General features: G+C 64.9%; 34 protein-coding genes. 18 read left to right on the plus strand and 16 right to left on the minus strand.

The features are described 5' to 3' along the window. Positions 1-140: 140 nt before the first annotated feature. Genes ACQR3T_RS28325 through ACQR3T_RS28340 form a run of 4 tightly spaced genes read right to left on the minus strand, consistent with a single transcriptional unit; the run spans position 141 to position 3,465 of the window. On the minus strand, positions 141-887 hold the full coding sequence (locus tag ACQR3T_RS28325; protein ID WP_032380620.1) for an amino acid ABC transporter ATP-binding protein: 747 nt from the start codon (positions 885-887) through the stop codon (positions 141-143). Continuing rightward, positions 884-2,374 carry an ABC transporter permease subunit gene (locus ACQR3T_RS28330; protein WP_428695766.1) on the minus strand — a complete coding sequence of 497 codons (1,491 nt, stop codon included), beginning with the start codon at positions 2,372-2,374 and terminating at the stop codon, positions 884-886. The genes ACQR3T_RS28325 and ACQR3T_RS28330 overlap by 4 nt, the downstream gene beginning before the upstream one ends. Positions 2,375-2,413: 39 nt before the next feature. Further along, the gene (locus tag ACQR3T_RS28335; RefSeq protein WP_428695767.1) at positions 2,414-2,896 is read right to left on the minus strand and encodes a RidA family protein; all 483 of its coding nucleotides are present in this window, start codon (positions 2,894-2,896) and stop codon (positions 2,414-2,416) included. A 14-nt stretch (positions 2,897-2,910) separates the two neighbouring features. After that, entirely contained in the window at positions 2,911-3,465 is a 555-nt protein-coding gene (locus ACQR3T_RS28340; protein ID WP_094609700.1) for a histidine phosphatase family protein, read from the minus strand. Positions 3,466-3,543: 78 nt separating this feature from the next. On the opposite strand from ACQR3T_RS28340, the gene ACQR3T_RS28345 reads away from it, so the two are divergent. Both ACQR3T_RS28345 and ACQR3T_RS28350 read left to right on the plus strand, forming a co-directional pair. Next, positions 3,544-4,719, plus strand: coding sequence for an acyl-CoA dehydrogenase family protein (locus tag ACQR3T_RS28345; RefSeq protein WP_057475540.1), 1,176 nt, complete (start codon positions 3,544-3,546; stop codon positions 4,717-4,719). Positions 4,720-4,735: 16 nt separating this feature from the next. Beyond that, positions 4,736-5,863: an acyl-CoA dehydrogenase family protein gene (locus tag ACQR3T_RS28350; protein ID WP_428695768.1), complete on the plus strand. Its 1,128-nt coding sequence runs from the start codon at positions 4,736-4,738 to the stop codon at positions 5,861-5,863. 74 nt (positions 5,864-5,937) lie between these two features. Here ACQR3T_RS28350 and ACQR3T_RS28355 read toward each other — a convergent pair whose 3' ends face one another. Then, positions 5,938-6,747 carry an alpha/beta fold hydrolase gene (locus ACQR3T_RS28355; protein WP_428695769.1) on the minus strand — a complete coding sequence of 270 codons (810 nt, stop codon included), beginning with the start codon at positions 6,745-6,747 and terminating at the stop codon, positions 5,938-5,940. A 158-nt stretch (positions 6,748-6,905) separates the two neighbouring features. On the opposite strand from ACQR3T_RS28355, the gene ACQR3T_RS28360 reads away from it, so the two are divergent. Then, positions 6,906-7,817 carry a phosphodiesterase gene (locus tag ACQR3T_RS28360; RefSeq protein ID WP_428695789.1) on the plus strand — a complete coding sequence of 304 codons (912 nt, stop codon included), beginning with the start codon at positions 6,906-6,908 and terminating at the stop codon, positions 7,815-7,817. Here the strand turns inward: ACQR3T_RS28360 and ACQR3T_RS28365 are convergent. The 3 genes from ACQR3T_RS28365 to ACQR3T_RS28375 all read right to left on the minus strand — a co-directional run bounded on the left by ACQR3T_RS28365 (position 7,814) and on the right by ACQR3T_RS28375 (position 10,508). Further along, on the minus strand, positions 7,814-9,313 hold the full coding sequence (locus ACQR3T_RS28365; RefSeq protein WP_196249233.1) for a stealth family protein: 1,500 nt from the start codon (positions 9,311-9,313) through the stop codon (positions 7,814-7,816). The two genes, ACQR3T_RS28360 and ACQR3T_RS28365, sit on opposite strands and share 4 nt — an antisense overlap. Before the next feature lie 153 nt (positions 9,314-9,466). Then, positions 9,467-9,829, minus strand: coding sequence for a VanZ family protein (locus ACQR3T_RS28370; RefSeq protein WP_428695770.1), 363 nt, complete (start codon positions 9,827-9,829; stop codon positions 9,467-9,469). Positions 9,830-9,839: 10 nt separating this feature from the next. Continuing rightward, positions 9,840-10,508: a class I SAM-dependent methyltransferase gene (locus ACQR3T_RS28375; RefSeq protein WP_052070980.1), complete on the minus strand. Its 669-nt coding sequence runs from the start codon at positions 10,506-10,508 to the stop codon at positions 9,840-9,842. A gap of 83 nt (positions 10,509-10,591) precedes the next feature. Between ACQR3T_RS28375 and ACQR3T_RS28380 the strand changes: the two genes are divergently transcribed. Continuing rightward, complete coding sequence (locus ACQR3T_RS28380) at positions 10,592-11,065, plus strand: phosphoribosyltransferase (protein WP_032380613.1); 474 nt, start codon at positions 10,592-10,594, stop codon at positions 11,063-11,065. A 1-nt stretch (position 11,066) separates the two neighbouring features. On the opposite strand, the gene ACQR3T_RS28385 is transcribed toward ACQR3T_RS28380, so the two are convergent. Next, positions 11,067-12,101: an NADPH:quinone reductase gene (locus ACQR3T_RS28385; RefSeq protein WP_428695771.1), complete on the minus strand. Its 1,035-nt coding sequence runs from the start codon at positions 12,099-12,101 to the stop codon at positions 11,067-11,069. A gap of 99 nt (positions 12,102-12,200) precedes the next feature. Here ACQR3T_RS28385 and ACQR3T_RS28390 point away from each other — a divergent pair, with 99 nt between their 5' ends. Then, positions 12,201-12,710: a mycothiol transferase gene (locus ACQR3T_RS28390; RefSeq protein WP_032380611.1), complete on the plus strand. Its 510-nt coding sequence runs from the start codon at positions 12,201-12,203 to the stop codon at positions 12,708-12,710. Between the two features lie 3 nt (positions 12,711-12,713). Here ACQR3T_RS28390 and ACQR3T_RS28395 read toward each other — a convergent pair whose 3' ends face one another. Both ACQR3T_RS28395 and ACQR3T_RS28400 read right to left on the minus strand, forming a co-directional pair. Then, the gene (locus ACQR3T_RS28395; RefSeq protein ID WP_428695772.1) at positions 12,714-13,208 is read right to left on the minus strand and encodes an SRPBCC family protein; all 495 of its coding nucleotides are present in this window, start codon (positions 13,206-13,208) and stop codon (positions 12,714-12,716) included. Continuing rightward, positions 13,205-14,029 carry an SDR family NAD(P)-dependent oxidoreductase gene (locus ACQR3T_RS28400; RefSeq protein ID WP_428695773.1) on the minus strand — a complete coding sequence of 275 codons (825 nt, stop codon included), beginning with the start codon at positions 14,027-14,029 and terminating at the stop codon, positions 13,205-13,207. Before ACQR3T_RS28400 ends, ACQR3T_RS28395 begins: the two co-directional genes overlap by 4 nt. Positions 14,030-14,131: 102 nt before the next feature. Between ACQR3T_RS28400 and ACQR3T_RS28405 the strand changes: the two genes are divergently transcribed. Further along, positions 14,132-15,196 (plus strand): iron-siderophore ABC transporter substrate-binding protein, encoded by a 1,065-nt coding sequence (locus ACQR3T_RS28405; protein WP_032380609.1) that lies wholly within the window; start codon positions 14,132-14,134, stop codon positions 15,194-15,196. Between the two features lie 236 nt (positions 15,197-15,432). Here the strand turns inward: ACQR3T_RS28405 and ACQR3T_RS28410 are convergent, their stop codons facing one another. Further along, positions 15,433-16,827, minus strand: a complete 1,395-nt coding sequence (locus ACQR3T_RS28410) for a DUF222 domain-containing protein (protein WP_428695774.1) — start codon at positions 16,825-16,827, stop codon at positions 15,433-15,435. A 205-nt stretch (positions 16,828-17,032) separates the two neighbouring features. After that, complete coding sequence (locus tag ACQR3T_RS28415; protein WP_428695775.1) at positions 17,033-18,505, minus strand: cryptochrome/photolyase family protein; 1,473 nt, start codon at positions 18,503-18,505, stop codon at positions 17,033-17,035. 127 nt (positions 18,506-18,632) lie between these two features. Between ACQR3T_RS28415 and ACQR3T_RS28420 the strand changes: the two genes are divergently transcribed. The 4 genes from ACQR3T_RS28420 (at position 18,633) to ACQR3T_RS28435 (ending at position 22,336) form a co-directional block, all read left to right on the plus strand. Then, positions 18,633-20,285, plus strand: coding sequence for an alkaline phosphatase D family protein (locus ACQR3T_RS28420; RefSeq protein WP_428695776.1), 1,653 nt, complete (start codon positions 18,633-18,635; stop codon positions 20,283-20,285). 18 nt (positions 20,286-20,303) lie between these two features. After that, on the plus strand, positions 20,304-21,146 hold the full coding sequence (locus ACQR3T_RS28425) for a rhodanese-related sulfurtransferase (protein ID WP_428695777.1): 843 nt from the start codon (positions 20,304-20,306) through the stop codon (positions 21,144-21,146). A 3-nt stretch (positions 21,147-21,149) separates the two neighbouring features. Further along, positions 21,150-22,025: a pseudouridine synthase gene (locus tag ACQR3T_RS28430; protein WP_428695790.1), complete on the plus strand. Its 876-nt coding sequence runs from the start codon at positions 21,150-21,152 to the stop codon at positions 22,023-22,025. Between the two features lie 98 nt (positions 22,026-22,123). Then, a complete protein-coding gene (locus ACQR3T_RS28435) occupies positions 22,124-22,336 on the plus strand; it encodes a hypothetical protein (RefSeq protein ID WP_428695778.1) in 213 nt (70 codons plus the stop codon). Positions 22,337-22,433: 97 nt separating this feature from the next. Here ACQR3T_RS28435 and ACQR3T_RS28440 read toward each other — a convergent pair whose 3' ends face one another. Together ACQR3T_RS28440 and ACQR3T_RS28445 are read right to left on the minus strand one after the other, a co-directional pair. Beyond that, a complete protein-coding gene (locus tag ACQR3T_RS28440; protein ID WP_428695779.1) occupies positions 22,434-27,911 on the minus strand; it encodes a carboxyl transferase domain-containing protein in 5,478 nt (1,825 codons plus the stop codon). Positions 27,912-28,344: 433 nt separating this feature from the next. Next, on the minus strand, positions 28,345-29,034 hold the full coding sequence (locus tag ACQR3T_RS28445; protein ID WP_428695780.1) for a TetR/AcrR family transcriptional regulator: 690 nt from the start codon (positions 29,032-29,034) through the stop codon (positions 28,345-28,347). Positions 29,035-29,327: 293 nt separating this feature from the next. Between ACQR3T_RS28445 and ACQR3T_RS28450 the strand changes: the two genes are divergently transcribed. From ACQR3T_RS28450 to ACQR3T_RS28480, 7 genes are all read left to right on the plus strand, one after another. Further along, positions 29,328-34,412 (plus strand): AAA domain-containing protein, encoded by a 5,085-nt coding sequence (locus ACQR3T_RS28450; RefSeq protein ID WP_428695781.1) that lies wholly within the window; start codon positions 29,328-29,330, stop codon positions 34,410-34,412. Between the two features lie 9 nt (positions 34,413-34,421). After that, entirely contained in the window at positions 34,422-35,627 is a 1,206-nt protein-coding gene (locus ACQR3T_RS28455; protein WP_428695782.1) for a metallophosphoesterase, read from the plus strand. A 28-nt stretch (positions 35,628-35,655) separates the two neighbouring features. Continuing rightward, positions 35,656-36,495, plus strand: coding sequence for an HAD family hydrolase (locus tag ACQR3T_RS28460; protein ID WP_428695783.1), 840 nt, complete (start codon positions 35,656-35,658; stop codon positions 36,493-36,495). A 63-nt stretch (positions 36,496-36,558) separates the two neighbouring features. Then, a complete protein-coding gene (locus tag ACQR3T_RS28465) occupies positions 36,559-37,305 on the plus strand; it encodes a hypothetical protein (protein ID WP_428695784.1) in 747 nt (248 codons plus the stop codon). A gap of 4 nt (positions 37,306-37,309) precedes the next feature. Continuing rightward, complete coding sequence (locus ACQR3T_RS28470; protein WP_428695785.1) at positions 37,310-38,227, plus strand: hypothetical protein; 918 nt, start codon at positions 37,310-37,312, stop codon at positions 38,225-38,227. Positions 38,228-38,302: 75 nt separating this feature from the next. Next, a complete protein-coding gene (locus ACQR3T_RS28475; RefSeq protein WP_428695786.1) occupies positions 38,303-38,851 on the plus strand; it encodes an LpqN/LpqT family lipoprotein in 549 nt (182 codons plus the stop codon). A 109-nt stretch (positions 38,852-38,960) separates the two neighbouring features. Then, entirely contained in the window at positions 38,961-39,659 is a 699-nt protein-coding gene (locus ACQR3T_RS28480; protein ID WP_094617065.1) for an SDR family oxidoreductase, read from the plus strand. Between the two features lie 50 nt (positions 39,660-39,709). Here the strand turns inward: ACQR3T_RS28480 and ACQR3T_RS28485 are convergent, their stop codons facing one another. Beyond that, the gene (locus ACQR3T_RS28485) at positions 39,710-40,597 is read right to left on the minus strand and encodes a LysR family transcriptional regulator (RefSeq protein ID WP_428695787.1); all 888 of its coding nucleotides are present in this window, start codon (positions 40,595-40,597) and stop codon (positions 39,710-39,712) included. Positions 40,598-40,700: 103 nt separating this feature from the next. Between ACQR3T_RS28485 and ACQR3T_RS28490 the strand changes: the two genes are divergently transcribed. After that, positions 40,701-42,110, plus strand: a complete 1,410-nt coding sequence (locus ACQR3T_RS28490; RefSeq protein ID WP_428695788.1) for a plasmid pRiA4b ORF-3 family protein — start codon at positions 40,701-40,703, stop codon at positions 42,108-42,110. The last annotated feature ends 249 nt before the right edge of the window (positions 42,111-42,359 follow it).

The following is a 42,359-nucleotide window of genomic DNA, read 5'->3' on the forward strand; positions in this document are numbered from 1 at the left end:
TACTCCATAGCCGGTCACAGTGCCCCGCAGCATCACCACAGCCCGTGTGTCACATGTCCCTGGACATCTCGTGTCTCATATGTCCCCGGACTGAACACGACCCCTGCTACGAAGTTCCACTCACATGGGGCGCAGCCCCTCTACGCCAGAATCCGCTGCAGGAACTGTCGGGTGCGAGGCTCCGTCGGGTTCACGAGCACCTGCTCCGGCGTGCCGCGTTCGAGGACGACGCCGTTCTCGATGAACAGCACCTGATCGGCGACCTGCTGGGCGAAGCGGATTTCGTGGGTGACGATCACCATCGTCCACCCCTCGGCGGCAAGGCTTTTGATGACGGCCAGCACTTCGCCCACGAGTTCGGGATCGAGGGCCGAGGTGGGCTCGTCGAACAGCATCAGTTTGGGGTGCAGGGCGAGGGCGCGAGCAATTCCGACGCGCTGTTGCTGGCCGCCGGAGAGCTGGAACGGATATTGATCGGACTTGGCGTCGAGGCCGATCTGGTCGAGGATTGCGTGAGCGTCGCGGACGGCGTCGTCCTTGGCCCGCTTCTGCACGATCACCGGTCCCTCGATGATGTTCTGCAACACCGTCTTGTGCGGAAACAGGTTGTGGCTCTGGAACACCATGCCGCTCTGAGCCCGGAAGTGTCGGAGTTGAGCCGCGCCGACGGGTTCGGCGAAATCCACCGACACATCGCCGATTCGGATGATCCCCGCGTCGGCTCGGTCGAGAGCGTTCAACGTGCGGAGCACCGTGGTCTTGCCGGATCCGGACGGCCCGATGATGACGGTGACGGTGCCGGAGGGCACGGTGAACGAGATGTCCTTCAGCACCTCGAGTGGCCCGAACGACTTCTTCAGAGCGGATACTTCCAGCAGGTCTGTCATTTCGCCACGTACCTGTCGAGTCGGACTTCGAGCTTGCCTTGGAAGAACGAGAGAACGATGCAGATCAGCCAGTAGTAGAGCGCTGCAACGGAGTAGAGGGTGAAGAAGTCGAAGGTCGGTGCCGCCGCGAGTTGCGCTACGCGCAGCAGCTCGGTTACCAGGATGGTCGACGCGAGCGAGGTGTCCTTGACCAACGAGATCAGCGTGTTCGACAACGGTGGTACCGCGGTCCGTAGCGCTTGCGGAAGTACGATGCGCTGCAGCGTGGTTCGGTATCCCATGCCGATGGTCTGCGCGGCCTCCCATTGGCCCTTGGGCACGCTCAGTATCGCCGCACGGATGACCTCGGCGGCATAACCGCCGACGTTCAAGGAGAACGCGACCACGGCGGCCGGGAACGGTGAGATCACGATGCCGAACTGCGGTAGCCCGTAGAAGATGATGAACAGCTGCAGCAGTAGGGGAGTGCCGCGAATGATCGAGACGTAGAACCGGGCGACCGCAGCGAGCGGCTTGATCGACGAGATGCGGGCCAACGCGACTGCAAGGGCAATGACGAGTCCGACCACAAAGCTGATGGCGGTCAGCGGAATGGTCATCGTGACAGTGGCTTTGAGCATCGGCCACAGGTTGTCGAGGACCAACTGAGTTTTGGACGGCGCCGTGGACGCGGCGTCGTCGCTCACCGGAACCACGGTGTCTGCCGTCGGTGCGGCGACGTCACTGCCGAAGTACTTCTTCGAGATCTCGGCGATGGTGCCGTTCTCACGCAGCGTGTCGACGGCTGTATCGACCTCGTCCATCAGGCCGCTGTTCTTGCGGGCCACGAAGGATTGCAGTGTCGTGTCCCCGGTCTCGCCGGCAATCTTCACACCGGTATCGCCGGTCTGCTGTAGGTATTCGGCGATCGCGAGGGAGTCGTTGACGGTGGCGTCGACGCGGCCGTCCTTGACCAGGGTGACCGCCTGGACAAATCCCTCGACGGCTTCGACGTTGGCTCCTGCGTTCGCAGCGACCTCGGCCCAGTTGCTCGTCGAGGATTGGGCGGTCGTCTTGCCTGCCAGGTCGGCCAGAGTCGAAATAGTGGAGTCGTCTGCAGCGGTGAGGATCTGACCTTCCGACACCGTGTAGGGCGTGGACAGGTCGTATGCCGATTGCCGGGCCGGGGTGATCGAGACCTGGTTGGCGATGAGGTCGAAGCGTTGGGATTGCAGGCCGGCGAATATGGAATCGAACGGCGTCTGCACGAAGTCGACCCGCACCCCCAGTTCCGCACCGACGGCGTTGATCACGTCGATGTCGTATCCGGTGAGCTGCCCGTCCGCGCCCTGATAGCTGAACGGGCTGTAGGTGCCTTCGGTGCCGACCACCAGCACTCCGTCGTCGCGGACGCGGTCCAGCAACGACTGCGAGGACGAACTGCATCCGGACAACCCCAGTATGGCGATCAGAATCGCGACCAGAGCAAGAGTAGATCTGCGCACCATCCGCGCCTGCTTTCACCGTAATTACGAGTGCACCGAAACCTACCCGTCGATCTCCAATTCCGCTGACACCACCACGGTGTTGTTCATCGGTAGTGCGGCCACCCCGAGTGCAGTGCGTGCGTGCGCACCGATTTCGGGACCGAAGATCGCCAGCACCAGATCGGAGAAGCCGTTGACGACCGTTGTGGTCTGGGTGAAGCCGTGATCGGCATTGACCGACCCGGTGACGGTGAGCCACGCGCTGATTCGATCGAGATCGCCGACGGCGCCGGCGACGCTACCGAGGAGAGCCAATGCGGTGTCGCGCGCGGCATCGGTGGCCGCGTCCAGACTCACCTGGGACGGAACTGCACCGAAGGGCCCTGCCAGTGTTCCGTCGGGTGCCAGTGGCGAGTGGCCGGAGGCGAATACTCGGTTGCCCCGTACCCGCACCCACTCGAACGAGAACTCGAAACCAGGCGGCGCGGTCGGTTCCCCGGGCAAGGTGAAACCGAGTTCGGTGATGCGACGTTCGATCTCCATGAACGAAAATCCTGTCAGACCGCAACACCGTTGATGGTGCGAACGGTCCAGCGAGAACCGTCGTGCTCGAGGGTGGACACTCCGGCGTTGAGGATGCGCGGGGAGTGCCGCCGTCGGATCGCGTCGAAGATCGCCCGAATGACGCCGCCGTGCGCCACGGCGATCACCGCCGAGTCCGGGTAGCGCGACGCGATGTCGTCGACGGCGCGCACGCCTCGCACGATCAGATCCGAGCGGGGCTCCAATCCCGGGTACATGCCGTTCGGCCAGTGCGAATACGCATCCCAGTCGGTGAATCCTTCGGCCTCGCCGAAGTGTCGTTCGGCCAGATCGGGGAACTCGGCGGTGCGTGTCAGGCCGAGGTGCGCACCGATGATGTCGGCGGTTTCGGCTGCTCGGATCAGCGGTGAACTGACCAGGTGGTCCCACTGGCGGTACTCGAGTTCGTAGCCGGCCTCGCGGGCCTGAGCACGGCCGGTGTCGTTGAGCGGAATGTCCGACGAGCCTTGCAGACGCCCGTGCAGATTCCAGTTCGTTTCACCGTGCCGAACCAGTGCCAGAAAAGTCATAGTGAGCGGAGAATATCCCAGAGTTACCAGGGAGTACGGTCGATACGAAGATACGTGAACGAGCTTGGAGGATTGTCGATGAATCTTGCCCTGACAGAAGAAGAGGCCGCGTTCCGTGACGAGATGCGGACGTTCTTCACTACGAAGGTCCCCGCCGAGATTCGCGAGAAGAGCGCGACGGGTCAGGAGTTGAGCAAGGACGAGGTGGTCGCGACCATGCGAATCCTCAACGAGAACGGCTTGGCGGTGCCACATTGGCCCGCCGAGTTCGGTGGCCGTGACTGGACCCCCGTGCAGCGTCACATCTGGCTCGACGAAATGCAGCTGGCGTCGGTACCCGAGCCGCTGGCCTTCAACGCCTCGATGGTCGGCCCGGTCATTGCGACGTTCGGCTCCCAGGAGCTCAAGGAGAAGTTTCTGCCCAAGACGGCGAACCTCGACATCTGGTGGTGCCAGGGCTTCTCCGAGCCCGAGGCCGGATCGGACTTGGCGTCGCTGCGCACCACCGCGATCCGTGACGGTGACGACTACATCGTCAACGGGCAGAAGACGTGGACCACGCTCGGCCAGTACGCCGACTGGATCTTCGCGCTCGTGCGGACCAACCCGGACGCGCCGAAGAAGCAGGCCGGAATCTCCTTCCTGCTCATCGATCTGAACACCCCCGGCATCGAGATGCGGCCCATCAAGCTGATCGACGGCAGCGTCGAGGTCAACGAGGTCTTCTTCGACAACGTTCGCGTTCCGGCCGAGAACCTCGTCGGCGAGGAGAACCAGGGTTGGAGCTACGCCAAGTTCCTGCTCGGCAACGAGCGCACCGGCGTCGCCCGGGCCGGACACACCAAAGTGCATCTGGGACAGGCGAAGAAGCACGCCGCGCAGACCAAGGTGGGCAGCGGCACGTTGCTGGAGGATCCACTGTTCGCGGCCAAGATGGCCGAGGTCGAGAACGAACTGCTCGCCCTCGAGCTGACTCAGCTGCGCCTGGTGTCGAGCTCGGACGACGGCAAGCCGAATCCGGCCTCGTCCATTCTCAAGCTGCGGGGATCGGAATTGCAGCAAGCCACAACCGAATTGCTGATGGACGTCGCCGGCCCGGATTCGCTGCCCTACGAGGCGGGCGAGGACATCGAGAGCGAAGGCTGGGCGCAGCGCTCGGTACCGGGGTATCTCAACTACCGCAAGGTGTCGATCTACGGCGGCTCGAACGAGGTTCAGCGCACCATCATCGCCTCGGCGATTCTCGGACTGTAAGGGAGCATCTGAAGACATGGATTTCGAACTCAACGAAGAGCAGAAGCTGCTGCGCGACACCACTCGTGAGGTCCTCACGCGGGCCTACGACACCGAGAAGCGCAACAAGATCGTTGCCGGTGAGCTGGGTTGGAGCACCGACGTCTGGAAGCAGCTGGCCGAGGTCGGCCTGCTGGGTCTGACGTTCAGCGAGGAAGACGGCGGCATGGACGCCGGTCCCGTGGAGATCATGGCGGTGATGACCGAGGTCGGACGACGCCTTGCACCCGAGCCGATTCTCGATGCCGTCCTCGTTCCGGGCGGGTTGATCTCCGAGCTCGGCAGTGCCGAGCAGCGCTCGCGGCTCCTGCCGCCGGTGGCCGAGGGATCGTCGATGTTGGCGTTCGCGCACAACGAATCCGGCAGTCGCTGGCCCAACATCGAGATCGCCACCACTGCCACCGAGGACGGTGGGTCGTGGTCGATCAACGGTGTCAAGAATCCGGTACCGCACGGCGGTAGCGCGGACGTGATCGTCGTCAGTGCCGTGCTTCCCGCCGGAGGAACCGGACTGTTCGTCGTCGACGGCGACGCAACGGGTCTCACGCGCAAGTCCTACGCCACGCACGACGGTCAGCGCGCTGCACAGATCGAATTCGTGGACGTCGCGGCCGAGCCGCTCGGCACCGCCGAGAACGCGGCTGCCGCGATCACCGGTGCCGAGGTGCGGGCGCAGGCGGCGCTGTGTGCGGAGGCAATCGGTGCGATGGAAGAAGCGCTGCGCCTGACCACCGATTACCTCAAGGCGCGCAAGCAGTTCGGGGTTCCGCTGGCCAAGTTCCAGGCGCTCACCTTCCGCGCTGCGGACATGTACGTGCTGCTCGAGCTCGCCCGCAGCATGAGCCTCTACGCCACGATGTCGTTGGCGGACGGAAACGTCGACACCACGATCGCATCGCGTGCGAAGCTGCAGATCTCGCGGTCCGGCCGCAAGCTCGGCCAAGAGGCGATTCAGTTGCACGGCGGCATCGGCGTCACCTCCGAGTATCCGGTTGGGCACTACACCAGCCGGCTCGTGGCCATCGAGCACACTCTCGGTGGTGCCGACGAACACCTGCGCATCCTGGCGTCCAAGGTCTCCGATCACGACCTCATCGGGATCTGACGCTCCTCGGAAAGACACGACTCGGGCCCGGCCACCTTCGACAGGTGACCGGGCCCGAGTCGTCGTGCGAGGTGTCAGCTCCCCGAATCGGCTTGGACCACAAGGTCGGCCACGGCTGCGGGGTTGGAGACCAGGATCGCGTGCGAGCCCGGTACCTCGGTCACCGTCGCCCCGGCCCGTTGCGCCATGAAGCGCTCCGCCGAGGCCGGGATGATCTGATCCTGCTGGGGGATCAACGCCCAGGACGGGGTATCCGCCCAGGACGGTGGGCCGCTCGGCTCGAGCAGTGCACCGGCGGCGATGGTCTTCTGGTGAGCGACCATGCGCGCAGCCTGCTCCTCGCTCACGTCGGGCGCGAAGAACGGGCGGAACAGCGCGGGTGTGATGTACGAGTCGACGTTCTTGCCGATCAGGTTGGACGAGTCGTCGACGATCGACAGGCCGATCACCGGCGGAACCAGGGCCGTCACGGGGAAACGAAACGGATCGAGTTCGAGCGCTACGGGTTCACCTTCGACGGGCATGAATGCGGCGACGTAGACCAGCGCCTCCACATTGTCGGCGTGCACGTTGCTGATCACCGTGCCGCCGTAAGAATGGCCCACCAGGACCACCGGGCCGTCGATGCTCTCGACCACATCGGTCACGGAGGCCGCGTCGATCGCGGGCCCGCGCAGCGAGTTCTCTGCGGTCACCACCGGGTAACCGCGGCCGCGCAGGTTCGCTGCGACGCCGTCCCAGCTGGTGCTGTCGGCGAAGGCTCCGTGCACGAGAACCACGGTAGGTAGGCCCTGCGCAGCGGCCGGGGCCACGCCGATACCGACCATCGTGCCCACGGTCAATGCCGCGGCCGCGAGCAGTGAAGTCCACTTCGGTTTCGTCATGCTCTCAACCTGTCACACGCTCAAAGTTTCCGCGGTGTTCACCGCGAAGATTCGACCAGCTTTTTCTCAGTGAACGCTCGTATGCTTGGCTTGCAGCAGTGGCGTTCGCCCGGCCGGGCGAACGTGAAACGGTAGGTCCGATCGTGAGCGAGAGTTCGATGAAGTCTCGGATGGCCGAGTACCCACGTCCCCATCACTGCTTACTGCATATCAGTGACACGCATCTCGTCGACGGAGACGGCCGGTTGTACGGCGGCGTGGACAGCGAGTTGCGGCTCGAACAGGTGATGACCGATGTACGTAACTCGGGTGTGCGGCCCGATGCGTTGGTGTTCACCGGAGATCTGACCGACAAGGGCGAGGCGGGTGCCTACGAAAAGCTCCGCGCGCTGGTCGAGCCGGTGGCCGAGGAGCTCGGCGCACAGATCGTGTGGGCGATGGGCAATCACGACGACCGCGCGACGTTCCGTCGGACGCTGCTCGACGCCGAACCGAGTGGGCAGTCCATCGATCGCGTGCACGATGTCGACGGTCTTCGCATCGTCACCCTGGACACCACGGTTCCGGGCAAACACCACGGCGAGCTCGGCGACGATCAATTGGCCTGGCTGGCCGACACTCTCGCAACCCCCGCCGAGTTCGGGACGATCCTGGCGATGCATCATCCGCCGGTGCCGACCGTGCTCGATCTCGCAGTGCTGGTCGAGCTGATCGATCAGCCGCGGCTCGCGGGCGTGCTCCGCGGAACCGATGTGCGCTCCATTCTGGCCGGGCACCTGCACTATTCGACTACGGCCACGTTCGCGGGCATACCTGTCTCGGTGGCATCGGCCACCTGTTACACCCAGGATCTCAACGTGCTCGCAGGCGGACTGCGCGGCCGCGACGGGGCTCAGGGATACAACCTGGTCCACGTCTACGAGAACACCGTCGTCCATTCGGTGGTGCCGACGGGGTCGTACGACACAGTGGGAGAAGCGGTCTCGGCGGAGGAGACGGCACGCAGGCTCGATGCGGCGGGAGTCACCATCGCAGACAGCGCCCGACGAAAGACGTTCAGCGACGCCTAGCGCTGTTCGCGCTCCCACGGCGCGACGATGGGGAAGTACTTGTCCAGGAACTGCGTCACGGTGCGGGTGCGCAGATCCAGGTCGACTTCCGGGAAGCTGCCGTCGTTGAGGCAGAAGAAGTCGACAGATCGCTTGGGGAGCAGCTTCTCCATCAAGTCGAGGCCCGCTACCGATGTGGTGTCGATGTACCGAACCTTCGCGTCCTTCTGCACCACCGCGCGTCCACTCATCAATGCGTAGTAGTGGTACAGCGAGTTCGTCACCGAGATGTTGGTACTCGCGCGAAATGCGCTCGCCGCTGTGGAGGCGAACTCGTCCGGAAACTCGTTCTCCATTTCCTGCATCACGCTGCGGCGCAGCGGAGTTGCTGCGTGTTCCAGATGTCGGGTTGTGGTCATGCCGAATCTGTCCTGCAGGATTCGACGGTTCACCCGCGCCGCGTTCTCGAAGCCGCTGCGGTCGGCGTCGCTGTAGCCCAACCCGATTCGCGTCGTCGCCTCGATGAACATGCTGATTCCGCCGGGGGAGAAGAACATCGACGGGCTGACCGGACGACCGAAGAACATGTCGTCGTTCGAGTACAGGAAGTGCTCGGACAAGCCGGGGATGTGGTGCAGCTGGCTTTCGACGGCCTGCGAGTTGTGTGTCGGCAGAACCGAGGTGTCCACGAAGAACGCCTCGCTCGGCACGAATGTCACCTTGGGATGGTCGGCGAGCCACGCCGGCCTCGGGGAGTCGGTGGCCACGAAGATGCGTCTGATCCACGGTGCGTACAGGTGAACCGACCGCAGGGCGTACTTCAGTTCGTCGATCTGCCGGTAGCGGGCTGCTGAATCGTCGCCCTCACCGACGACGTAGTTCGCCATCCGCCGCGCACGCTGAGCCTGGAACTCTGCTGACGAGCCGTCGACCCAGGAGAACACGATGTCGATTTCGAAATTGATGTCCGACGCGTGGTCGGCAAACATGTTCTCGATGGTCGGCCACGTTCTACCGAAGCGTTCGACGGTGCCGCGGACGGCCTCGTCGGGCCGAATGTTGCGGCGGGTCAGGGAGTTCTCGATCGGCAGCACGATCTCGGACGGGGAGAAGGACCACAGCTCGATCTGCACGGCCGTCGACGCGCCGTAGTACAACCCACTGAACGGCTCGACGCGCGGTCGGTAGAGGCGCACGATCCGCGCGTTCGCAGACGGCGAGAGGGTGCCGTCGGCAACCAGCACGGCTTTCCCGCGGGCGTCGACGGTCTTGGAGTAGAACGGCTCGGCGCGGCAGGCGTGCACCAGCGCTGTGGTGAGCGCGTCCCGGGCCGCCAGTTCGATGGCGATGACGGGTCGTTCGTCGTTGCCGCGAACGAGCAGGTATTTGATTCGTGCGGCGTCGAGGACGGCGCGGACGAACAGTAGATCCTCGACCATCGCCTGATGTGGGGTGGTGGAGGTGATCGTCAGTGCGTAGCGGCCGTCGTGGCTGACCACGTCGGATCGTTCGCTCAGGCGTGCTGCGGACGCTGCAGATTCTCGGGTGACGGCATCATTTGTCTCGTGCTCCGGTGGAACGAGGTAGATATCGTGCGGGGCAGAAGACGAGGTGATGGCGTTCCTTCCTGAGTGCGCGCGCTGGCCGGGGAAACCCGGTGCGGACTCAGTCTAGTGCAGGTCCGGGGCTTTCTTGACGCGCTGCGGTAGAACCCAGTTCGCCGCGACCAGGCCCACCGCAACTCCGGCAGCGTCGGCGAGAGCGTCGGCTACCGATCCCGAGCGTCCCAGGGGCAGGATCGCCTGCAGGAACTCCGAGAGTGCCGCGAACGCCAGTACCCACAAAGCCGTCCGGCCCCAGCCGATGTCGGCCACACGCGAGGTGTAGGCGAGGGCCGCGAACAGCGTGAAGTGAATGATCTTGTCGCTGTGCTGAAATCCGGAGGGCACCCCCGACGCGGGGGTGAAGAGAACGATCAGCGCGACGCCGAACGTGACGGCCAGGGGAATTCGATACGTCGACGGCGAGAGCACCGCGAAGAGTTTACCGGCGTTGCAGCACCACCACCGTGTCGATTCGCTCGTCGCCGTCCGGGGTCGTACGGGTGCGGTGTTCGGCGTGGATCACCTCGAATCCGTCGCCTGCCGCAGCGACGACCGGTTCCGGTGCGAACAGTCGGTGCTTGGCCGGATGCTGCGAGGCATGGCTGTCGCTGGGACTGTGGCCGACGATCAGCAGCCGCCCCTTCGATGCGACCGCTGCGGCGAACCTGCGGGTGGTCAGTTCGAGTTCTTCCGGGGGCACCTGCAGGAAGTGCACCGACACCAGATCGAACGCCGAGGCCGGGGGAGTCCAGTCCAGAACGTCTTCCTGTTGCCAGTTCACTGCGAGTGTCCGCGGCTCGAGTGCCTGTTGTGCTGCGCGAGCGCGGCCGAGGGCGACATCGGAGATGTCGACGCCGGTCACGTGCCAGCCTTCACCGGCCAGCCACAGGGAGTCGGCACCTTCTCCGCAGCCGATGTCCAGGGCGCGGCCCGGAGTCAGCTCGGACGCTTCCTGTACCAACACGGCATTGGGATTGCCGCTCCAGATGGCGGTGCGTTGGTTGTAGAGGTCGTCCCAGAATGCTTCGTCGAAGGCACCGTTCTCGAAATCCGGTTCTGCGCCGGTCCGGTCGGCGGGAGGAGTGTGAGCGTGTGTGTGGTCGGCCATGCTTCGAGACTGCCCGCTCACGGCCACGGACGCAAATAAATTTGCCGTTTCAGCAACAGTGAGTCTGGGTAGAGTGGTTTGTCATGACCGAACAGGAACGTGAAGTACTGACGTGGGCGACGTTCGGAGACGCCTCGCGCGATCTGACCAGGAAGATCGTCGACGACGGATTCGTTCCGGACATCGTCATCGCGATCGCCCGTGGCGGACTCATTCCCGCGGGTGCGATCGCCTATGCGATGGGCGTCAAGGCTGCGGGCACCCTCAATGTCGAGTTCTACTCCGACATCGAGGAGACCCTGCCCGATCCTGTTGTCCTCGAGCCACTTCTGGACACCGATGCGATCGTCGGCAAGAAGTTACTCGTGGTCGACGATGTCGCCGACTCCGGCCGCACCCTGGCTCTGGTGATCGACCTGCTGAAGGCGCATACGCCCGACGTGCGGTCGGCCGTGATCTACACCAAGCCCAGAACCATTGTGCAGCCGGATTATTCGTGGCGAGAGACCGACAAGTGGATCAATTTTCCGTGGTCCACGTTGCCGGTCATCACCTGAGTTACTCGCTGGAGACGTCGATCAGCACCTTGCCGACGGTTCCGTTCTCGACGGCGTCATGCGCGGAAGCGGTCTCGCTCAGCGGGAAGCGGTGCAGTGGTAGACCGGTGGCCTCACCCACCTCCAACACACCTGCGGCCGCCGCGGCGCTGACGTCCGCCTCGGCATTACGCAATGCCTCATCGCCCACGGTGTAGAGGAGTACGAACTGGTAGCGGGTGTTGCGCACCATGTTCGGCCGGACATCGAGGGTCACGGTGTCGCCACCGTTGTTGGCGTAGACGGCCACCGATGCGCGGTTCGCTCCCACGGCAGCGTTGAGCGCGGCGTTCTGTGCGGGAGCGACCTCGACGACGAGATCGATTCCGTCGGGAACCAACTCGCGGATTTCAGCGGCGGCGTCGCCGGCCTTGTAGTTCACCACGTGGTGCGCGCCCGCGGCGGTCGCCAGTGCGCCCTTCTCCGGCCCGCTGACCGTCGTCACCACGGTCGCGCCCGCCCAACGGGCCAATTGGATCGCGGCATGGCCGACGGCACCGGCACCACCTGCGACTAGTACCGACTTGCCGTCCAGCGCGCCCGGGTGCAGCCGGGTGGGTCCGTCTTCGGAGACGGTCAGTGCGCGGTGCGCCGTCATCGCGGGCACTCCGAGGCTTGCGCCCACGTCGAATCCGACGCCGTCGGGCAGAGGCACCACCCGGGAAGCGGGCAGGATTGCAAACGACTGTGCCGTTCCAGTGGGACGCTGGTGCTGGGCCAGGTACACCCAGACACGATCTCCGACGGAGACGCCATCGACATCGGGGCCGACCGCGTCCACCACTCCGGCACCGTCCTGGTTCGGTACCACCTCGTCGAATGCCAGCTTCTCACCCGGGCCGGAGCCGGTTCTGTTCTTCCAGTCCGTCGGATTGACGCCTGACACCACGATGCGGACGCGGACTTCGCCTGCGGCCGGCTCGGTCACCTCGCGATCTTTCAGTTCGAGGACGGACGAATCGCCGGTGCGGGTGTACACAATTGCTGGAACAGTCATATCCGTTCCAACGCGCTCGGCCGGCCCCGATGTTCCCTGCGGCCTCATCGGGGTATGCATGAGTGGTCATCAGTGCTGCCAGAGAAGAGATGGATCTTTATGAATCACAACGACCTGCTCACCGACGCGTTCGGCCGGATCAAGGAACTCGTCCACTCGGTGCTGGACGATATCCCCACTGCCGCGTTGACGTATCGACCCGACGCCGACGCCAACAGCATCGCGTGGCTGCTGTGGCACCTGACGCGGGTGCAGGACGACCACATCGCGGGTGTGGCCGGGAGCGAACAGGTCTGGACGTCGGACTCGTGGTTCGAGCGTTTCGGACTACCGTTCGACAAGTCCGACATCGGCTACGGCCAATCGTCCTCCGACGTCGCTCAGGTCACCTCGAGCGCCGAGTTGCTGCGTGAGTACCACGACGCCGTGCACTCGAAAACCGTTGCTTACGTGAGCAGTATCTCGACCGACGATCTGGACCGGATCGTCGACGAGAACTGGGATCCGCCGGTCACATTGGGTGCGCGACTGGTATCGGTGGTGTCCGACGACCTGCAGCATGCCGGGCAGGCCTCGTACGTTCTCGGCCTGTACACCCGGCAGGCCTAGCAGTCAGGCGTAACGCTTCTGCAGGTTCTCCAGCGTCTTACGGATGTTTCGACGCTGGAATTGCGGGAACGTCTTGCCGCTGGTGACGATCTTGTCGAACACAAGGGCCAGAGCGTCGGGCCATTTCGTTCGGTCGTCGGTCCAGGTTTCGGTGACTTCTGTGCCGTCCGCGACCTGCTCGAAGTCGTATCGCCAGGTTGCGTTCGCGCCCTTGATTTTCGGAGTGCTCTTGCCGATCGCGTGGACGCGGAACTCGAAGGTCTTGCCCGGGTCCGCCGCCGTGACGGTACAGCGAGTGATCCACTTCGCCCGGCCGCGCTTGTTGGTTCCGTCGAACACCATTCCCACGTACGCACTCTCGCGAGGTTCGTGGACCGTTGCGCCCGTGTTTTCGGGGCTCCACTGCCCCATCTTGGTGGGGTCGCTGATCGCAGCGTAGAGAGTGTCGGCGTCGGCGTTCACGACGATGCTGTCGGAGACCACGAGTTCGCGTTTCATGACGACGCACCGTTCTTCAGGCCGGGATGAATACGAGTGAGCATGGGCACCAACAGCGTTCGCGGGGTGATTTGGGCGAAGATCGATCCGATGCGGTTGGCGGGCCCGGGGATCGAGACCATGCGTCCCTTGGCCATGTCGTCGACGGCAGTCTTGGCCACTGCTTTGGCCGACACCCACATGATCGATGGAAGTGCCTTCTCTGCATCGTCTTTCGCGAAGCCAGCGGCCTCACCGAATCCGGTCTGCACCGGTCCGGGGCACAGCGCGGTGGCGGTCACTCCCGTTCCGCGCAGTTCACCGGTCAGAGACTGGGTGTAGGAGAGAACGAACGCCTTGCATGCGCCGTATCCGGCTTGCCCGGGTAGAGGCTGGAACGCGGCGGTCGAGGCGACGTTGAGCAGCGCGCCGCGTCGGCGTTCGGTCATGCCGGGGAGGAACCGGGTGCAGAGGTCTGCGACGGCGACCACGTCGACCTCGATCATGTTCATCTCTGCATCCGGATCCGATTCTGCGACGGGTCCGAGGGTGGAGAGTCCGGCGTTGTTGATCAGGATGTCCGGGATCAGGCCGAGATCGGTGATGCGGCCGAGCAGTTCGGCGCGCGCTGTGCGGTCGGAGAGATCTGCGGCCAGCACCTCGGCGCGGACGCCTCGTGCGCGGATCTCCTGTGCCAATTCTTCGAGCTTGTCGGCACGCCGGGCGACCAGCGTGACACCGTGGCCTCGGGACGCGAGTTGGCGAGCGATGGCGGCCCCGATGCCGGAGGACGCTCCGGTCACGACGGCAGTCCGATCGGGTGCGGGACGAGGAAGGCTCATGTGTCCCACCGTAGCGAATGCGTGTTGTGCAGCGCATTTGAATCTCGATAAGAGGTTAGCCTAGTCTAACTTTAACGTCCCTTTGCTTATCGAGAGGTAACCATGTTTTCTGCTCCAACGGCCGGTCGGCGGTCTGTTCGACGGTTCTCCGCGCTGTCCGCGCTCGCCGTGTCGGTCCTCGTGGTCGGCGCATGTGGCAGCACCGACACCGCCGAGACGCAGAACGCCGACGGCGGTGATTTCGCGGCCGTGACGATCGATTCGGCTTTGGGGCAGGCGGTCATCACCGAGAAGCCGGAGCGCATCGTGACTCTCGGGCAGGGCTCGGCCGAAACGGCGATCGCGCTGGGCACCGTCCCGGTCGGTGTCGAGGAGTATTCGTGGGGTGCCGACGACACCGGCTATCTGCCATGGGTTCACGACGCCGTGACGGAAATGGGTGCCGAACTTCCCCAACAATTCACCGGCGGAACCGAATTGAACATCGAGGCCGTCGCGGCGCTCGAACCGGACCTGATCCTGGCACCGTGGTCCGGCATCACGCAGGATCAGTTCGACAAGCTCAGTGCCTTCGCCCCGGTGGTTGCGTACGAGGAGCAGCCGTGGACAACTACCTGGGAAGACCAGATCACCGTGATCGGCAAGGCCATGGGTGAGGAGGAGAAAGCCGCGGAGGAGATCGACGAGATCGAGAGCCGCTTCGCGGACGCCGCCGCCCAGCATCCCGAGTACGCGGACGTGAGCTTTTCGTACATCTACAACACCGGCCCCGGCACGCTCGGCGTGTTTCTCGCCGACGAACAGCGCGTCGCGATGGTTCGCGGTCTCGGGTTGCAGGTCGATCCGGTAGTGAACACGCTCGACGAGACCGAGGGCACCGACTCGTCGGTCATCGGGTTGGAGAACGCGAATCTGCTCAACGATTCCGACCTGATCTTCACGTTCTACTCGGACCCCCAGAACCGTACCGACACCGAGAATCAGCCTGCGTACAAGCAGATTCCGGCTGTGTCACGGGGTTCGGTCGTTGCGCCGACGGATCAGTCCTTCGTCACCGGGTCGTCGATCATCAATCCCCTGACGGTGCCGTGGGCACTGGAACGATACGTGCCGATGATCGACGAGGCGGTCGCGAAGGTCGACGCCGGCACGTCGTCGGTCAATTGAGTGCAGCGGGACAACATGGTCTCGACTCCACGCGACTCGGACACACCGCCGAAAGTCCACGGTCGATCTGGCAGCCTGTGTTCCGATGACCTGGCGGACGTAGCCTGAACAGTGCTCGAAGTTGTGTTGCATCACTGCGGTGACGGCATACTCGATTCACTCGAATCAATCTGTCGAACAACCTTTTCCAGCCCCGCACCGTGTTCTCGGTGCGGGGCTGGATTGTTCGTATGGGCTTACGCGATGTGGGGGCCGGCTCTGGCGTGGGATTGTCGGGGTTCTCGGGAGGGGTCGACGGTGGCGGGTGGGACGAACCAGGGGTGGTTGTCGGTGCCGATGAACACTTCCCAGTCACTGTGGTGAATGAGTCGGTGGTGGAATCCGCAGAGCAGGACGAGGTTGTTCATGTCGGTCGGGCCACCGTCGGTCCAGTGCCAGATGTGGTGGCCCTCTGTCCAGGCGGCGGGTTTGCCGCAGCCAGGGAACGCGCACCCGTGATCGCGGGCGGTGAGGGCGCGTTTCTGTTTCGCGTTCACGGTGCGGGCGGTGCGGGCAAGGTTGATCGGGGAACCGTTCTCGTCCAGAGCGATGGCAGTGAGGAGGCAGTCGCAGGCCAGTTGCCGGGACGTATTGCGGGAGAGTGGCCCCATCCACGGCAGCCACCCGACGGTAGTGCCGTCACCGAACAGGTCCCGATACGCGCCGCGATCCTGGCTCGGTCGCGTAGCACCATCACATCCATCGGCACTGCCGGTGAGGTCATCGGGTTCGGTTGCGGTGGAGATATTCTCGTCTGTGCCGTCGCCTGCCTTGGCGTCGGTATCGGATTCGTGTGCAGCGTGCGAATTTTCGTCTTCGGTGATGTCGTCGCCGCGGCTCTGAAGGTCGCGGAGGGTGATGTGGAGGTTGATGTGGGGTCTCTCGCCGCCCTCGGTGGGGCGATCCTTCGAGGCGAGGTAGTGGTCGAGGATCTGCCCGAAGGCGTCGGCTCGGCGTTGGGCGGGGCTGCGTTCGTCGGGGGTGCCGTCGGCGGCGGGGCGGGGTTCGGTCAACGGTGAGAGGGCGGTGAAGAGTTTTTCTGCGGTGACGGCATCGAAGTCGGCTTTGAGGCAGAGCCGCTGGTTGAGCATCTTCGATGCGAACAGTTCGTTGCGGTCGGTGTCCTCGGGGGGTGGCTTGTTGCCGCCGTAGGTGTCTTCGAGTTTGGTGATCGCTTCACGGATCTTGTCGGTGCGCGCCCCGGGCCCGGTGGCGGCGGTGATCATCGCGGTGCGGGCGATATCGCGACCCTCTTGGGGGAGGTTCTTCGGTGGTGTTTCGGCGAAGGCGAGAATCAGGGCGGCGTGGTCGACGGACATGACGCCCGTGTTCACGGCGTCGGCGATGTCGGGGAAGTTCTTCAGTCCGCGGGCGAGGGCGACGATCTTGTGCGCTTTGCTGGGAGTGAGCAAGGTGGTGGCGGTGAGCCAGCCGGCGGGGCCGGGAAAGCCGAGCTTCTCGCGGGAGACGCGAGTATCGATCTCGGCGACGAGGGCGATACGGCGGGCTTCGAGCAACTGAATGTCATGGGAGGCGGCGATGGCGTCGGCGAGTAGCTCGGACTCGCTCAGTTGCCAGATCTCCGTTGCCATGGACCAAGTGTATCGAACATGCATTCGACACACAATGATGGTCAAATCGAAAACTATTGCTGTGCATAAGGATTCGCGGATCCGAACTTGTCGGTGGGCCGTGGTAAAGGCTCGATGGCATCAACCTGCGAACTTCGGGCAGGGCAAGACTGCACGCACCTCTGGCGAGCCTCTTCGCGGATGGCGACGCCAAATTTTCTTTGCGTCAGTACACCTCGCGCTGACGTTCCTGTTCCAACACCTGCTCGAGGTCGCTCAAACGGTTCATCGACGACACCTGCCGCGCCGTGCGGTGATTGAGCGCCAACATCTCGCGGTGCCGGTGTACGAAAGCCCAGTAGCCGGCTGTGAAGGGACAGGCGTCGTCGCCCAGTCGCTTCTTCGGGTTGAATTCGCACGGCTTGCAGTAGTCGGTCATGCGGTTCAGGTAGGCCCCACCCGAGGCGTAGGGCTTGGTGGCGATCACTCCGCCGTCCGCGTGCTGACTCATGCCGATCACGTTCACCGGCATCACCCAGGCGAACCCGTCGACGAAAGCCGTTGCGAACCAATCCGTCAACGCTCGCGGGTCCCACGCATGTTGCAGCGCAAAGTTTCCCAGGATCATCAGTCGTGGAATGTGGTGCACCCAGCCGCGGTCACGCACGCCGTCGACGGTGCTGGACAGGCATTTCGCCACCACGGCATCACCGTCCAACTCCGTCAGCCAACTCGGAAGGGGCTCATGCGCTTCGAGTTTGTTGCGCTCGAGGTACTCCGGCCCCAGATGCCAGTACAGGTGCCATACGTATTCGCGCCAGCCGAGGATCTGCCGAACGAAACCCTCGACGCTCGCCAGCGGGGTGCCGTCTCGGTGGGCGTCCTCGGCAGCGTGCGCCACATCCAGCGGTTGCAGCAGGCCAAGATTCAGCGGGACCGAGAGCAGCGAGTGCGACATCGTCCAGTCATCGGCCATCACCGCGTCCTCGTACTTGCCGAAGTCGTCCAAGCGGTAATTGACGAAGTGCGCCAACGCCTCCGACGCCTCGGCCGCCGTCACCGCGAACACTCGGGGCCCGTCCACTCCGACGGTGTCGAGGTCCCAGTCGTCGAGGTCGACGCGCACCTGCTCGTCGATGGCATCCTCGCTCGGCCACCACGGCTCTTCGACACCCAGGGTCAACCGACCCTTCGGGGGTGGCGACTGATTCTCGGCGTCGAGGTTCCACTTCCCCGAGACGGGATCGGCACCGTCCATCAGCACGTCGAATCGCTTGCGCTGCTCGCGGTAGAACGTCTCCATGCGAAAGGTCCCACGCTCGGCCGCCCAGTCGGCGAACTCTGCCCGGGGAAGCGCGAACATCGGCGTCGGCAGAATCTCCGAGACCAGGCCCTCCTCGTGCAAGGCGGCGACGAACTTCTCCGCCGCGTGCGAGGTGGGCTCGAACACCACCACGGGCTTGCCGTACTCGGCCAACCCCTCGCGGTACGTCTCGGTCTGCAGGTAGGTGACGCGATCACCCAGCTCGTCGGCCAGATGACGCATTCCCGACAACACGAGATGGAGCTTCTGTCGGTGGTATCGCCTGCGTCGAAACACGCGCCGCGACTCGATCATCAGCACGTCTCGCTCGGCATGCTCGTCCACCGAGTGGAAGTGCGGGCCGAGCTGATCACCGAACAACCACAGAGCCTCCATCCCCGGAGTGTTCTCCCGCAGCGACGAAGGCAAACCAGCGTCCGGAGCATGGCCGGCCGGTGAACACTGTGGCCGACCCAGGCGCGCCTTACTTGACCACCGACCATCCATCGCATGGACTGACCCGATGCACGCTGAGTCTGCGCTTTCCAGAAGGACGTTTCTTCGCTCGTCGTCGGTGGCCGTCGCAGTGGCCGGAGTGGTCACGACACTGCCTGCGACCGCACACGCGCAGGGCAGCGATCGAGGCTTTCTGCACGGGGTGGCGTCGGGAGATCCGTTACCCGACGCGATCGTTCTCTGGACCCGCATCACCCCCACGCCCGACGCCACCCCGGGCTCCGGCGTCGGCCCGCAGGTGTCGGTGACGTGGCGGATTTCCCGTAGCGCGGACATGGGTGACGTCGTCTCCTCCGGAACGGTCTCGACCGGCCCCGATACCGATCACACCGTCAAGGTCGACGTCGACGGCCTCAGCGCGGACACCACGTACTTTTACGACTTCCGGACGAGCGACGCGGCATCGGCCGTCGGGACCACGCACACCGCACCGGCCAACAATGCCGACATCGATGCGATGCGCTTCGGCGTCGTCTCGTGCTCCAACTGGGAGTCGGGCTACTTCGGTGCCTACCGGCATTTGGCCGCCAGGACGGACTTGGACGCCATCGTGCACCTCGGCGACTACATCTACGAGTACGAGACGGGTGGCTTCCCGGGGCGCGACGGCGTCGTGCGGCAGCATTCGCCCACGCACGAGATAGTCACGCTCGCCGATTACCGTCAGCGGCACGGCCAGTACAAGTCCGACCCGGATCTGCAGGCCGCCCACGTCGACGTCCCGTGGATCTGCACGTGGGACGACCACGAGTCGGCCAACGACGCCTACGACGGCGGCGCCGAGAACCACACTCCGGCCACCGAGGGCGATTGGTACACGCGCAAGGCCAATTCGGAGCAGGCCTACTACGAGTGGATGCCGGTACGCGCGGCAGGAACCGCGACCAACCGTCACCTGTACCGCAGGCTCCGGTTCGGCAACCTGCTCGAACTCTCGATGCTGGACCTGCGGACCTACCGCTCGCAGCAGGTGTTGCCGTTCAACGGTCCCGAGGTCGATTCGCCGAACCGAACCATCACCGGTGCCGAGCAGATGCAGTGGCTCACCGACGGCATCGTCTCGTCGCCGACGCAGTGGAAGATCGTCGGCAATCCAGTGATGATCACGCCCACGCTGATCCCGCCGCTCGACCGCGACGCAGCCCGGGCGGTCACCTCGCTGCTCGGCATTCCCGAGGGCGGTCTGCCCTACAACGCCGATCCATGGGACGGCTACACCGCCGACCGCCGGAAGCTGCTCGGAGCGATCGTCGATGCAGGCGTCGACAACACGGTCTTCATCACCGGCGACATCCACTCGGCCTGGGCCTGCGAGGTGCCTCTCGACGCGGCGCACTATGCAACGACGGAGCCTGCTGCCACCGAGCTGGTCGTCACCTCGGTGAGCTCGGCCAACATCGACGATCTGACACACACTCCGCCGCACACGCTGGGTCGGGTCGCCGAGGAAGCATTCAAGGCACTCAACCACCACGTGAAGTTCGTAGACCTCGACAGCCACGGTTTCGGCGTCTTCGAGGTCACCAAGACAGCGGCTCGGATGGACCACTGGTTCCTCACCGCCAAGGAGGATCCGCAGACGGGCGTGTCTTGGGGAGCGGGCTTCACCGTCGATTCCGGCACCCAGCGGCTTCGGGCGGCGGCGCCACCACTGGGCTGACACGCCATACTGAACAGTGTGGCTGTACCGAAAATCGTCCTGTTCTACGTGTTCACTCCGCTGCCCGATCCCGAAGCGATCAGGCTGTGGCAACAGTCGCTGGCCGCGTCGAACAACCTGACCGGACGCATCCTGATCTCCGAACACGGCATCAACGCGACGGTGGGCGGTGACGTCGACGACGTCAAGAGGTACGTCCGCGGCACCCGCAGCTATCCGGCCTTCAAGGCGGCCGATATCAAGTGGTCGGACGGCCTCGGCAACGACTTCCCGCGGCTGTCCGTTCGAGTTCGGGACGAGGTCGTCACGTTCGGAGCCCCCGGTGAACTGAAGGTCGACGCCGACGGCGTGGTCGGCGGTGGCACTCATCTGAGCCCGGAGCAGGTGCACGAGCTGGTCGATTCCCGGGGCGACGACGTCGTCTTCTTCGACGGCCGCAATGCGTTCGAGGCCCAGATCGGAAAGTTCAAGAATGCTGTCGTCCCCGACGTCGAGACGACGAAGGACTTCGTCTCGCAGCTCGATTCCGGTGCGTACGACCATCTGAAGAAGTCCCCGGTGGTCACCTACTGCACAGGGGGAGTGCGGTGCGAGGTGCTGTCTTCGTTGATGGTGGCCCGCGGTTTCGAGGAGGTCTATCAGCTCGACGGCGGAATCGTCCGATACGCAGAGACTTTCGGAGACGACGCGCTGTGGGAGGGCTCGCTGTTCGTTTTCGACAAGCGGATGGCTCAGAACTTCTCCGACCACACCGCCGTCATCGGTCGGTGCAGTTCCTGCGGCAACCCGACGTCGCGGTACCAGGACTTCGACGGTGATGCCGGCCGTGGTTTGCGGTTGATCTGTCTCGATTGCGCCTGAGTGATGCTGCCTTTTCGGGACGGTCTCGCGCCCATGAGACTGCTTCTACCGCATGGTGATCCGGCTACCACGATCGCCGAGTATCTGGAACGTGAGATGCCCGAGGACGACTGGCGGCGGGCCATGCTCGACGCCGAGGTGGTCGACGAGAAGAGCAGACCGATCTCCGACGCGACGCGGTACCGCGCAGGCAGTCAGGTGTACTTCTATCGTGTTCCAGCGCAGGAGGTTCCGGTTCCGTTCGAGATCGGCATCCTGCACGAGGACGACGACCTCCTGGTGGTCGACAAGCCGCATTTCCTCGCCACCATCCCGCGTGGTCGGCACGTCACACAAACCGCGACGGTGCGACTACGCAAGCAGTTCGACTGCCCCGACCTCACGCCCGCGCACCGACTCGATCGCGCCACCGCCGGGGTGCTGCTCTTCACCAAGACCAAGCATGCCCGACGTCCGTATCAGGAACTCTTCTCGACGCGGAACGTCATCAAGGAATACGAGGCCGTCGCGGGATTCGATGCGGCACTGCAGTTTCCGCGCATCGTACGGAGCCGAATCCTCAAGGAGCATGGGGTCATGACGGCGTACGAGGAGCCGGGGGAGCCGAACAGCGAGACGCGTATCGAACTCGTCGAAACGTTCGGTGATCGTGCCCTCTATCGACTGTTTCCCAAGACGGGCAAGACCCATCAACTACGGATTCACCTGTCCTCGTTGGGAATTCCCATTGAGAACGACCCGTACTATCCGGTGTTCACCTCGGTTCCGGCCGATGACTTCCAAAGACCCTTGCAGCTCCTCGCCCGGGCGCTGAACTTCACGGACCCGGTGACCGGCGAGGCCAGGCGCTTCGTCAGCGCCCGCGTCCTCGAGGTCTGACGGGCTTCGAATCGTTCGTTCGGACGATTGTGACGATTCGGGCGCGCGACTAGCGTCGCGTTCGGAACGTGTTCGACGGAATCGAAGAGGAGTACAGCGTGAAGCGTCGTATTGCTGTCGTGTTGGGAGCCGCAGTCATCGCCATAGCGTCGCCAGCAATCGCGGTGGCCGATACCGGAAGCGCAAGCACCGGTAGCTCGAGCGGAGCGATTTCGGATCTGTCTCGGTTGTGGGAGGCCTGCGCGCTCACCATCTTCACGGGACAGTGCACCGGAATCGTGGCCACGATTCCTCAGTACAACCTCCCCTGAACCGACAAACGCGCGCGCCTTCGCCGGACGCTTGCGGAATGGGTAACCGTTCCGCGAGCGTCCAGCAAACGCGCGCGCGTTTGCGTCCAGCCAGGCCCTACTTGGCCAGCGACCGCGCCATTCCGCGTTCGATGGCGGCGACGAGCTGCGGGCGCAGTTCGGCGGCGGGGACGATGTGGTGCACCGATCCGACGTTCTGCGCTCGCTGGATGTTGTGGATGGCCTCGAATTCGGCTGCCACTTCACCCAGTTTGGCGTTGCGGGCGTTCGCTCGCACGGTGCCGAGTTCGACGCGCAGTGCCGAGCGGGTGGCGTCGTCCTCGGCTGTGTTCAGTCGTGCTTCGAGTTCCTTGACCTCGGAGTCGGCTGCGGTGCGGGCGTTGACGTCGCGGGTGAACACTACTGCTGCTGCCGGGGCACCGCCGAGTACGGAGGCGAAGGAGCCTTCGACGGCGAGGACTTCCATGTTGTCGTTGAGTGCTCCGGAGAACACCACGAACGCGCCGCCGTGGTAGCGCGAGACGACACAGAACACGACCGGTCCGTCGAAGTTGACGATGGCGCGGCCGATTTCGGCTCCGTATTCGAGCTGGATGTTCCGCAGCGATTCCGGTGATCCGTCGAAGCCGGAGAGGTTGGCCAGCACCACGATCGGCCGGCTTCCGCTGGCGGCGTTGATGGCGCGTGCGGTCTTCTTCGACGAGTTCGGGAACAGGGTGCCCGAGGTCCACTGATCGGGGCCGTCGGAGGGGAACCAGCCCTTGCGGGGGATGGCCCGTGACTCGATACCGATGACGGACACCGGGATTCCGGCGAGGTGGGCGTCGAACACCACGGAGGTGTCGGCGTCGGCCATGTCGGCCCAGCGCTCGAGCACCGAGTGGTCCTGGTCCACCACGGCGCGCATCACGGTGCGAATGTCGAACGGCTTCTTGCGGTCCGGGTTGGTGACCGAGGAGAAGATGTCGCCGACGGTGGTGAAGTCGCTCGACGGGTGCACGTGCGGGTAGGTGCGCACGTCGCGCTCGGTCGGGTCTGCGGTGGCTGCGCGGCGTGGGAAGCGTTCTCCCGGTGCGGCATACGCGTGGTCGTAGTGCGCGAACAGGATGTCGCACGCGGCCCGCAGGTTCGGTGCCCAGTACTGTGCCTGGCCGTTGGGGCCCATGACGCGGTCGTAGCCGCCGATGCCGAAGTTGTCCTCGGCCGAGACGCCACCGGAGTAGTCCAGGGACTGCTTTCCGGTGAGCACCATCGCGCTGTCGGGGGTCATGACCAGGATGCCCTTGGTGTGGGTGAGCATGGTGGCTTCGGCGTTCCAGTAGGGCTGTGCGCCGACGTTGATGCCTGCGACGACGATGTTGATCTCACCGCCGGCCTGGGTGAAGGTGATGATGCGACGCAGGCCGCGCGAGACCCAGTCCATGTTCTCGGTGCCCGATTCCATGGAAATCGTTGCGCCGGAGGACAATGCGAACCACTCGACGGGGGCGCCGAGTTGTTCGGCGAGGTCGATGGCGGCGACGATTCGCGAGCATTCGGCTTCGGCGACGGTGCCGAGTGCCTTGGTCGGGTCGCCGAACAGTGCGACGCGGGTGATGCCCTCGGGGTACTTGGCGGTCGGTGTGGTCGCGAGACCGACGATGACGCCTGCGGTGTTGCGGCCGTAGGGACGATCGACCGGTGCGAGTACGCCGTCGGCGTCGAAGTCGTACTCGGTGAACGTGCCACCGTTGCTGCTCAGCAACGGAATCAGCTCGTACGGGTATACGGTGCCGCGGGCCTGGGAGCGTTGCACCTTCTGGGTGTACTCGTCGAGTGGACGCATCGGCTCGGTCGGCGGCGGGGTGATCTTGGCGACGATGCCTGCACCGGATCGGTACGACAGGCGCAAGGCGACCTCTCGCGGTGTTGCGCCGGGTGTTTCGGCCAGGCGAGCGATGAGGGTGATCTCTTCGAGGCCTGCACCGATCGTCAGCGGCGCGATGTGCCGGGCGATGGTGGCGATGCGGTCGGCAGGCACGTTCAGTACCGGCCAGACGTAGAGCACGACGCGGTTGGCGTCGAGGCGCTTCTTGCCGCGTCCGGCCTGGGCCCGGCGGATTCCGTCGAGGCAGGCTGCGACGGTGCGTTCGATCTCGGGTACGGCGACGATGTTGCCGGTGTCATCCAACTGTGTTGTGACACCGCGGATCTCGGCCAGGGCAACCAGTCGCTCGTCGGAGGGGTTGGCCTTCGACGTCAGGTGGAACAGGTACGTTCCGGCACTGGCAGGCAGGCGAACTCCGTCGAAGTTCTTCAGTCGCCACAGGTCGAGCCGCTGACCGGTCAGCGGGTGCATGTCCCGGATGATCGTGTCCTCGGCGAGGGGCTCGGATCCCTCGACCGTGGTGCGGCGGTAGGTCATCTTTCGGGTCGCGGATCCGAAGGCGGTCACGGTGACGCGACGCCAGCGGCCGGTGCTCGGGTGCGCGGCCAGTGCAGCCTGGAGTTGTTCCGAGAGGGCGTCGCCGTCCGTCGGCGCGTCCGGCCAGGACAGGTAGAGGTCCACGGCCAGGTGCTCCGGTGACGGACCGGCGATGTCCTCGACAGCGTCGAGTGTGGCTGCGAGAGAACCGAAGTCGGTAGCCGTGGAGACAAGGTGCAGTCGCTCGCCCGAGAGCTCGAAGTTACCGGTGACGAAGTGCTTGCCGTCGCGGTCGAAGGCCTTGACGTCTTCGAGGGTGCGGATCTCGTAGTACTGGCGGGTGATCACCTCGAGCAGGGCACCGGGATCGGTGATCCGTTGTGCCAGTAGCTCGATCAACGGTTCCGGGGTAGCGACGAGAGCGGCGACGCGCGCCGAGTAGTCGGCGGCGTCGGGGTTCTCGGCGAGGTACTGCAGACTGCCGCGGACTCCGTCGTAGATCTTCTCTCGTGCGGTGCGGATCTGTGGCTCGTCGAACAGTCGGAAGCGTAGGTTGCGGGCGACGTCGCCGATGACGGGGTAGCGGGCCTGGGTGGCACCGATGAGTCGTTCGAGTACCTCGGCCATGGCCGGGGTGGCGTCGGGTTGTTCCGAGCAGTCACTGAGCCAGTGGCCGAGCAGGGCAGCGATGACCGGAACCTGGTTCTCCATGCGCTGCAGGGCGAGGAAGACGCGGTAGACGGCTTCTTCGAGCTCGGGTGTGCGGCCTTCGTCGATGGCGGCGTCGTAGTGTGCCAGGGCGCGAGTGAGCTTGCCCCGGAACGATTCCGGCAGTCCCTGCACGTCTGCGTCGAGCGACTGCATGAACGAGTGGAAGTGCTCGCGAGGGGAGTGTACGCGCTCGTCGTTGCTTTCTTCGTCCATCGTCGGTCGATTGCGCGAGAGTTCGCAGATGTCGGCGAATGTGTTGAGCAACGACAGTTCGGCACCGACGAGCTCCGAGTCGTTCCGCGGCACGTCGGCGCGCAGAGTCTCGTAGGTGGACAACAGGTTTCGTGCGCGGGCTCCGCTGACGTCGAAACCGGTGATGAGGGCGGCGAGCTCGTCGAGGCGGTCCAGGGCGCGGCGCTGCGGCGAGCGCTGCGCGGCGTCGTCGATGCCACGGAACTGCACACGCGGTGCCTGCTCGGAGACCTTCTGCTCACCGGCCTGATCGACGCGCAGCAGGGCCGCCCCGGCATCGACCTGTCCGTTGACCGAGGCCAGTACCTCACGCACGGTGCCCGCGTACGGGGACCGGACGGCAGTTTCCATCTTCATCGACTCGAGGACGACGAGGGTCTGTCCCGCTTCGACCTCGTCTCCGACGGCGACCGGGACGGCGACGACGACGGCGGGGGCCGGTGCGCGGACCAGCCCGGCCTCGTCCTGGGAGATCTGGTGGCTGATGCCGTCGACCTCGACGAGGAAGTGGGCGGCTCCGGCGACGGTGACGACCTGGTAGCGACGGTCGCCGATGACCAGACGGCTCTCGTAGGTGCCGAGGCGTTCGACGTCGACCTGCAACTCCCCGATGGCATCTCCGTCGATGCTGTAGCGGTGCGTGCCGGTCTGGCCTACTTCGATCTTGTATGCCTGGCCCTGGTAGTTCAGTTCGACGGTGCGGCCGATGGCATGGGTGGCGCGCGGACGACCACCGCGAGCGGAGTTGAGGAACGCGGTGCGCTCGCGGCCTTCCTCGGCGTCGTAGGCATCGATGGCCGCGGCGATGATGGCAATGTCCGCGACGGCCGTCGGGCCCACCTGGGAGCCGGCCTCGGTGCGGTCGAGCCAGCCGGTGTCGGCGGACGCGGAGATGACTTCCTCGCGGTCGAGCAGGCTCAGCAGGAACGACTTGGTGGTGGTGCCGCCGTCGATGACGACGGTGGTCTCGCGTAGTGCGTTACGCAAGCGAGCCAACGCTTCGCTGCGGTCACGGCCCCAGGCGATCACCTTGGCGACCATCGAGTCGTAGTCGGGCGGGATCACGTCGCCCTGGGCGATACCGGTGTCGACGCGGATGCCGGTGCCGAGCGGGAACTTGAGCAGCTCGACCGTGCCCGGTGCCGGTGCGAAGCCGTTGTCGGCGTCCTCGGCATTGAGGCGGGCCTCGACGGCGTGACCGAACTCGGTGGGGCACTCGCCGGGCAGTGGTTGACCGTCTGCGACGAGGATCTGCAGCTTCACCAGGTCGATGCCGGTGGTGTACTCGGTGATGGGGTGCTCGACCTGCAGGCGGGTGTTGACCTCGAGGAAGGTGAAGATCTTCTGCTCGGGCTGGTACAGGTACTCAACGGTGCCTGCGCCCTGGTAGCCGGCGGCCTTGACGAGCTCGGCCGAGGCCGTGCGCAGCTGATCGGCCTGTTCCTGGGTCAGCAGCGGCGAGGAGGACTCCTCGATGACCTTCTGATTGCGGCGCTGGATCGAGCAGTCGCGCACACCCGGAGCCCACACGTTGCCGTGGCTGTCGGCGATGACCTGTACCTCGACGTGGCGGGCATCGGTGACCAGACGCTCCAGGAAGACGACGGGGTCGCCGAACGAACGCTCGGCCTCGCCCTGGGTGCGCTCGAGGGAGAGTTCGAGTTCGTCCTCGTGGAAGACCTTGCGGATACCGCGGCCACCGCCGCCGGAGCGGGCCTTGATGATCAGCGGGTAGCCGATCGCCGCTGCGTGACGACGGGCATCGGCGCGGGTCTCGACCGGTCCACCGGACCACGGTGCGACGGGGACGCCGACCTTTTCGGCGAGGATCTTGGCCTCGACCTTGTCGCCGAGCAGACGCATCGCGTCCGCTGACGGGCCGATGAAGGTGATGTTCAGTCGGGCGACGAGGTCCGCGAACGTCGGGTCCTCGGCGACGAAGCCCCACCCGACCCACACTGCGTCGGCACCGGACTCCACCAGCGCCGCCTCGAGGACGCTGTAGTCGAGGTACGCCGAGCCGCTCGCAGGCTTACGCAGCGTGACGGCCTCGTCGGCCTGGCGGACGAACATGGCCCGCTTCTCCGCCTCGGTGTGCAGCGCTACGGTGCGGATGCCGTAATCGTGTTCGGCGTTGAGCTCTCGGACGGCTCGGATCAGCCGTACTGCTGCCTCGCCTCGGTTGACTACTGCAATCCGCTTGAACAACGTATCTCTCTTCGCTCGGTATGGGCGCACTTCGTCGGTGCACTCTCGATGGAACGTGGACTGGTGCTGAGCATGTCCGTTCATGTGTCATCGGGTCGTTCCGCAGGCTCCACTCCTACGTCACTGGGTCGTTCCGCAGGCTCCACTCCTACGCTCATGCAGCACTCCGACCGACCTATTCTAACTGCAATGCGCCCCCGTGCATCGCCAACGACGTTCGGCGTGAGTGTGATTGATCACCAAGATCGGAATTATCCTCTGTGACAACCTATTTCGACTCCTTCCGGACGGTGCTACCGGGCAGTAACACTCTCGTACCCGCGAGTAGCGTTGGCGTAACAGCTAATTCGCTGTTCGGACACCTACGTTCCTACCGGCGAGTACATTACCGGTGGGTACAACTCGGCCGAGTCCCCTCGAGTAAGCCGATACGTCACGCATCCAGCCCTCGCTCGGCGTCCCCGTCGTCGGTGAACGGCAGCCGCAGCGCGTTGACCCACAGCCTCGTCGCGGTCTCGAGCAGAGCCTCGTAGTCCGCCGCGGCCCGACCGCCGGCGGCGTCGACGACGAAGTGATTGAACGCGAGCCGACTGATCATCGAAGAGAGGGCTCGGGAGGCGAGAAGTGGATCGAGTTCGGTGTCGGCCAGGCCTCGGTTCTGCAGGCTCTCGATGCTGCGAGCGTTGCGTCTGACGAAGGCGTCGGCGCGCTCGCGGCGTAGCCGGCGAAATTCGGGATCGATGTTCGAGACCTGTTCGAGCAGGGCCATCAGCTTCGCGTTGCGCTGGTACGCCTCGAAGTAGGCGCGATTGCTCGCTGCGATCACGGCAACCGGATTTTCGTGGGGATCCACCCGTTCCGTTCCGGGGTGCAGCATGTCGTCCCTGGCCTGTTCTAGCACCGCGGCCAGGATTTCTTCTTTGCTGGTGAAGTAGGTGTAGAAGGTTCCGGCGGAGCACCGAGCAGCGCGGGTGATGTCGATCAGTCGGGAATCGAGGTATCCGCTCTCCTCGAAGACGCGTCGGGCGGCCGCGACGAGCGAGGATCGAGTTCGTAGCCCGCGTGGGGTGATCGGCAGCTCCCGATTCGGAAGGTCGCCATCGGACTCCGGCGCAGCAGGCATTCAGTCTTTATACGTCATTGTGCGCACGGTTCCGTGCGGATGAACGTGCGAATCTCACCCCGCTGCGGAACTCGCGTGATCGTGCGGATTCGAGCGGGCGCCGAGGGAGTGGATCGGGGTGTTCCGCTGTGGTGCATACGGCCACCGAAACTCGGTCTTTGTGACCGGGCACTAGAACGCATTCTGTGTGCTCAGCACGCGGTGAACAACTGCTGTCGAGCGGCTAGTGTGGCCGGGGTGCGCAAGCACTGTCCCTGAAATGGGACCACCATTCGAGTATCTGTGGGGAAACTGTGACGGCTGCAGCGGCTACCGGTCGTGAACACGACGACGAGCTCAAGAGCAGGGTGCAACGCCTGCTGCGCTTCCTTCGCGAGATCGTCGAGGCGAGATCGAACCCTGTTCTGCGATTCGACGATCACGTCCAGGTCGAGTGGGTGCATTCCGGTGACGTGCCCATGCAGCTCGATCTGCTGGCCAAGCAGGGTGGCGTGGTGCTCCGTGCGCCGCGCATCGCGGTCGACGAGCCGCCCGCGCCACCCGAGCTGCTGTCGGGGTGGCTCGATCCTCAGATCGTCGCCGACAGCCGCTACCGCGAGCTGGAGCTGGCCGATGCGGCGTCGGTGACGTCCCGCCGTCGTGCGGAGGCGCAGGAGTCCGATGCCGACTTCGACATCCGCAAGGCGTACGAGATCAAGAAGGCTTTCGAGGAGTACTCGCAGTCGTGGAAGGAATGGGCGCAGGAGGACCGGGAGCGGCGTCCCCAGGCCGCGATCTACCAGGCCCTGCAGTTGATGATGCAAGAGCTCGCGTCCCGGCCGGAGTCGATCGAACTGGTGGTGGCGTCGGGGTTGCTGACGTCGAGCAACGTCGATCCGCAGCGCAGTGTGCGTACCCACCTGGTCACGCAGCCTGCCAACATCGAGCGGGATGTTCGTACCGGTGACCTGCTGGTACGTCTCGCGGCGAACACAAACCCGCGGCTCGAGGACGGGCAGCTGCTGACGGGCTCGAACGAATTCGATACTTCCGGATCGGTTGACCTGGCGCAGCAACTCCACGACTCGGTCACTTCGCCTCTCGGAGCAGGAATGGAGCAGTTCCTCCGAACCTGGGCTGCGCGAGTTCCGCGGCACGAGATCGAGGTACTCGATCGGGTCGGACCACCCGGAGCTCTCGCTTACATCGACGACGACCGAACACTGACCATCTCGCCTGCCCTCGTACTCCGTACCCGCAACTCGTTTGCGTTGGTCGAGTACTACGAGCAGATGATCGCCGATCTCGAGTTCGCCGACTCCCCGGTACCGCTGGGTCTCGCGCAGCTCGTCGATGCCATCGAACCGGCCGATCGGTTGGCGTGGCTCGAGCGCACCGGAGCAGGTGAGTCGGCGGTACTGGCCGAGGATCCTCTGTTTCCGTTGCCGGCGAACGCGGAGCAGTCGCAGATCATCGAACGTCTCGGACGCGACAGCGGTGTCGTGGTCGAGGGGCCACCCGGTACGGGCAAGACCCACACCATCGCGAACCTGATGTCAGGTCTGCTGGCGCGCGGTCAGCGGGTTCTGGTCACTAGTGAAAAGTCACAAGCTTTGCGGGTGCTGCGTGACAAACTGCCGCCGGAGCTGCAGGAGCTCTGCGTGTCCATCACCGACCTCTCTCGCGGTGGTTCGGACGAGCTCAACCGCAGCGTCGCGAAGATAGCCGAACGCAAGACCTCGTTCGACGAGGCCAGCGAGGTGCAGAAGATCGAGGCGCTGACGACGCAGCGTGCGGCGGCTCTCTCTCGGCGAGCCGAGCTGCTGGACCGCGTCAGCGCGCTCCGTGAGTCCGAAACTGTTGTGCACGAGTATGTTTCGGACGGATACGACGGCACGGTGTCGTCGATCGTGCGCAAGGTCAAAGCGGCCGAGGGCTCACACGAGTGGCTGCCGGGCCCGCTGCTGGCCGACCGGCCACCACTCGACGGTGCCCAGGTCGATCGCTTGCGCACGTTGATCGCGACCTCGGACGAGAATCGTGAGCTGCGCTCTCGCCAGGTGCTGCCCCGCCCGGAGACGATGCTGCCGACTTCGGCCGAACTCGCGGCGCTCTGCCAGCGTGCAGGCGCGCAGATCGACGCTGTCTCGCCCCAGGCCCAGTCCCTCATCGCGCTGCTCGACGGCGTGCAGCCGGCGGTGTCCGCCGAGATCAGGCAACTGTGCGAAGAACTTGCCGCCCGAGTTCGAGCGGTGGTCGAACTCGACGATTCCTATTCGCGCCTGACCGATTCGGTGCTGTCCGGCGAAGCCGCGCACCTGTGGTCCCGGGTCAGCGGACTGGACCTGATGGTGGAGACGGCAGCTGCGTCGGATCGCTACGTCGGTGCACACGACGTGCAGTGTTCGTCGAGTCCGTCGGCGGCGCTGGCGGCGATGGATGCGCTCGCCGGAGCACTGGAGTCGGGTGTCGAATGGAAGCCGCGGTTCCGTCGCAGCGAGGAACAGAAAGCCGTCGAGGCTCTCGACATCGTGGCCACGGTCGATGGACAGCCCGCGACAACGGCGATGGCGGCGCGTCTGGTGGCCGAACACCTCCGCGCGCTGGACTCCGTGCAGAGCGCAGCGGTGCTGCTGGCCGACCTTGCGATCATCGTTCCGCTCGACGGAACGCGTTCGATTCGTGTGAACGACGTGGCGCGCATCGTCGATCGGCTCGGCCTGGTGGCGCAGGTGGTGTCCGCACGTGACGCTCTGGTGCACCGTCTCTACGCCATTTCCCCTGCGGCACCGTGGATTCGAAGCCTGGCCGAGGCTCACGAGGTCGCCGGAGCTGCCGACGCCATCGCCCAGCGAGCGGACATCGACGCCGCGCGTGCCGAACTCGAGGCCCTGCAGTTCTCGGTCGCCACTCGCATCGATGCCGGGCCGTCGCCCGAGGGCTCGACCCTGGTGAGTGCGTTGAGCACCGCCGATCCGGTGGAATTGGCTGCCGCCGTTGCCTCGTATTCGCAGGCATGTGCCGAGCAAGAAGATCAACTCCTGCTCGAATCGATGTCGGCGTCATTGTCCGCGGTGGCACCCGCCCTGTTCGATCTGGTCGAGGACACCGCCGCCGACCTCGAATGGGACGAGCTCAGTTGGCAGATGTCGAAGGCCTGGGCGTGGCGTCGTGCTCGCGAGTGGGTCGGCGAGCAGCATCATGGCGGTCTCGAACAGCAACTCGAAGCGGAATTGGCCGCTGCCGATACCGATATCGCGTATCTCACTACCCGTCTCGCTGCCGCGAGTGCGTGGCGCAACAGTCTCGAGCGTATGACAGCCGTCGAGGTCCGTGCGTTGCAGACCTACCGCGAGCACATCTCCAGCATCGGATCCGGGGCCGGCAAGTACGCCGAAACCTACCGCAGTGCAGCACGATCGGCGATGCGCGAGGCGCAGAGCGCGGTGCCTGCCTGGGTCATGCCGCTCTCGCAGGTGCTGGCGTCGATTCCGCCGGTACCGGGTAGCTTCGACGTCGTCATCGTCGACGAGGCCAGCCAGGCCGACATCACCAGCCTCTTCCTGCTGTATCTCGCGCCTCGCGTGATCGTGGTGGGTGACGACCGGCAGTGCGCCCCCGCCGACGTCATGCAGACCGGCACCCTCGAGGACGTGTTCGATCGTTTGGACGTCTACCTGCCCGATCTGCCCGAACACGTACGGGCGACTCTGACACCGAGGTCGAGTCTGTTCTCCATGTTGCGCACCAGGTTCGGCCAGGTGGTGCGGTTACGCGAGCACTTCCGGTCGATGCCCGAGATCATCAATTGGTCGAGTCAGCAGTTCTACGGAGACTCACCGCTCGTTCCCGTGCGGCAGTTCGGGGCGGATCGGTTACCGCCGTTGCGGCACACGTACGTTCGCGGTGCGACGGTGACCGGAAAGAATGCGTCGCTCGTCAACCGCACCGAGGCCGTTGCGATCGCTCAACAGATCGCCGACTGCCTCGAGGATCCCTCGTACGACAACTTGACCTTCGGCGTCGTTGTGCTGCAAGGACAGTCGCAGGTCGACGAGATTCGCAACGAGTTGATCAAGCGCATCGGCATCGAACAGTGGGAGCAGCGGCGGCTGCGCGTCGGCACGCCGCCGGACTTCCAGGGAGACGAACGTAACGTCGTGTTTCTCTCGATGGTGGTGGCACCCGACCAGAATTTCGCCACCCTCACCGCCAACCAGTACAAGCGGCGGTTCAACGTGGCGGCCTCGCGGGCGCAGGATCAGTTGTGGCTCTTCCACTCGGTGACGGTCGACCGCCTCAAGCGAGCGGACCTGCGCAACTCGTTGCTGAGCTATGTCACTTCCGTTTCGCCCGCACCGGCCGACCCGATGCCGGTGAACGTCTCACGTGAGGTCCGGACGGCACCCTTCGAGACGCTTCTCGAACAGCAGCTGTGGAGCGACCTCGTCGAACGTGGATTTCACGTCAATCCCGGTGTGATGGTGAACAATCGGCGTCTGGGCCTCGTGGTCACCGGGGAATCCTCGCGGCTGGCGGTGGAGTGCGACGGCGACACCTTCCTGTCCACCTCGGCGCAGCGGTTGGCCGATCTGCAGCGTGAGCAGGAACTCAAGCGCTGCGGCTGGACGTTCTGGCGGGTGCGTGAATCGGAGTACTACCTCGACCGTGATGCGGCGTTGGAAAGTCTCTGGGCAACGTTGGCGCAGCTGGGGATCAAGCCGAACAGCGTTGTGGTGGACGGCGTTACGTCTTCCGATGAAGCGTGGACGCCGGTGCCGCTCGAGGCCTCGCAGTTCGACGACTCCGGTGCCTTCGACACCTCGTCCACCGACGACTCTTCGGTGCACCATCGGTCGGTGTTGTCCCTGTGGACCATGCCGCACATCGACATCCCGACCGAGACCAACTCCGGAGACCGAGAAACATCGACTCCGACGCCGACCAACGGGTCGGGAACCAACGGTGCTCACGCGACCAACGGATCAGGCGGGTCCGCCGCTTCCCGTGGCTCTGCACACCCGAACGGGTCTTCGACGCCGAGTCGATCGCCGATGACCAACGGATCCACGCAGCCCAAGCTCGAGAAGCAGGCACCCGCAGAGGCCGAACATTCGGCCGACGCCGAAACGAAATCACCTGCAGGGGCAGGGGAGGAGGCTGCGGCTCCAGACGAGACCACGCCGAGCGTCGTGCCGCCCGAGTCCAGCACTACCGAGTCCAGCACTACCGAGTCCGTCGCTACCGAGTCGAACGGGGCGGACGAGAGTCCGGTGGAGCCCGAGAAGACCGACGTCGAGACGAGCGTCGGTCTCGAAGAATCGGAGGACCAGAAGATCGCCGAGCACGAACTCCCGCTCAACGGACTCCGCGGCTACACCACCCGGCGTCGACCGTAGCGCCCGCCGATGACAGATCGCCAGACGCAGCAACCGGACCGGCCGGCCCCACCCTCGCGTTCGCGTCGCCGCCGGATCGTGGTGCCCACCGTCGTGTTCTCGGTCTGCGCGGTACTTTTCGCGCTGCCGACGTGGACGGTTGTGTTCGCAGGCGCACAGTGGGGATCGGCTGCGCAGGTCGTCGGGACCTCGGTTGCGGTCGCCGCGTTCCTCGCGCTGCCCACGTCGATGTACATGGGCCACCGGCCCGGTCCCGAGGGGCAAAGCAAAGATGCCTGGGCGCGCGTCGGAGACGTGCTGCTCGGTCTGGTCTGGATCGCATTCGTGTGGTCGGCGCTGTCGTTGCTGCTGCGGCTCGGCCTGTGGTTCGCCGGAGTCGACGACCCGGTGCGGTCGCGGATCGTGTCGGTTTCGACCGTGGGAATCGTGGTGGTCCTTGCCCTGTGGGGACACTACGAGGCGATGCGCACACCGCGGGTACGGCACACGACAGTGCGGATCGATCGGCTCGGCCCTCGATTCGACGGTCTGCGAGTAGTTCTGGTGACCGACACACATTTCGGTCCGCTCGATCGGACAACGTGGTCGCACCGATTGACCGATGCGGTCAATGCGCTCGAACCCGATGTGTTGGCCCATGTGGGAGACATCGCCGACGGTTCGGTCGATCGGCGTCGACAGCAGGCAGAACCGCTCGAATCCATGCTCGCCACATCGGCGCGCGTGTACGTCACCGGCAATCACGAGTACTTCGGCGAGGCGCAGGAGTGGCTCGATCACATGGAGAGCATCGGGTGGAACTCTCTGCACAATCGGCACGTGGTGCTCCATCGCGGTGACGATGCCCTGATCATCGCCGGAGTCGACGACGCCACGGCGAAGGGTTCCGGTGCGCCAGGCCACGGTGCCGATCTTCCTCGAGCTCTCGCAGGTACCGATCCCTCGACGCCTGTTTTGTTGCTGGCCCATCAGCCCAAACAGATCGGCGACGCCGTCCTGGCAGGTGTCGATCTGCAGGTGTCCGGTCACACGCACGGCGGCCAGATCTGGCCGTTCTCGGCGTTGGTCCGCCTCGACCAGCCGGTCGTACACGGACTGAGCAGTCATGGCGACCGAACTCAGCTCTACACCAGCCGCGGATCGGGCTTCTGGGGTTCGCCGTTTCGGGTGTTCGCACCGAGTGAGATCTCCGTTCTGACGTTGGTCGCCGGCTGAGGCAGCGACACCTGGCAGTATCGGTGACGTGAACAGAGCCGAAGACGTCGTTGTGGTCGCAACCGACCTCGACGGCACGCTGTTGCGTTCGGACCGAACGATTTCGGCGCGCACGGCCGACGCGATGGCCGGTGCCGACGCCGCCGGAATCAGGGTGGTGTGGGCGAGCGCACGGGCGCGGCACTCCATCGACGAACTCGCTGCGTCCTGCGGATTCCGTGGGACGGCTATCGGGGCCAACGGGGCCGTGGTTCTCGATCTGGCCGACGGTACCCCGAACATCGTCGGTACCAGATCGGTACCGGCCGAGACGGTCGCGTCGGTCAAGTCGGCTGTGCGGTCTCTCGTACCCGGCGTGGCATTCGCGACCGTCGGTGCCACTCGATTCGTGGCAGAGGCCGGGTATGCGGAACTGTGCGTGTTCGCCGACCATCATCGGCAACCCCACGAGATGGAACTCTCCGATCACGGCTTGTCGGTCGAGGTCGAGCCGACGGTCAAAATTGTTGCCCGGCACAGGGATACAAGCAGTGAGGCCCTGTACGAGCTCGTCGCTGCGGCCGGCCTGACCGGGGTGGAGTTGACGCACTCGGGTGCGCCGTACATCGAGATGTCCGCTGCGGGAGTCTCGAAGGCAAGCGCGCTGCAGCAGTTGTGTGAGCAGTGGGGTGTATCGGCGGATTCGGTTGCAGCAGTGGGAGATGCGCGCAACGATTTGCCGATGCTCGCATGGGCGGGCACGGCGTTGTGTCCGTCGAATGCCGCGGTGCCGGTGCTTGCCGTCGCGGATCGAGTCCTCGGATGCAACGACGACGACGCGGTCGCACGCTACCTGGAAGAACTCACCGCACTCCGCGCCGGACTGTAACGTCCGGTCTGCTCTTTTCGACCCTGTGTGAAAGGCTGGCCCCATCATCGGCAGAAGGACACCATGAGCTATCCAGGTTCGGGGGACCCCTCGCAGCGCGCCTACGGGCAGTACGGCGCGCAGCCGAATCCGTCCGATCGAGTGATTCCACCGCCGGGGTATTCACCGGACACTGCCGACTCCGGGGCTTCCGATTCCCCGTCTCCGTCCGGTCGTCCCCTTCGCCCGCCGCGTGCCGCAGTGCAGCCCAATGTTGCAGCGCAGTCGGGAGGGCCCGGCGCAGTTCCCTTCCCGCCGGTGTTCGCGGGTGGTCCGCCGCAGTCGCCGCGCAATGGAAACGGCGGTCTCTGGATCGTCGTTGCCGTTCTGGTGGCGGTAGCACTGATTCTCGGGGGAGTGTTCGCCTGGTTGACGCTGCGCGACGACGCCAGTCCAGCCGTGGCGTCGGCGAGTGCCGCACCGCCGTCGGTGGAGAGCGACGGCAGCGCTTCGGGCGCGGTGCCGGGCTCCTCGTCGACGGGTGGACAGGAATCGGGCGTGACGACTCTGCCGGCGGGTGCGCAGACCTGCCCGGCCACCGTTGCGTCGACCGGCGGCCTTCGGGGTTCGGCAGTGGGGTCGACGGCAACGTCGTGCCCGTTCGCCGAGGAAGTGCGGTTGGCCTACACGCGTGGCGGCTCGGATCGTAATTCCAGAATGGTGGTGGCCAGCAGTCCTGTCACCGGCAAGCGGTACGAGATGAACTGCGTGTCGTCCGCGCAGTTGGTGACGTGCACCGGTGGCGAGAACGCTGTTGTCTACCTCTTCTAGGTCGATGCACCGCGGCACCGGAAGCTTCTACGCGGTCGCTCTTTCGCTTGCGCTGCTGGTCTCCGGTTGCACGATTGCCACGGACGACGGCACTGCGACGGATACGTCGGGGGTCGCCGAGTCGACGTCCCTGCCGACGCCCCGGTCGGACCGACCGACGTCGGACCCTGGAGTGTGGAGCACCGCAGTTCCGGTCGAACCGTTGCCTGTCGCCGATCTCGCTGAGGAGTTCGGTGTACTCGAATCCGCGGCAGGTGGCCCCATCGGCCTTGCTCTGGTTCCGGTCGGCGGCGGTCCGGCCACCGTGCTCGGAACGTGGACCTCCGGTGTCGCGTGGTCGACGGTCAAAGTACCGATGGCCGTCGCCGCTCTACGCAATGGCGGTGACGCGGTGCTGGCCGACGCCGCAGCGGCGATCGAAAGCTCCGACAACGCGGCGGCCGACGCGCTGTGGGGTTCGCTGGGTGATTCCGCTGCTGCGGGTGCCGCGGTCGAGTCGGTTCTGCGGCAAGGCGGTGACTCTGCCACGACGATTCAGAGGGAGCGGATCCGTCCCGAATTCAGCGCGTTCGGGCAGACCGAATGGTCTACGCAGGACCAGGCGACGTTCGCGGCCGCTTTGTCGTGTATTCCGGATGCGGAACCCGTGGTCGAGATGATGAACAATGTTGTGCCGGAACAGCAATGGGGCCTGGGCTTGCTGTCCGACGCAGCGTTCAAAGGCGGCTGGGGACCGCGCGCGGATGGTGGCTACGTCGTGCGACAAGTCGGTATCGTCACCACCGTTGCTGGACGTGTCGGTGTAGCGATTGCGGCGCAACCGGATTCGGGTTCGTTCACCGACGGAACCGCCATGCTCGACGCGATCGGTGACTGGCTGGAGTCGCGCAGTGATCGGCTTCCCGCGGGGCACTGCCTCTAGCGATTGTCGAGGCCCGCATCGGCGCAGGTAGCCTCTGCGTGCCAGTGATTCGTCCGCCACCGAAAGGCCCATGCTGTGAACGACGCCCAGTCGCCGGAGCCGACCGAACCCACCACGATTGCCGAGTACTTGAACGCGCACGCGATACGGGTGTCCCCGCTCGACGGTGCCGCGGCGGCAGAGCTGGGCATCACCGTGCCGGTGCCTGCAGGCTGGCAGACGCTCGATCCGGCGCAGTTTCCCGGTGCCACCCAGGTGATCGTGGAACCGAATCTCGTGGAGAACGGATTCGCTCCCAATGCTGTGCTTCTCGTCGGTGCCCTCTCGCACACGATCGATCCGGAATCGTTGATGGCGTTGGGTTTCGGAGACGGGCGTGCGATGCCCGGCTGGGTGGAGCGCGAGGCGAGTACGGCGTCGTGGCTCGGTTGGCCGTCGCGATTCATTCGGGGCTCCTACGTCGCGCAACAGCTCGAAGCAGCGGTGACGACTCGGTACGTGTTGCTGGGCGTCGATACCCAGTACTTGGTGCAGTTGACGGTAACGACGTTGGCATCTCAGCTCGACGCCTTGGCCTTCGACGTCACAGCGATCAACGACGGCTTGACGACAAACGGATCGTAGCCTCGGATCCATCGATTTCATTTATGGCAGTGGTAGGTAATTACGATTGTCCGACGGTGAACTCTTCGCTTGGCTGGTGAGGTACCAATCGAGCGAAGGGTGATGTGTCATGCGAGTACTGCTGATAGGTGGAGCGTCGGGAATCGGGCGGGCCGTTGCTGCCGAGATCGTCGACGGGGGAGGCGAGGTGATCCTCGCCGGTCGACGTCCGGATGTGCTGAACGACGCGGCCGCGGCGATGGGTCCAAGGGCAACCTCGGTGATCGTCGATCTGACCGACGAGGAATCGATCGCAGCAGCGGCCGCGGAGGTCGGATCGGTCGATCACGTGGTGAGTCTCGCGGCCGATCACGCGAACGGTTCGGTCGCCGACCTCGACGTCGCCGACATCCGAAAGGCGTTCGACACGAAAGTGATCGGGCCCATTGTGCTGGCCAAGCATTTCGCTTCGAGTATTGCGGAGGGCGGCTCGCTACTGTTCTTCTCCGGGGTGGCCGCGTGGAAGCCGGCACCCGGTCTCTCGGTGATGGCGACGACCAACGGGGCCGTGGCGTTTCTCGTGGAGGCGCTCGCGGTCGAATTGGCTCCGATTCGGGTCAACGCGGTGTCGCCGGGCATCGTCGATTCCGGCGCGTGGGATTCGATGGGAGCAGGGAAGGACTCGTTCTTCGCCGAGACAGCGCGAGCCAATCCTGCAGGTCGGGTCGGCCGGCCGGACGACGTGGTGGCCGCGGTGCTCTTCGCGCTCACCAACACATTCGTCACCGGTACCACCGTGCACGTCGACGGCGGAGGACGGTTCGTCTGAGGCGGGTGTCGCTCGGGTTGTTGTTGCTGGTGGGGACGAGCTGACGCATGTCATCGCGGCGGGCCGGCTGGAATCCCGCGGCGGAGCAGGTCGGCGACGAACCGCTGAACCAAGGCGTCACTCGGCGATCCGACCATTGCGACCACGGTGCGACGTAGGTTCGGTTGTAGGGGCTTGACGACGCCGTCGAATCGGTCAGGCAGAGCAGACGTCGGCACCAGCGCAGTCCCCAAGCCTGCGCGGGCCAATTGCGCTGCGGTAGTGGCGCTTCGAGTGCGCGTGCTGACCGTCGGGAAAACATCGTGCGCCGCGGCCTCGGCGTCTATCCACGCTCCGAGTCCATTCGACGGGTGGTAGTGGACCATCGGTCTACCGCGGAGGTCGTTCCACGAGATGCTCGGCTCGTCGGTGAGGTCGAGGCCCTCGGGTATCACCGCGACGATGTCCTCGGTGCCGATCTCGGTGACCTGCCCGGTGAATCGATCCGACGCTGGGCCGACGGCCAGGTCGGATGCGCCGCCGGTCACGGAGTCGGCCATGGCGTCGGCGCTGCTGTGTTCGGAAAGCTCCACGTCGACGTTGCGATACTTGCGGGCCCACGTGCGCACGATCGGAGCGACCACGGGAACTGTCATCGTTTCCACACAGGCCAGCCGCAGTCGTCCGCGAGAACCGTCGGCCACGGCTCGTCCGGTCTCGACCACCCGATCGGCCGCTGCCAGTGCGGCTTCGGCGTCAGCGAGTATTGCCAATCCGGTAGGGGTGGGACGAACACCGCGAGGGAGCCGCTCGAGAAGGGATGTGCCGATCTCGGTTTCCAACGCGGCCAACTGATGCGACAGGGCGGGTTGCGAGAGGTGCAGGCGCACCGACGCGGCGGTGACCGAGCCGCACTCTACGACGGTGACGAAGCATTCGAGGGCACGCAAGGTCGGCACGGTTCGAGGGTAGGTGACGGCCGTGTGCTCGCAGCACGGGTCGGATCGCCTCACGGGGTCCGACGCCTGTGTCCGACGCATCGATCCGGCTAAGGTCGATCGCATGTCGATCAGAACCGGCCGCGTCCGGCACTTGTCGGTGGTCCCGGATCTGCCCGATCCCGGGGAGCTATCGGACGGCGGTACGACACAGGTTACGGGGCGAAGCCTGGTCAGCCTGGTGCTCGGTGTGACCATCGATCACACGCGACCGGAGATTTGGCGTCGGGTGCGGGTGCGCTCGGACTTGCTGCTGTCAGAACTGCACTCGGTGTTGCAATGCGTGCTGGGGTGGGAAGACCGGCACATGCACGCCTTCAGCATCGGAACCGTCGGTGCGATGCGTCGCTTCGAGATGGCCGAGACACTCGATCACGAACCGGACGACGAGGCAGTGAGCGAAGAGCGGGTTCGACTCGACGAGGTGCTCACGGTGCGCGGATCCGTGCTGATCTACGAGTACGACTTCGGTGACGGATGGACACACACCATCGTTCTGGAGCAGATCGATTCCGACATCGACGACCTGCGATCGGTCTGCCTCGATGGAGCTCGCGCGTGCCCGCCCGAGGATTGCGGCGGGCCGTCGCATTATGCGCAGGATCTCGACATCGCTGCCGATCCAGCCGATCCCGAATTTCCCCGCCTGCTCGAGAGGTGGGGTCCGGCATTCAACCCCTACCGGTTCGACGTCGGTGCGGTCAACAGAAAGTTGCACGCGCTCGACACGGGACGCTCGGTTCTCGCCGAGGCGGTGGCGACGGCACCCGCTATCGGCAGACTCTTCGATCGCGTGCGTCCCACGGAAGTGCCTTCCTTGATGGCGCTGTTACCCCGATGCGAACTCACCATCGAGAGTTCGGTGGATCTTCCGGTGGCGGAGATCGCGATGGCCAAGTTGGTGTGGTTCCTCGGCCGGATCGGCGACGCCGGAGTTGTCCTGACAGATGCCGGCTATCTCAAGCCCGCACTCATCGCGGCGATCCGAGAAGAGCTCGACTGGGGTCTCGGATGGGTCGGAACGAGCAATCGCGAGATCGACCACCATCAGGTGACCGACCTTCGCGAAGCCGTGCGACACCTCGGATTGACTCGGGTGTCCAAAGGGCGACTGATGCGCACGAAGCTTGGGGCGAGCTTGGCCGGCGACCCAGTCGGGCTGTGGCGACATGCAGCCTCGCGACTCCCGTTGGGTAAGGAGACGTACGAGACCGACGCCGCGACGCTCTTCCTGATCTCGCTCGCTGCATCTGCCTCCTCCACCCATCGCAACGAAATGCTGATCGAGACCGTGGCCGAGCTGGGTTGGGCAAGTGAGGATTCCGGTGTGTTCGACGCGCAGTTCGCGGCGCAGGCCACAGTGAGCTTCCTCGACCTCATCGGTGCCCACGGTCCGCAGTTCTACTTCCGGCAGGGTGTATCGGACTCGCCGAGCTGGTCGCGGCGATTCGCGCGCGACGCCTTGCTTACCTGATTCAGGCGTCCAACGGGGTCGATCTTGCTGTGGACACTCCTGACCTGCCGATTTGCGTTGGTGGGGTTGGTGGCGTAACTTTTGTCGAGTCAGAGCGACGGACACCGACCCGGTCTTCACGGACAGGGTGAACGAGGTTGGACGTGTGGCTCGGCAGGTTTTATCCCCCAAGAGTCGGGCCTTGTGTCCGAGACCAAGCTGGGATAGGCTGGAACAGTTGCCCTTGAGGCCTTCGGACTGTGTGTTCGT

This window comes from Rhodococcus sp. IEGM1428 (assembly GCF_050321865.1).
Classification (GTDB): Bacteria; Actinomycetota; Actinomycetes; order Mycobacteriales; family Mycobacteriaceae; genus Rhodococcoides.

What these genes read in the sequence shown, in the direction of transcription:
- ACQR3T_RS28420 (WP_428695776.1), top strand. Translation starts at nt 18,633, where the DNA reads ATGCACGCTGAGTCTGCGCTTTCCAGAAGGACGTTTCTTCGCTCGTCG.
- ACQR3T_RS28430 (WP_428695790.1), top strand. Translation starts at nt 21,150, where the DNA reads ATGCTGCCTTTTCGGGACGGTCTCGCGCCCATGAGACTGCTTCTACCG.
- ACQR3T_RS28465 (WP_428695784.1), top strand. Translation starts at nt 36,559, where the DNA reads ATGAGCTATCCAGGTTCGGGGGACCCCTCGCAGCGCGCCTACGGGCAG.
- ACQR3T_RS28360 (WP_428695789.1), top strand. Translation starts at nt 6,906, where the DNA reads ATGAAGTCTCGGATGGCCGAGTACCCACGTCCCCATCACTGCTTACTG.
- ACQR3T_RS28395 (WP_428695772.1), bottom strand. Translation starts at nt 13,208, where the DNA reads ATGAAACGCGAACTCGTGGTCTCCGACAGCATCGTCGTGAACGCCGAC.
- ACQR3T_RS28480 (WP_094617065.1), top strand. Translation starts at nt 38,961, where the DNA reads ATGCGAGTACTGCTGATAGGTGGAGCGTCGGGAATCGGGCGGGCCGTT.
- ACQR3T_RS28415 (WP_428695775.1), bottom strand. Translation starts at nt 18,505, where the DNA reads ATGGAGGCTCTGTGGTTGTTCGGTGATCAGCTCGGCCCGCACTTCCAC.
- ACQR3T_RS28470 (WP_428695785.1), top strand. Translation starts at nt 37,310, where the DNA reads ATGCACCGCGGCACCGGAAGCTTCTACGCGGTCGCTCTTTCGCTTGCG.
- ACQR3T_RS28355 (WP_428695769.1), bottom strand. Translation starts at nt 6,747, where the DNA reads ATGACGAAACCGAAGTGGACTTCACTGCTCGCGGCCGCGGCATTGACC.
- ACQR3T_RS28405 (WP_032380609.1), top strand. Translation starts at nt 14,132, where the DNA reads ATGTTTTCTGCTCCAACGGCCGGTCGGCGGTCTGTTCGACGGTTCTCC.
- ACQR3T_RS28490 (WP_428695788.1), top strand. Translation starts at nt 40,701, where the DNA reads ATGTCGATCAGAACCGGCCGCGTCCGGCACTTGTCGGTGGTCCCGGAT.
- ACQR3T_RS28335 (WP_428695767.1), bottom strand. Translation starts at nt 2,896, where the DNA reads ATGGAGATCGAACGTCGCATCACCGAACTCGGTTTCACCTTGCCCGGG.
- ACQR3T_RS28400 (WP_428695773.1), bottom strand. Translation starts at nt 14,029, where the DNA reads ATGAGCCTTCCTCGTCCCGCACCCGATCGGACTGCCGTCGTGACCGGA.
- ACQR3T_RS28330 (WP_428695766.1), bottom strand. Translation starts at nt 2,374, where the DNA reads ATGGTGCGCAGATCTACTCTTGCTCTGGTCGCGATTCTGATCGCCATA.
- ACQR3T_RS28340 (WP_094609700.1), bottom strand. Translation starts at nt 3,465, where the DNA reads ATGACTTTTCTGGCACTGGTTCGGCACGGTGAAACGAACTGGAATCTG.
- ACQR3T_RS28445 (WP_428695780.1), bottom strand. Translation starts at nt 29,034, where the DNA reads ATGCCTGCTGCGCCGGAGTCCGATGGCGACCTTCCGAATCGGGAGCTG.
- ACQR3T_RS28350 (WP_428695768.1), top strand. Translation starts at nt 4,736, where the DNA reads ATGGATTTCGAACTCAACGAAGAGCAGAAGCTGCTGCGCGACACCACT.
- ACQR3T_RS28325 (WP_032380620.1), bottom strand. Translation starts at nt 887, where the DNA reads ATGACAGACCTGCTGGAAGTATCCGCTCTGAAGAAGTCGTTCGGGCCA.
- ACQR3T_RS28375 (WP_052070980.1), bottom strand. Translation starts at nt 10,508, where the DNA reads ATGGCCGACCACACACACGCTCACACTCCTCCCGCCGACCGGACCGGC.
- ACQR3T_RS28380 (WP_032380613.1), top strand. Translation starts at nt 10,592, where the DNA reads ATGACCGAACAGGAACGTGAAGTACTGACGTGGGCGACGTTCGGAGAC.
- ACQR3T_RS28345 (WP_057475540.1), top strand. Translation starts at nt 3,544, where the DNA reads ATGAATCTTGCCCTGACAGAAGAAGAGGCCGCGTTCCGTGACGAGATG.
- ACQR3T_RS28410 (WP_428695774.1), bottom strand. Translation starts at nt 16,827, where the DNA reads ATGGCAACGGAGATCTGGCAACTGAGCGAGTCCGAGCTACTCGCCGAC.
- ACQR3T_RS28455 (WP_428695782.1), top strand. Translation starts at nt 34,422, where the DNA reads ATGACAGATCGCCAGACGCAGCAACCGGACCGGCCGGCCCCACCCTCG.
- ACQR3T_RS28390 (WP_032380611.1), top strand. Translation starts at nt 12,201, where the DNA reads ATGAATCACAACGACCTGCTCACCGACGCGTTCGGCCGGATCAAGGAA.
- ACQR3T_RS28385 (WP_428695771.1), bottom strand. Translation starts at nt 12,101, where the DNA reads ATGACTGTTCCAGCAATTGTGTACACCCGCACCGGCGATTCGTCCGTC.